Annotated in this window: 54 protein-coding genes and 1 riboswitch; of the genes, 52 read left to right on the forward strand and 2 right to left on the reverse strand. The window is 30.1% G+C overall.

Features of this window, described 5'->3' with window-relative positions:
* Positions 1–454: 454 nt before the first annotated feature.
* The 42 genes from rpsJ (at position 455) to RDX53_RS04970 (ending at position 26,446) form a co-directional block, all read left to right on the forward strand.
* Positions 455–766, forward strand: coding sequence for a 30S ribosomal protein S10 (rpsJ, locus tag RDX53_RS04765; RefSeq protein WP_007285285.1), 312 nt, complete (start codon positions 455–457; stop codon positions 764–766).
* A 108-nt stretch (positions 767–874) separates the two neighbouring features.
* Positions 875–1,504: a 50S ribosomal protein L3 gene (rplC, locus tag RDX53_RS04770; protein WP_195929248.1), complete on the forward strand. Its 630-nt coding sequence runs from the start codon at positions 875–877 to the stop codon at positions 1,502–1,504.
* A 29-nt stretch (positions 1,505–1,533) separates the two neighbouring features.
* On the forward strand, positions 1,534–2,157 hold the full coding sequence (gene rplD, locus RDX53_RS04775) for a 50S ribosomal protein L4 (protein WP_195929250.1): 624 nt from the start codon (positions 1,534–1,536) through the stop codon (positions 2,155–2,157).
* Between the two features lies 1 nt (position 2,158).
* The gene (gene rplW, locus RDX53_RS04780; protein ID WP_195929252.1) at positions 2,159–2,449 is read left to right on the forward strand and encodes a 50S ribosomal protein L23; all 291 of its coding nucleotides are present in this window, start codon (positions 2,159–2,161) and stop codon (positions 2,447–2,449) included.
* Positions 2,450–2,478: 29 nt separating this feature from the next.
* Positions 2,479–3,309, forward strand: coding sequence for a 50S ribosomal protein L2 (gene rplB, locus RDX53_RS04785; protein ID WP_195929254.1), 831 nt, complete (start codon positions 2,479–2,481; stop codon positions 3,307–3,309).
* A 61-nt stretch (positions 3,310–3,370) separates the two neighbouring features.
* Positions 3,371–3,652: a 30S ribosomal protein S19 gene (gene rpsS, locus RDX53_RS04790; protein ID WP_195929256.1), complete on the forward strand. Its 282-nt coding sequence runs from the start codon at positions 3,371–3,373 to the stop codon at positions 3,650–3,652.
* Positions 3,653–3,683: 31 nt separating this feature from the next.
* Positions 3,684–4,019 (forward strand): 50S ribosomal protein L22, encoded by a 336-nt coding sequence (gene rplV / locus RDX53_RS04795; RefSeq protein WP_195929265.1) that lies wholly within the window; start codon positions 3,684–3,686, stop codon positions 4,017–4,019.
* An 18-nt stretch (positions 4,020–4,037) separates the two neighbouring features.
* On the forward strand, positions 4,038–4,829 hold the full coding sequence (gene rpsC / locus RDX53_RS04800; RefSeq protein WP_195929266.1) for a 30S ribosomal protein S3: 792 nt from the start codon (positions 4,038–4,040) through the stop codon (positions 4,827–4,829).
* A 34-nt stretch (positions 4,830–4,863) separates the two neighbouring features.
* Positions 4,864–5,295: a 50S ribosomal protein L16 gene (gene rplP, locus RDX53_RS04805; RefSeq protein ID WP_022070621.1), complete on the forward strand. Its 432-nt coding sequence runs from the start codon at positions 4,864–4,866 to the stop codon at positions 5,293–5,295.
* Between the two features lies 1 nt (position 5,296).
* Positions 5,297–5,500 carry a 50S ribosomal protein L29 gene (gene rpmC, locus RDX53_RS04810; protein WP_007285294.1) on the forward strand — a complete coding sequence of 68 codons (204 nt, stop codon included), beginning with the start codon at positions 5,297–5,299 and terminating at the stop codon, positions 5,498–5,500.
* Between the two features lie 22 nt (positions 5,501–5,522).
* Positions 5,523–5,777, forward strand: a complete 255-nt coding sequence (gene rpsQ / locus RDX53_RS04815; RefSeq protein WP_022070620.1) for a 30S ribosomal protein S17 — start codon at positions 5,523–5,525, stop codon at positions 5,775–5,777.
* Positions 5,778–5,801: 24 nt separating this feature from the next.
* The gene (rplN, locus tag RDX53_RS04820; RefSeq protein ID WP_007285296.1) at positions 5,802–6,170 is read left to right on the forward strand and encodes a 50S ribosomal protein L14; all 369 of its coding nucleotides are present in this window, start codon (positions 5,802–5,804) and stop codon (positions 6,168–6,170) included.
* Positions 6,171–6,194: 24 nt separating this feature from the next.
* Positions 6,195–6,500, forward strand: a complete 306-nt coding sequence (gene rplX / locus RDX53_RS04825; protein WP_195929319.1) for a 50S ribosomal protein L24 — start codon at positions 6,195–6,197, stop codon at positions 6,498–6,500.
* A gap of 30 nt (positions 6,501–6,530) precedes the next feature.
* Positions 6,531–7,073, forward strand: coding sequence for a 50S ribosomal protein L5 (gene rplE / locus RDX53_RS04830; protein ID WP_007285298.1), 543 nt, complete (start codon positions 6,531–6,533; stop codon positions 7,071–7,073).
* A gap of 18 nt (positions 7,074–7,091) precedes the next feature.
* Positions 7,092–7,277, forward strand: coding sequence for a type Z 30S ribosomal protein S14 (locus RDX53_RS04835; protein ID WP_007285299.1), 186 nt, complete (start codon positions 7,092–7,094; stop codon positions 7,275–7,277).
* A 32-nt stretch (positions 7,278–7,309) separates the two neighbouring features.
* A complete protein-coding gene (rpsH, locus tag RDX53_RS04840; RefSeq protein ID WP_007285300.1) occupies positions 7,310–7,708 on the forward strand; it encodes a 30S ribosomal protein S8 in 399 nt (132 codons plus the stop codon).
* A gap of 30 nt (positions 7,709–7,738) precedes the next feature.
* Positions 7,739–8,281, forward strand: coding sequence for a 50S ribosomal protein L6 (rplF, locus tag RDX53_RS04845; protein ID WP_007285301.1), 543 nt, complete (start codon positions 7,739–7,741; stop codon positions 8,279–8,281).
* 64 nt (positions 8,282–8,345) lie between these two features.
* A complete protein-coding gene (gene rplR, locus RDX53_RS04850; RefSeq protein ID WP_195929268.1) occupies positions 8,346–8,714 on the forward strand; it encodes a 50S ribosomal protein L18 in 369 nt (122 codons plus the stop codon).
* A 21-nt stretch (positions 8,715–8,735) separates the two neighbouring features.
* A complete protein-coding gene (gene rpsE / locus RDX53_RS04855) occupies positions 8,736–9,242 on the forward strand; it encodes a 30S ribosomal protein S5 (protein ID WP_007285303.1) in 507 nt (168 codons plus the stop codon).
* Between the two features lie 14 nt (positions 9,243–9,256).
* Positions 9,257–9,442 (forward strand): 50S ribosomal protein L30, encoded by a 186-nt coding sequence (gene rpmD, locus RDX53_RS04860; RefSeq protein WP_007285304.1) that lies wholly within the window; start codon positions 9,257–9,259, stop codon positions 9,440–9,442.
* Positions 9,443–9,476: 34 nt separating this feature from the next.
* Positions 9,477–9,920, forward strand: a complete 444-nt coding sequence (gene rplO / locus RDX53_RS04865) for a 50S ribosomal protein L15 (protein WP_195929270.1) — start codon at positions 9,477–9,479, stop codon at positions 9,918–9,920.
* A 38-nt stretch (positions 9,921–9,958) separates the two neighbouring features.
* The gene (gene secY, locus RDX53_RS04870; protein WP_307993772.1) at positions 9,959–11,227 is read left to right on the forward strand and encodes a preprotein translocase subunit SecY; all 1,269 of its coding nucleotides are present in this window, start codon (positions 9,959–9,961) and stop codon (positions 11,225–11,227) included.
* 15 nt (positions 11,228–11,242) lie between these two features.
* A complete protein-coding gene (locus RDX53_RS04875) occupies positions 11,243–11,890 on the forward strand; it encodes an adenylate kinase (protein WP_195929274.1) in 648 nt (215 codons plus the stop codon).
* A 3-nt stretch (positions 11,891–11,893) separates the two neighbouring features.
* Complete coding sequence (gene map / locus RDX53_RS04880) at positions 11,894–12,640, forward strand: type I methionyl aminopeptidase (RefSeq protein ID WP_195929276.1); 747 nt, start codon at positions 11,894–11,896, stop codon at positions 12,638–12,640.
* Between the two features lie 187 nt (positions 12,641–12,827).
* Positions 12,828–13,046 carry a translation initiation factor IF-1 gene (gene infA / locus RDX53_RS04885; protein WP_007285309.1) on the forward strand — a complete coding sequence of 73 codons (219 nt, stop codon included), beginning with the start codon at positions 12,828–12,830 and terminating at the stop codon, positions 13,044–13,046.
* Positions 13,047–13,076: 30 nt separating this feature from the next.
* On the forward strand, positions 13,077–13,190 hold the full coding sequence (gene rpmJ, locus RDX53_RS04890; RefSeq protein WP_018590391.1) for a 50S ribosomal protein L36: 114 nt from the start codon (positions 13,077–13,079) through the stop codon (positions 13,188–13,190).
* A 149-nt stretch (positions 13,191–13,339) separates the two neighbouring features.
* Positions 13,340–13,711: a 30S ribosomal protein S13 gene (gene rpsM, locus RDX53_RS04895; protein WP_007285310.1), complete on the forward strand. Its 372-nt coding sequence runs from the start codon at positions 13,340–13,342 to the stop codon at positions 13,709–13,711.
* A 26-nt stretch (positions 13,712–13,737) separates the two neighbouring features.
* The gene (rpsK, locus tag RDX53_RS04900; protein WP_007285311.1) at positions 13,738–14,136 is read left to right on the forward strand and encodes a 30S ribosomal protein S11; all 399 of its coding nucleotides are present in this window, start codon (positions 13,738–13,740) and stop codon (positions 14,134–14,136) included.
* A gap of 18 nt (positions 14,137–14,154) precedes the next feature.
* Complete coding sequence (gene rpsD / locus RDX53_RS04905; protein WP_195929286.1) at positions 14,155–14,775, forward strand: 30S ribosomal protein S4; 621 nt, start codon at positions 14,155–14,157, stop codon at positions 14,773–14,775.
* A 74-nt stretch (positions 14,776–14,849) separates the two neighbouring features.
* Positions 14,850–15,797, forward strand: a complete 948-nt coding sequence (locus RDX53_RS04910) for a DNA-directed RNA polymerase subunit alpha (protein ID WP_195929288.1) — start codon at positions 14,850–14,852, stop codon at positions 15,795–15,797.
* Positions 15,798–15,817: 20 nt separating this feature from the next.
* Positions 15,818–16,159 carry a 50S ribosomal protein L17 gene (rplQ, locus tag RDX53_RS04915; RefSeq protein ID WP_195929290.1) on the forward strand — a complete coding sequence of 114 codons (342 nt, stop codon included), beginning with the start codon at positions 15,818–15,820 and terminating at the stop codon, positions 16,157–16,159.
* A 258-nt stretch (positions 16,160–16,417) separates the two neighbouring features.
* Positions 16,418–17,251: an energy-coupling factor transporter ATPase gene (locus RDX53_RS04920; protein WP_195929292.1), complete on the forward strand. Its 834-nt coding sequence runs from the start codon at positions 16,418–16,420 to the stop codon at positions 17,249–17,251.
* Positions 17,239–18,105, forward strand: coding sequence for an energy-coupling factor transporter ATPase (locus tag RDX53_RS04925; protein WP_195929294.1), 867 nt, complete (start codon positions 17,239–17,241; stop codon positions 18,103–18,105). The genes RDX53_RS04920 and RDX53_RS04925 overlap by 13 nt, the downstream gene beginning before the upstream one ends.
* Positions 18,099–18,926, forward strand: coding sequence for an energy-coupling factor transporter transmembrane protein EcfT (locus tag RDX53_RS04930; protein WP_195929296.1), 828 nt, complete (start codon positions 18,099–18,101; stop codon positions 18,924–18,926). Before RDX53_RS04925 ends, RDX53_RS04930 begins: the two co-directional genes overlap by 7 nt.
* Positions 18,927–19,103: 177 nt before the next feature.
* Positions 19,104–19,835 carry a tRNA pseudouridine(38-40) synthase TruA gene (gene truA, locus RDX53_RS04935; protein ID WP_195929298.1) on the forward strand — a complete coding sequence of 244 codons (732 nt, stop codon included), beginning with the start codon at positions 19,104–19,106 and terminating at the stop codon, positions 19,833–19,835.
* A 124-nt stretch (positions 19,836–19,959) separates the two neighbouring features.
* Positions 19,960–20,388: a 50S ribosomal protein L13 gene (gene rplM / locus RDX53_RS04940; RefSeq protein ID WP_007285319.1), complete on the forward strand. Its 429-nt coding sequence runs from the start codon at positions 19,960–19,962 to the stop codon at positions 20,386–20,388.
* Between the two features lie 27 nt (positions 20,389–20,415).
* The gene (gene rpsI / locus RDX53_RS04945) at positions 20,416–20,808 is read left to right on the forward strand and encodes a 30S ribosomal protein S9 (protein ID WP_195929300.1); all 393 of its coding nucleotides are present in this window, start codon (positions 20,416–20,418) and stop codon (positions 20,806–20,808) included.
* 172 nt (positions 20,809–20,980) lie between these two features.
* Positions 20,981–21,214, forward strand: a complete 234-nt coding sequence (locus RDX53_RS04950) for a hypothetical protein (protein WP_307993773.1) — start codon at positions 20,981–20,983, stop codon at positions 21,212–21,214.
* A complete protein-coding gene (locus tag RDX53_RS04955; protein ID WP_307993774.1) occupies positions 21,192–22,853 on the forward strand; it encodes an AAA family ATPase in 1,662 nt (553 codons plus the stop codon). The genes RDX53_RS04950 and RDX53_RS04955 overlap by 23 nt, the downstream gene beginning before the upstream one ends.
* A gap of 19 nt (positions 22,854–22,872) precedes the next feature.
* Positions 22,873–24,153 carry an McrC family protein gene (locus tag RDX53_RS04960; protein WP_307993775.1) on the forward strand — a complete coding sequence of 427 codons (1,281 nt, stop codon included), beginning with the start codon at positions 22,873–22,875 and terminating at the stop codon, positions 24,151–24,153.
* A 117-nt stretch (positions 24,154–24,270) separates the two neighbouring features.
* Positions 24,271–24,371, forward strand: a riboswitch (ZMP/ZTP riboswitch).
* A gap of 73 nt (positions 24,372–24,444) precedes the next feature.
* Positions 24,445–25,158, forward strand: coding sequence for an IMP cyclohydrolase (locus tag RDX53_RS04965; RefSeq protein ID WP_195929305.1), 714 nt, complete (start codon positions 24,445–24,447; stop codon positions 25,156–25,158).
* A 109-nt stretch (positions 25,159–25,267) separates the two neighbouring features.
* A complete protein-coding gene (locus RDX53_RS04970; RefSeq protein WP_195929307.1) occupies positions 25,268–26,446 on the forward strand; it encodes a phosphoribosylaminoimidazolecarboxamide formyltransferase in 1,179 nt (392 codons plus the stop codon).
* Positions 26,447–26,518: 72 nt separating this feature from the next.
* Here RDX53_RS04970 and RDX53_RS04975 read toward each other — a convergent pair whose 3' ends face one another.
* Positions 26,519–27,409, reverse strand: coding sequence for a LysR family transcriptional regulator (locus tag RDX53_RS04975; RefSeq protein WP_195929309.1), 891 nt, complete (start codon positions 27,407–27,409; stop codon positions 26,519–26,521).
* 361 nt (positions 27,410–27,770) lie between these two features.
* On the opposite strand from RDX53_RS04975, the gene RDX53_RS04980 reads away from it, so the two are divergent.
* The 8 genes from RDX53_RS04980 (at position 27,771) to uvsE (ending at position 35,911) form a co-directional block, all read left to right on the forward strand.
* A complete protein-coding gene (locus RDX53_RS04980) occupies positions 27,771–28,082 on the forward strand; it encodes a PadR family transcriptional regulator (RefSeq protein WP_195929311.1) in 312 nt (103 codons plus the stop codon).
* Between the two features lie 5 nt (positions 28,083–28,087).
* On the forward strand, positions 28,088–28,603 hold the full coding sequence (locus RDX53_RS04985) for a DUF2812 domain-containing protein (protein ID WP_055089442.1): 516 nt from the start codon (positions 28,088–28,090) through the stop codon (positions 28,601–28,603).
* Between the two features lie 47 nt (positions 28,604–28,650).
* Positions 28,651–28,863 (forward strand): hypothetical protein, encoded by a 213-nt coding sequence (locus tag RDX53_RS04990; protein ID WP_195929312.1) that lies wholly within the window; start codon positions 28,651–28,653, stop codon positions 28,861–28,863.
* A 150-nt stretch (positions 28,864–29,013) separates the two neighbouring features.
* Positions 29,014–30,006, forward strand: coding sequence for a LacI family DNA-binding transcriptional regulator (locus RDX53_RS04995; protein WP_307993776.1), 993 nt, complete (start codon positions 29,014–29,016; stop codon positions 30,004–30,006).
* Positions 30,007–30,332: 326 nt separating this feature from the next.
* Positions 30,333–32,234, forward strand: a complete 1,902-nt coding sequence (locus RDX53_RS05000) for a PTS transporter subunit IIBCA (protein ID WP_195929314.1) — start codon at positions 30,333–30,335, stop codon at positions 32,232–32,234.
* A gap of 16 nt (positions 32,235–32,250) precedes the next feature.
* On the forward strand, positions 32,251–33,687 hold the full coding sequence (locus tag RDX53_RS05005) for a glycoside hydrolase family 32 protein (RefSeq protein ID WP_243269532.1): 1,437 nt from the start codon (positions 32,251–32,253) through the stop codon (positions 33,685–33,687).
* 83 nt (positions 33,688–33,770) lie between these two features.
* Positions 33,771–34,733 carry a carbohydrate kinase gene (locus RDX53_RS05010; protein ID WP_195929315.1) on the forward strand — a complete coding sequence of 321 codons (963 nt, stop codon included), beginning with the start codon at positions 33,771–33,773 and terminating at the stop codon, positions 34,731–34,733.
* Positions 34,734–34,948: 215 nt separating this feature from the next.
* On the forward strand, positions 34,949–35,911 hold the full coding sequence (gene uvsE / locus RDX53_RS05015; protein WP_307993777.1) for a UV DNA damage repair endonuclease UvsE: 963 nt from the start codon (positions 34,949–34,951) through the stop codon (positions 35,909–35,911).
* Positions 35,912–36,042: 131 nt separating this feature from the next.
* On the opposite strand, the gene RDX53_RS05020 is transcribed toward uvsE, so the two are convergent.
* Entirely contained in the window at positions 36,043–37,764 is a 1,722-nt protein-coding gene (locus RDX53_RS05020; RefSeq protein WP_195929317.1) for a glycoside hydrolase family 3 protein, read from the reverse strand.
* Between the two features lie 226 nt (positions 37,765–37,990).
* Here RDX53_RS05020 and RDX53_RS05025 point away from each other — a divergent pair, with 226 nt between their 5' ends.
* Both RDX53_RS05025 and cwlD read left to right on the forward strand, forming a co-directional pair.
* A complete protein-coding gene (locus tag RDX53_RS05025; RefSeq protein ID WP_295573934.1) occupies positions 37,991–39,199 on the forward strand; it encodes an AraC family transcriptional regulator in 1,209 nt (402 codons plus the stop codon).
* 132 nt (positions 39,200–39,331) lie between these two features.
* A complete protein-coding gene (gene cwlD, locus RDX53_RS05030) occupies positions 39,332–40,051 on the forward strand; it encodes an N-acetylmuramoyl-L-alanine amidase CwlD (RefSeq protein ID WP_295573937.1) in 720 nt (239 codons plus the stop codon).
* Positions 40,052–40,602 lie beyond the last annotated feature (551 nt).

Raw genomic sequence — 40,602 nt, forward strand, 5'->3', positions numbered from 1 at the left:
GGTAGAACAGTAGCATCTGGTGTTGTAGCATCTATAATAGAATAATCTATAATAGATTAATTAATTTTTCAAAACACGCATAATAAAATAAACAATTGAGGGGAGGACTTAGGTTTTCCCCTTTTTATTTTAAGGAAATAATTTTAAGTTATTGACAATATAATTTAAAGATTGTATACTGAATAAGGCTTTTAAATTACAAATAAAGTTTCTTCTGAACTTAAGATTTAGCAAAAGATTTGGTAAAAAAAATAAACTAAATAAATTAAAAAAAGTCTTGAAAAACTAAGAAGAATAATATAAAATATAATAGTGTGCTTGAGAGATACGAAAAACAAAATCCAAATTTAATTATTATATCGTTTAAATTTTAGGTTTAAGTTTACAGAACACCCGGAACTGTGTATCGGTATTAATGATTAAGTTTAAATGTTAAAAAAGGAGGGAAACAAAAATGGCTAAAAATGAAAAAATAAGAATAAGATTAAAGTCATATGATCACAAATTATTAGATTTTTCAGCTGGAAAAATAGTTGAAACTGCTAAAAAAGCTGGATCACAAGTTTCAGGACCTGTGCCACTACCAACTGAAAAACAAGTTGTGACAATATTAAGAGCTGTTCACAAATATAAAGATTCTAGAGAACAGTTCGAAATAAGAACTCATAAGAGATTAATAGACATAACTAGTCCAACACCTAAAACTGTAGACTCATTAATGAGATTAGATTTACCAGCTGGTGTAGACATAGAAATAAAATTATAATATCTACATTATAATATAAAACACCTAAGATACGGTCCTATAAGGTAGTTATCTTAGAATGATTACCGCTTTTGGTAATCCGCTGTAAGAATTATAGGAGGTGCTAATATGAAAGGAATATTAGGAAAAAAAATAGGTATGACTCAAATATTCACTGAACATGGTGAAGTAATACCTGTAACAGTAGTTGAAGCAGGTCCAGTAGTTGTTACTCAAGTTAAAACAACTGAAAATGATGGATACACTGCTATACAAGTTGGTTTCGGAGATGCTAAAGAAAAATCTTTAAACAAACCACAAAAAGGTCACTTAGCTGCTGCTAACACATTAAAAAAACATTTAAAAGAATTTAGAGTAGACTCTGTAGAAGGATATACAGTTGGACAAGAAATAAAAGCTGATTTATTCGCTGCAGGTGAATTAATAGATGTTACTGGAATAAGTAAAGGTAAAGGATTCCAAGGTCCAATAAAAAGACATGGACAATCAAGAGGTCCTGAAACTCACGGTTCTAGATACCACAGAAGACCAGGTTCAATGGGAGCTTGTTCTTACCCAGGTAGAGTTTTCAAAAACAAAAAATTAGCTGGACACATGGGTAGCGTTAAAGTTACAGTTCAAAACTTAGAAGTAGTAAGAGTTGACGCTGACAAAAACTTTATATTAGTAAAAGGTGCTATACCAGGAGCTAAAGGTTCAGTAGTAACAATAAAAGAAGCAGTTAAAGCTTCTAAATAATTGACTAACCTAAGAAAGGAGGAATCACAATGCCAAAATTAAACGTATTAAATATACAAGGACAAAATGTTGGTGAAATAGAATTATCAGATGCTGTATTCGGTGTTGAAGTGAATGAGCATGTATTATACGAAGTTGTAAAAAACCAACTTGCTAATAAAAGACAAGGTACTCAATCTGCTAAAACTAGAGCAGAAGTTAGAGGTGGCGGAAGAAAACCTTGGAGACAAAAAGGAACAGGTAGAGCTAGACAAGGTTCTATAAGAGCTGTACAATGGATAGGTGGAGGAGTTGCTTTCGCACCAAAACCAAGAAGCTACAGATACACATTACCAAAGAAAGTTAGAAGATTAGCTATGAAGAGTGCTTTAACTTCTAAAGTTCAAGCTAACGAAATGATAGTATTAGATGCTTTAACAATGGAAGCACCTAAAACTAAAGAGTTCGCTACAATATTAAAAAATGTAAATGCTGCTAAAAAAGCTTTAGTAGTAATGGCTGAAAAGAACGAAAACGTAATAAAATCAGCTGCTAATATACCAAACGTTGAAACTGCATTAGTTAACACTATAAATGTTTATGACATATTAAAATATGATTCATTCATAATAACTACTGATGCTGTTAAAAAAGTGGAGGAGGTGTACGCATAAAATGACTAATCCACATGATATAGTTATAAGACCAATAGTTACTGAACAAAGTATGGCTGATATGGCTGACAAAAAATACACTTTTGTAGTTCAAAAAGGAGCTAACAAAACTGAAATAAAAAAAGCAGTAGAATCAATATTCGGAGTAGATGTAGAAAAAGTTAATACATTAAACTACGATGGAAAAGTTAAAAGAATGGGTAGAAGCATAGGAAAAACTGCTAGCTACAAAAAAGCAGTAGTTAAATTAACTGCTGAAAGTAAAGAAATAGAATTTTTCCAAGGTATGTAATACTTAAGAAATAAAGGAGGGAAAATAAGATGGCTATTAAAAAATTTAAACCAACTTCTCCTGCCTTAAGAGAAATGACAGTTTTTATATCTGATGAAGTTACAACTAACCAACCAGAAAAATCTCTTTTAGTACCTTTAAAGAAGAATTCTGGGAGAAACGTTCACGGAAAAATAACTGTTCGTCACAGAGGTGGAGGAAACAGAAGAAAATACAGAATAATAGATTTTAAAAGAAATAAAGATGGTATTCCAGCAAAAGTTGCTACAATAGAATACGATCCAAACAGAACTGCTAATATAGCATTATTAAACTACGCAGATGGTGAGAAAAGATATATACTTGCTCCAGTAGGTATAAAAGTAGGAGATACTTTATTATCTGGACCAACTGCTGATATAAAACCAGGTAATGCATTAGCATTAAAAAACATGCCAGTAGGTACTGTAGTTCACAACATAGAGTTAAAAGCTGGAAAAGGCGCTCAATTAGTTAGATCTGCAGGTGTTTCAGCTCAATTAATGGCTAAAGAAGGAAACAAAGCATTATTAAGATTACCATCTGGTGAAATGAGATATGTATCAATAGAATGTAAAGCTACTATAGGACAAGTAGGTAACGTAGAACACGCTAACGAAACTATAGGTAAAGCAGGTAGAAAAAGACATATGGGTATCAGACCTACAGTAAGAGGTTCTGTAATGAACCCTAACGACCATCCACACGGTGGTGGGGAAGGTAGATCTCCAATAGGTAGACCATCTCCAGTAACTCCATGGGGTAAACCAGCTCTTGGATACAAAACTAGAAAGAAAAATAAAGCATCTAATAAATTAATAGTTTCAAGAAGAACTAAATAGTAGATGACGAAACAATAGATTTTAAATAGAAATTTATTTTACTCGGGAAGGAGGAAATTAAATGTCAAGATCAACTAAAAAAGGACCTTTTGTTCACCCTAGACTTCTTAAAAAAATAGAAGCTATGAACGAAAGCGGAAGCAAAGAAGTTATAAAAACTTGGTCAAGAAGTTCAACTATATTCCCTCAAATGGTAGAGCACACTATAGCTGTACATGACGGAAGAAGACATATTCCTGTATATATAACAGAAGATATGGTAGGACACAAATTAGGAGAATTTGTTCCAACAAGAACTTTCAAAGGTCACAAAGATGACGAAAAAGGAAATAAGAGAAAATAATTAAATCCTGACTAGGAAAGGAGGAAGAACGATGGAAGCAAGATCAATCGCAAAATATGTACGTGTATCTCCAAGAAAAGCAGGTCAAGTATGCTCTCTTGTAAGAGGTAAAAACGTTGATGAAGCTTTAGCAATATTAAAATTCACTCCTAGAGGAGCAGCTGATATAATAGCTAAAGTAGTAAAATCAGCAAAAGCTAATGCTGAAAATAACCATGAAATGGATGCAGATAAATTATACGTAGCATCAATAGTTGCTAATCAAGGACCAACAATAAAAAGATTTATGCCTAGAGCACAAGGTCGTGCAACTATGATAAGAAAAAGAACTTCTCACATAGAGGTTGTTTTAAAAGAAAGACAATAAGAGATAGGAGGGAAATAAATGGGACAAAAGGTTAACCCACACGGACTAAGAGTCGGTGTTATAAAAGATTGGGATTCAAGATGGTTCACTACTGATAAAAAAGAGTTCGGAAGTTTATTATTAGAAGACCACCAAATAAGAACATTCTTAAAAGAAAGATTATACGTTGCTGGTGTTGCTAAAATAGAAATAGAAAGATCAGCAAACAAAATAAGAATAGATCTTCATGTTGCTAAACCAGGTGTGGTTATAGGTGCAGCTGGAGCTAAAATAGAAGCTTTAAAAGCTGAATTAGAAAAAATGACTAAGAAAACTGTTATAGTTAATATAATAGAAGTTAAAGGAATAGACAGAAATGCTCAATTAGTAGCTGAAAACATAGCATTAGCTATCGAAAGAAGGGTAGCTTTCAGAAGAGCTATGAAACAAGCTGTACAAAGAGCTTTAAAATCTGGTGCAAAAGGTATAAAAGTTGCTGCATCTGGTAGATTAGGTGGAGCAGAAATGGCTAGAACTGAAGGTTATAGCGAAGGAAATGTACCTCTTCAAACTTTAAGATCTGATATAGATTACGGTTTCGCAGAAGCTGATACTACTTATGGTAAAATAGGTATAAAAGTTTGGATATGCAATGGGGAAGTATTACCAACTAGAAATGGTGTAAACCCTAGAGAAGAAAGAAAAGACAACAGAAGAGACAGAAGAGATAACAAGAGAAGAGATAACAGAAGAGATAACAATAGAAGAAATTCTAGAGGAAACGATAGAGCTAGAGGACAAAGACCTCAAAGATCTGAAAAAAATAATTAATCAAAGTTAGCTTCAAGGAAGGAGGAGAAATCTCATGTTAATGCCAAAGAGAGTAAAACGTCGTAGAGTTCATAGAGGAAGAATGACTGGAAAGGCTCAAAAAGGTAACACAGTTACTTACGGAGAATACGGACTAGTTGCTTTAGAACCATCTTGGATAACTTCTAATCAAATAGAAGCTGCCAGAATCGCGATGACAAGATATATAAAAAGAGGCGGGAAAGTTTGGATAAAAATATTCCCTCATAAACCAGTAACAAGAAAACCAGCTGAAACTCGTATGGGTGCTGGGAAAGGTTCTCCAGAATATTGGGTAGCCGTAGTTAAACCAGGAAGAGTAATGTTTGAGTTAGCAGGTGTTCCTGAAGAAAAAGCTAGAGAAGCAATGAGACTAGCAGCTCACAAACTTCCTATAAAATGTAAATTTGTGAAAAAAGAAGATTTAGATGTAAAGGGTGGTGAATAGGATGAAAGCTAAAGAGTTAAGAGATTTAAAAAGCGAAGAGCTAATAGTTAAATTAAATGACTTCAAAAGTGAATTATTTAGCTTAAGATTCCAATTAGCTACTGGTCAATTAGAAAATACAGCAAGAATAAAAATGGTTAAAAAAGATATTGCAAGAGTTAAAACTATCCTTGCTGAAAGAAAGTTAAACGAAACTAGAGCTTAATTTGGAAAGGAGGCTTTTAAACATGGAAAGAGGAAGAAGAAAAGTAAGAATAGGCCGTGTTGTAAGTAATAAAATGGACAAAACAATAGTTGTTGCTGTTGAAGATTTCGTACGTCATGAATTATACAACAAACCTGTTAAAAGAACTAAAAAGTTTAAGGCACACGACGAAAATAACGAATGTAGAATCGGAGATAGAGTAAAAATAATGGAAACTAGACCTTTATCAAAAGATAAAAGATTTAGACTAGTTGAAGTTGTTGAAAAAGTTAAGTAGTTTTTTTGAAAAGGAGGGATTACTATGGTACAACAAGAGACACGCTTAAAAGTTGCTGACAATTCTGGTGCAAAAGAATTACTATGTATACGTGTACTAGGCGGAAGTAAAAGAAAATATGGTAACGTAGGTGACGTAATAGTTGCTACAGTTAAAAGTGCAACACCTGGTGGAGTTGTAAAAAAAGGAAAAGTAGTTAAAGCTGTTATAGTAAGAAGTAAAAAAGGCATTAAACGTAATGACGGAAGTTATATAGCGTTCGATGAAAATGCTGCAGTTATAATAAAAGATGATAAAACTCCAGTAGGAACTCGTATATTCGGGCCTGTTGCTAGAGAGTTAAGAGATCATGAATTCATGAAAATAGTTTCTCTTGCTCCAGAAGTACTATAATAAGGAGGTGCAATAGGAGACATGATGCGCGTTAAGAAAGATGACACAGTTGTAGTTATAGCTGGTAAAGATAAAGGTAAAAAAGGTAAAGTTGTTGCTGTTTTACCAAAACAAAACAGAGTAGTTGTTGAAGGTGTTAACATAATGACTAAACACCAAAAACCAACTGCAGTTAATCCACAAGGTGGAATAATAAACAAAGAAGCTCCAATTCATATATCTAACGTAATGCCACTTGATCCAGAAACTGGAAAAGGAACTAGAGTTAGATTCGAAATGAAAGATGGAAAAAAAGTAAGAGTAGCAGTTAAGAGCGGAAAAGAAATATAATACAATATAACTCGAAAGGAGGGACCGTAAATGACTTCTAGATTACAAGAAAAATACATGAAAGAAGTTGCTCCTGCGTTAATGGAGAAATTTAATTACAAAAACGTAATGGAAATACCTAAAATAGATAAAATAGTTATCAACATGGGTATAGGTGACGCTAAAGAAAATCCAAAAGGATTAGAAAAAGCTGTTGAAGAAATGGAACTTATAGCAGGTCAAAAACCAGTTATAACAAGAGCTAAAAAATCAGTAGCTAACTTCAAATTAAGAGAAGGTATGCCAATAGGTGCAAAAGTTACTTTAAGACAAGATAAAATGTACTATTTCATGGATAAATTAGTATCAGTTACTTTACCAAGAGTTAGAGACTTCAGAGGTATAAATCCAAATGCTTTTGATGGTAGAGGAAACTATGCTTTAGGAATAAAAGAACAATTAATATTCCCAGAAATAGAGTATGATAAAGTAGACAAAGTAAGAGGAATGGATATAATATTCGTTACTACAGCTAAATCAGATGAGGAAGCTAGAGAATTACTAAAATTATTAGGAATGCCATTTTCAAAATAATAAAAAGGAGGGATTCCAGTGGCTAGAAAAGCAATGGTTGTAAAACAACAAAAGAAACAAAAATATAAAACTAGAGAATACACTAGATGTTCTATATGTGGTAGACCACATTCAGTTTTAAGAAGCTTTGGTATATGCCGTATATGCTTTAGAGAATTAGCTTACAAAGGACAAATACCTGGTGTAAGAAAAGCAAGTTGGTAGAATTTGCCCAAATATGAAAGGAGGTTTTCAATATGACAATGACAGATCCAATTGCAGATATGCTTACTCGTATAAGAAATGCAAATACTGTTAAGCATGAAACTGTTGATGTTCCAGCTTCTAACATAAAGAAAGAAATAGTAAGAATCTTATTAGAAGAAGGTTTCGTTAGAGGTTATGATGTTATAGAAGATGAAAAACAAGGAATAATAAGAATACAATTAAAGTACGGACAAGCAGGAGAGAGAGTTATACAAGGTATAAAAAGAATCTCTAAACCTGGTATGAGAGTTTATACAAACGCTTATGAAATACCTAAAGTATTAAACGGATTAGGTATATCAATAATATCTACTTCAAAAGGGATATTAACTGATAAACAAGCAAGAAAAGAAAATGTTGGTGGAGAAGTTATCTGCTACGTTTGGTAATAATATTAAAGGAAGCAAGGAGGTGTAACTATGTCAAGAATAGGTTTAAAACCAATAACAGTACCTGCAGGTGTAGAAGTTACTATAGCTGAAGGTAATCACGTTACTGTAAAAGGACCAAAAGGTACTTTAGAAAAACAGTTCGACGCTGCTTTAACAATAACTAAAGAAGGCGACGTTATAACAGTTGCTAGACCAACAAACAACAAACAACATAGATCATTACACGGATTAACTAGAACGTTAATAAACAATATGATAACTGGTGTTAATGCTGGTTTCGAAAAGAAATTAGAATTAGTTGGTGTTGGATACAGAGCACAAAAACAAGGAAATAAATTAGTTATGAACTTAGGATTCTCACATCCAGTAGAAATGGAAGATCCAGAAGGTATAACTGTAGAAGTTCCAAATCAAACTGAATTAGTAGTAAAAGGTATAGACAAACAATTAGTTGGTAACTACGCTGCTAAAATAAGAGATTGGAGAAAACCAGAACCATACAAAGGTAAAGGTATAAAATACGCTGGTGAATATATAAGACGTAAAGAAGGTAAAACTGGTAAAAAATAGGTAGAACCTAAAGTTTAACCAAAATAAAGTTGAACCAAATATAAGGTTGAAAGGAGTGAGCTCAGTGTTAAAGAAAGCTGATAAAAACGCTAAAAGACTTCAAAGACATAAGAGAGTTCGTAGAAAAGTGTTCGGAACACCTCAAAGACCAAGATTATGTGTATTTAGAAGTTCAAACAATATATATGCTCAAATAATAGATGACACAAATAGAGTAACTCTTGTTGCTGCATCTTCATTAGATGAAGCTGTTAAGGGTGCTGTTAATCATACAGGAAATAAAGAAGCAGCTAAATTAGTTGGCGAAATGGTAGCTAAAAAAGCTGTTGAAAAAGGAATCACTGAAGTAGTATTCGACAGAGGCGGATATATATATCATGGAAGAATAAAAGAATTAGCTGAAGGTGCAAGAGAAGCTGGTCTTAAATTCTAATAAAAGAGGAGGGAAGAAGGCATGCGTCGTAAACTTATAGATGCTAGACAACTAGACTTACAAGAAAGAGTTGTTGAGGTAAGACGTGTTACTAAAGTTGTTAAAGGTGGTAGAAACTTTAGATTCGCAGCTTTAGTAGTAGTTGGAGATGAAAACGGACACGTTGGTATAGGTACTGGAAAAGCAATGGAAGTTCCAGATGCTATAAAAAAAGCAGCAGAAGATGCTAAAAAGAATCTTATCAGAGTACCAATAGTTGGTACAACTATTCCTCACGAAGTAATCGGACACTTCGGTGCTGGGAAAATAATAATAATGCCTGCTCAAGAAGGTACAGGAATCATCGCTGGTGGTGCTGCAAGAACTGTATTAGAATTATCAGGATTAAAAGATGTTAGAGCTAAATCTTTAGGATCTAAAAATCCAAGAAATATGGTTAATGCTGCTATAGAAGGATTAAGTTCTTTAAAAACAGCTGAAGATGTAGCTAGACTTAGAGGTAAAAAAGTAGAAGATCTTTTAGGATAAGGAGGTAGTGTGAAATGGCTAAATTACAAATAAAATTAGTTAGAAGTACAATAGGGACTACTCCTAAACAAAAAAAGAATGTTGAAGCTTTAGGATTAAGAAGAAGAGAACAAGTAGTTGTTAAAGAAGATAATGCCCAAATGAGAGGTATGATCGCAAAAGTTGCTCACTTAGTTGAAGTAACTGAAATAGCTGAATAATAATAGATAAGGAATAAAGAAGGAGGTGCAATCCATGAAACTACATGAGTTAAAACCTGCTCAAGGTGCAGTAAAATCTAGAAAAAGATTAGGTAGAGGTACTGCTACAGGTCAAGGTAAAACTGCAGGACGTGGACAAAAAGGTCAAAAATCTCGTTCAGGCGGTGGAGTAAGAGTTGGATTCGAAGGTGGACAAATGCCACTAGCTAGAAGACTTCCTAAGAGAGGTTTCAAAAATCCATTCAGAAAAATATACACAGAAGTTAACGTTGAACTTTTAAATAGATTTGAAAATGGTACAGAAATAACTGCAGAATTATTAAAATCTACAGGTGCTATAAGTAAAATAGAAAAAGACGGAGTAAAAATATTAGGAGAAGGAACTCTTGAGAAAGCTGTAACAGTTAAAGCTGCTAAGTTCACTGCTTCAGCTCAAGAAAAAATCGAAAAAGCTGGAGGAAAAGCAGAATTAGTATAATATCTGTTCTTTCAAAAGTTACAGGTGGGTGATATTACGTGCTATCAAAGATAAAACAATCTTGGAAAGTAAAAGATGTAAGAAGAAGAATCTTATATACCCTAATGATGATTCTAATATTTAGAATAGGTACCACAATACCAGTTCCTGATGTAAACACAAGTATTATTAGTCGTTTAGTAAGTGGTAATAGCTTACTAGCTCTATATAATATGTTCACAGGAGGAGCATTTAGTAACTTTACACTATTTGCTCTAGGTATAGGGCCTTATATCACTGCTTCAATCATAATACAACTTTTAACAGTAGGTTTCGACAGTTTGAAAGAACTTCAGAAATCTGGTGAAGAAGGTAGAAAGAAGATGAATATGTACACTAAATATACAGCATTAGTATTAGCAATAATACAAGCTGTAGGTATAACTCTAGGAGTTATAAAGAGTGCATTGACATCAGACAGTATTTTCTCTATTGCTACAGTTATCATGACATTAGTTTCAGCAAGTATGATATTAATGTGGATGGGTGATAGAATAACTGAAAAAGGACTAGGAAACGGAAGTTCTATCATTATATTTGTTGGTATTATCTCAAGAATACCTTCAGATTTAATAAGTGTAGTAAAATCAGTTCAATCTGGTACATTAGTATTATGGTTAGCTATAGTATTAGCTGTAATAATGTTAGTAACTATCGCTTTAGTTACATTTATTAACGAGGCGGTAAGAAAAATACCAGTACAATATGCTAAAAAAGTTGTTGGAAGAAAGTTATATGGAGGTCAAAACTCTCATATACCAATGAAAGTAAATCAATCAGGGGTTATGCCAATAATCTTTGCTAGTTCACTTTTAGCATTTCCACAAACAATAGCATTATTTATGGGCAAAAATGCCCAAAATTTTGTTTCCACTTACTTAAGCACATCTGGTGATATAGGATTTTGGATTTATAGATCACTAGAAGTTCTATTAATAGTATTTTTCTCTTATTTTTATACTACAATATCATTCAATGTGGACGATATTGCTGAAAATATGAAAAATAATGGTGGATTCATACCAGGAATAAGACCTGGTAGACCTACAGTAGATTACTTAAGCAAAATACTATCTAGAATAACTCTTGCGGGAGCTTTATTCTTAGCAGTAATAGCAATGATACCAGCATTCACAGTACACTTTATGAGTGTAAACATGAGTTTAGCAGGTACATCAATACTAATCGTTGTAGGGGTAGCACTTGAGCTTAAGAGACAGTTAGAGTCACACCTAGTTATGAGAAGTTATCAAGGATTTTTAAAATAAATTGGAGATGATTAAATGAGACTAATATTATTAGGACCTCCTGGTGCTGGAAAAGGAACTCAAGCAGCAGGGATAGTTGAAAAATACAAAATACCTCATATATCAACAGGAGATATATTTAGACAAAATATAAAAGAGGGAACAGACCTTGGAAAGAAAGCTAAAGAATATATGGATCAAGGTTTATTAGTTCCAGACGAACTAACAGTTGGTCTAGTAACTGATAGAATATCACAACCTGATTGTGGTAATGGATTCATGTTAGATGGATTTCCAAGAAATGTATCTCAAGCAGTACAATTAGATGCATTTCTAAAAGAACATGGTATTGCTTTAGATAAAGTAATAAATATAGAAGTTGATAAAGAAAAGTTAGTTGCAAGAGCTGTAGGTAGAAGAATCTGTAAATCTTGTGGCGCTACTTATCATATAGAATTTAACCCATCTAAAGAAGAAGGCGTTTGTGATATATGTAAAGGAGAACTTTATCAAAGAGCCGACGATAATGAAGAGACAGTTTCAAAAAGAATACAAGTTTACTTAGATGAAACTAAACCATTAGCTGATTATTATTCTAAAGTTGGAATAATAGCAGATATAGATGGTCAACAATCTATAGACAAAGTATTCAACGATATAGTTTCTGCATTAGAAGGCAAATAGATAATGATCAACTTAAAATCTAAAGAAGAAATAGAAATCATGAGAGAGGCAGGCAAAATTGTCGCCGAAACTCATGAATTATTAAAGTCAGCTATAATTCCGGGGGTATCAACTCTAGAGTTAGATACAATAGCTGAAGAGAATATAAGAAAATATAATGCAGTACCATCTTTTAAAGGCTATGGAGGATTCAAAGGAAGTATCTGTGCATCTATCAATAATGAAGTTGTACATGGTATTCCAGGAAACAAAATAGTAAAAGAGGGAGACATTATAAGTATTGATATAGGAGCCTATTATAAAGGATATCATGGTGACGCTGCAAAAACGCATGCTGTCGGTGTAATATCTGAAGACAATAGGAAGTTAATAGAAGTAACACGTCAAAGCTTCTATGAAGGAATAAAGTTTGCAAAAATCGGATACAGACTTTCGGACATCTCACACGCAATACAAACATATGTTGAAAAGAATGGCTTTTCAGTAGTTAGGGACTTGGTTGGTCATGGAGTAGGCACACATCTTCATGAACCACCTGATGTACCTAATTATGGGAAACCAGGAAAAGGACCAAAATTAAAGGCTGGAATGGTTTTAGCTATAGAGCCAATGGTGAATATGGGCAAATTCAATGTCAAATGTCTATCAGATGGATGGACTATTGTTACAATCGATGGGAAAAATTCAGCACACTATGAACATACGATAGTAATTACAGAAAATGAGCCAATTTTGCTAACAAGTCTTTAAATTTAGTCAAATAAATGATATTATAAATAATGCAGGTTTTGAACCTGCTGACATTAAAGTTAAGCACTTGAGTTTAAATTACTTTCAAAAAAGTAATAAAATAGTATAAAATTGTTAATGATACTTTTTAAGAGCTAACTTAATTAAGTCGATTTGCTGACTTATTGAATGGAGGGCTGGTTGTTTAATGGCCAAAAAAGATGTAATAGAATTTGAAGGTACAGTTGTAGAAAACTTACCAAATGCTATGTTTAAAGTTAAATTAGAAAATGGACATGAAGTATTATGCCATTTATCTGGTAAGCTAAGAATGAACTTCATAAGAATTCTTGAAGGTGATAAGGTTAAAATAGAACTTTCACCTTATGATCTTACAAGAGGAAGAATCACTTGGCGTAAGAAGTAGACTAGCGTATAGTCTAAGGAGGGATTAATAATGAAGGTAAGACCATCAGTAAAACCAATGTGTGAAAAATGTAAGATAATCAAAAGAAAAGGTAAAGTAATGGTTATCTGCGAAAATCCAAAGCACAAACAAAAACAAGGATAATATAAAAAATGATAGCATTTACAGTTGTTTTATGCTATAATAGAGAACTGTGATGTTAACAAAAATTGTTAAAAAATAACGAAAAAATAGATACGAAAATATGTAAAAGACTCGGTTTTTTACAGAAAACTAATGTAGGAGGTGCAACTATGGCAAGAATCGCTGGGGTAGATTTACCTAACGAAAAGAGAGCGGAAATAGGCTTAACTTATATATATGGTATAGGTAGAGCAACTGCTAATGAAATATTAGCTAAAGCTGAGATAAATCCTGATACAAGAATAAAAGATTTATCAGAAGAAGAAGTTAATACATTAAGAAGAATCATAGATAATGATTTCTTAGTTGAAGGTGACTTAAGAAGAGAAATCGCATTAAACATAAAAAGATTAAGAGATATAAAATGTTACAGAGGTATAAGACATGCTAAAGGATTACCTCTAAGAGGACAAAAAACTAAGACTAATGCTAGAACTAGAAAAGGTCCTAGAAAAACTGTATCTCGTAAAAAGAAAAAATAATAAATAGATAGGAGGGAAATCGAGAAATGGCTAAACCAAAAAAGAAAGCAACACGTGTAAGAAGAAGAGAACGTAAAAATATAGATCGTGGACATGCACATATACAATCAACTTTTAATAATACAATAGTTACTTTAACTGACGTTCATGGAAATGCTATATCATGGGCATCTTCAGGACAATTAGGATTTAAAGGATCAAGAAAATCAACTCCATTTGCTTCTCAAATGGCTGCAGAAACTGCTGCTAAAGCTGCAATGGAACACGGTTTAAAAAGTGTAGAAGTATTTGTTAAAGGACCAGGTTCTGGTAGAGAAGCTGCTATAAGAGCTTTACAAGCTACAGGACTTGAAGTAACAATGATAAAAGACGTCACTCCAATACCACACAATGGATGTAGACCACCAAAAAGAAGAAGAGTATAATCATAGGAGGTATAGACAATGGCAAGATATACTGGTGCATCATGTAGACAATGCCGTAGAGAAGGAATGAAATTATTCCTTAAAGGTGATAGATGTTATACAGATAAATGTGCTGTAGTTAAAAGAAACTATGCTCCTGGGCAACACGGACAAGGGAGAAAGAAACTTTCTAACTATGGATTACAATTAAGAGAAAAACAAAAAGTTAAAAGAATATACGGAGTTTTAGAAACTCAATTCAGAAATTTATATGAACGTGCAGAAAAAATGTCAGGTAAAACTGGTGAAAACTTATTATGTCTATTAGAAGAAAGATTAGACAACGTAGTTTTCAGAATGGGATTAGCTAACTCTAGAAAAGAAGCTAGACAATTAGTTACTCATGCACACTTTACTTTAAACGGTAAAAAAGTAGATATACCATCATTAACTGTTAAAGTTGGAGATGTTATAGCTGTTAAAGAAACTTCTAAATCATCAGCTAAATTCAAAGCTCTAGTTGAAGCAAACAAAGTTGCTCCAAACTGGTTAGATGTAAACTTAGAAGAAATGTCTGCTAAAGTAGTTGCATTACCAACTAGAGAAGATATAGATATCGAAATAGCAGAACACTTAATCATAGAACTTTATTCAAAATAATAAGCAGTTTTTAAAAATAATTTTAAAATTGTTTACCCTCAGTGGATTAACAAATTTTAAGGAGGGTTTAGTCCATGATAGAAATAGAAAAACCAAAAGTAGATATAGTTGAGCTTAGCGAAGACTATAGATATGGAAAATTCGTAGTGGAACCTCTAGAGAGAGGCTACGGAATAACTATAGGGAATGCCCTAAGAAGAATATTATTATCATCTTTACCAGGTGTAGCAGTACACTCTATAAAAATAGACGGAGTGTTACATGAGTTCTCTACAATACCAGGTGTAAAAGAAGATGTTACTGAAATAATATTAGCATTAAAAGAACTTTCAGCTACTATTGATGGTGAAGGTAGTAGAACACTTAAAATAGAAGCTCAAGGTCCATGCTCTATCAAAGGATCTGACATAATATGTCCTCCAGACGTTGAAATATTAAGTAAAGATTTACACATCGCTACTTTAGATGATAATGCTAAACTTAATATGGAAATATATGTTGATAAAGGTAGAGGATATGTACCAGCAGAAGAAAATAAAACAGACAATATGCCTATAGGTGTATTACCTGTTGATTCGATATATACTCCCGTTGAAAAAGTTAGCTACCATGTAGAGAATACAAGAGTTGGTCAAAAATCAGATTATGATAAATTAACTCTAGAAGTTATGACTAATGGAAGTATAAATCCTCAAGAAGGAATATCTCTAGCCGCTAAAGTACTTGTTGAGCATTTAAATCTATTCATAGATTTAACTGAACACGTAAGTAACGTAGAAATAATGGTAGAAAAAGAAGAAGATCAAAAAGAAAAAGTTTTAGAAATGACTATAGAAGAATTAGATTTATCAGTTAGATCTTATAACTGTTTAAAAAGAGCGGGAATAAACACAGTTGAAGAATTAGCTAATAAGTCTGAAGATGATATGATGAAGGTTAGAAACCTTGGTAAAAAATCATTAGAAGAAGTAATTCAAAAACTAGAAGAACTTGGATTAGGTCTTAAACCAAGCGAAGAATAATCGACAAAGGAGGGATTGACATGGCTACTTATCGTAAATTAGGTCGTGTGACTTCACACAGAAATCTTATGTTAAGAAACTTAGTAACTGACTTACTAAGAAATGGTAGAATAGAAACTACTGTAACTAGAGCTAAAGAAACTCGTAGAATGGCAGAAAAAATGATAACTCTTGCTAAAAGAGGAGATTTACATGCTAGAAGACAAGTTTTAGCTTACGTTATGGATGAAACTGTTGTAAACAACTTATTCACTGATTTAGCTCCAAAATACGCTGAAAGAAACGGTGGATACACTAGAATAATCAAAAAAGGGCCAAGAAGAGGCGACGCTGCTGAAATGGCATTTATAGAATTAGTATAGTAAATAATAGTTTTATATAGATAAACCCATACTGTTTAGTATGGGTTTTATTTTTTTATACAATAAAATATGAATAGATAGGTTTATACTATGTATATATTAAGTATATAAAATATTTTAATTGTATCCGTAAGAAACAAAAAATATGGAAATACTTTCAAATTAACAGCAATATTTTTAAATTTTTATGGCTAAACTATGTTATAATAATAAACTGTATAAGTTTTTAAACTACTGCTTTATAAAGGAGTATATGAGATGGAAAATATAATAAATGTAAAGGATATGACCTTTGAATATGTAACGATAGATTCTAAATTTAAAGCAATAGATGATTTGAGCTTAGAAGTAAAACAAGGTGAATTTGTTGCAATAATAGGTCATAATGGATCAGGTAAATCAACTTTATCTAAAAATTTAAATGCAATTTTAGTACCAACTCAAGGTGATATTTATATCGATGGTATGAATACAAAAGATGAGTCAAAACTGTGGAATATTAGACAAACTGCAGGAATGGTATTCCAAAATCCAGATAACCAAATAGTAGCAACAATAGTAGAAGAAGATGTTGCGTTTGGTCCAGAAAATCTTGGTGTAGAGCCAACATTAATCAGAGAAAGAGTTGAAGATGCTCTAAAAAGTGTTGGTATTTATGAATTAAAGGATAGACAACCTCATTTATTATCAGGTGGTCAAAAACAAAGGGTTGCAATAGCAGGTATTATAGCTATGAGACCTAAATGTATTATATTTGATGAAGCTACAGCAATGTTAGACCCATCAGGTAGAAAAGAAGTTATGAACGTAATAAAAAAATTAAATAAAGAAGAGAATATTACAACTTTACATATAACCCATTATATGGAAGAAGCTGTCCAAGCTGATAGAGTAGTTGTTGTAGACAAAGGTAAAAAACTATTAGAAGGGACTCCAAAAGAGGTATTTAAAAATGTAGATTTATTAAAGGAAATAGGTCTAGATGTACCTTATATGACAGAACTAGCTAGCCTTTTAAGAGAAGAAGGACTAGATTTAGATGATGACATATTAACAGTGGATGAAATGGTGGATAAATTATGTCAGTTATAGTAAAGAATTTAACTCATATATATGATGAAGGAATGCCTTTTGCAAGCAAGGCTCTTGATGATATTTCTTTTGAGATAAAAGATAATGACTTTGTTGGTTTAATTGGACATACTGGTTCTGGAAAATCAACATTAATACAACATTTAAATGGTTTATTAAAGCCATCTTCTGGTCAAATTATAGTAAATGGTTTTAATATAACAGATAAAGATTTAAATTTAACTGAAATTAGAAAAAGAGTAGGGATAGTTTTTCAATATCCAGAGTATCAATTATTTGAAGAAACTGTAGAAAAAGATATTGCATTTGGTCCAGGAAACTTAGGACTAGATAAAGCTGAAATAAGCAAAAGAGTTAAAAATTCGATGGAAGCAGTTGGACTTGACTACGAAACATATAAAGATAAATCACCATTTGATTTATCAGGTGGTCAAAAACGTAGGGTAGCAATAGCTGGTGTAATAGCTATGAACCCAGAAGTACTTATATTAGATGAACCGACAGCAGGATTAGACCCAGGCGGTAGAGATGAAATATTTAATCTGATTAAAAAATTACATCGTGACAATAATATAACTATAATACTTTCATCACACAGTATGGATGATATGGCAAAACTTGCCCAAACAATAATTGTTATGAATCATGGAAAAATAGAATTTATGGGAACACCTAGAGAAGTCTTCACTTCTCATGCTGACAAACTAAGAGAAATAGGCCTAGATGTGCCTCAAGTATTAGAATTAGCAACTAAATTAAGACAAAAAGGCTTTGATATAAGACCAGACATACTTACAGTAGAGGAAGTCAAAGACGAAATACTAAAAGTTATGAGAGGAAGAAAGAAATGTTAAAAGATATAACTATAGGTCAATATTATCCAGCAAATTCTAAAATCCATAAATTAGATCCAAGAACAAAGATTATAGCAGCAATTATATTTATGATTGCTCTATTCGTAGTAAATCAATTTTGGCCATATGCAATTATATTTGCAATAATAGCAGCTGTAGTTAAGGCATCTGATATCCCTATGAAATATATGATGAAGGGACTAAAGCCTTTAAGATGGATTCTATTATTCACATTTGTAATAAATATGTTTTGTTTACCTGGAGAAGTACTTGTTGTTGGAGGAGTTAAACTTCAATTAGGATTTTTAAAAATTACTGATGCAGGTCTAAGACAAGCGATATTTATGGCTATTAGATTAATATACTTAGTTGTAGGTACATCTTTATTAACACTTACAACATCACCAATACAATTAACAGACGGTATAGAAAGACTTCTATCACCATTTAATAAAATAGGTCTACCAGTACATGAACTAGCAATGATGATGACTATAGCATTACGTTTTATACCAACATTATTAGATGAAACAGATAAAATAATGAAAGCTCAAATGTCTAGAGGGGCTGATTTTGAAAGTAGCAACCTTATAAACAGAGCGAAAAACTTAGTACCATTATTAGTACCATTATTCGTAAGTGCTTTCAGAAGGGCTGACGAATTAGCTATGGCTATGGAAGCTAGATGTTATAGAGGTGGATATAACAGAACAAAAATGAGACAGGCTGTTATTACTACTGCAGATAAAGTAGCATATTTACTTATGATACTATTCTTAGCAGGAAGTATAGCAAGTAGATTTATACACATATTAGTATAATTTAATAAGTAAAACTGTAAATAACAATTATAAAAATTGATTTTTAGATTATGTGATAAAGTATTTTATAAGCTATATTACGTCTAAAAATCAATTTTTTAAATTAAAGAACAATTAACAGTTTTTTATTTATAAATACTTACAAAGTAAAATAATTTAAGATTGAAGAGGTAATTAATGAGAAACTTAAAGATTACTTTACAATATAACGGTAAAGACTACTGTGGATGGCAAAAACAACCCAATGCACTTGGGATTCAAGGGACAGTAGAAAAAGCCATATATGAAATAACAAAAGAAGAAGTAAAGGTTACTGCATCGGGAAGAACAGATGCAGGTGTGCACGCCCTAGGTCAAGTGGCAAACTTTAAAACAGAATGTAACATACCAGCAGATAGAGTACCTGATGCATTAAATGCCAAATTGCCAAAAGATATTTCTGTAATATCATGCGAAGAGGTTGACATAGACTTTCACGCACGATATAATGCTTGTGGAAAGACATATAGATATTTAATCTACAATAAACCTTACAGAAGCCCTTTATACAAGGATTTATCATATCATGTGAGGTATGACTTAGATTTAGATAAAATTCGCTCAGAAGCCAAATATTTAATTGGTACACATGATTTTGGCGGATTTATGAGTTCTGGCTCATCAGTAAAAGATACAGTGAGAACTATCTATGATGTCGATATAAAAGAAAACGACGGAATGATATCTATTGAAGTGAGTGGAAACGGATTTTTATACAATATGGTAAGGATAATTGTAGGTACACTTGTGGATATAGGTCGAGGCAGAATTAAACATAATATGGAAGAAATAATAAATTCCAAAAGTAGGTCAATGTGTGGTCACACAGCGCCTGCACATGGTTTATTTCTCAAAAAAGTTAACTATTAAACCCTTGACACTTTTTCGTAGTTGTATTAGAATATATAGGAATGTGTTAATAAGTCCACAACGCCCCGGACTTTATATAAAACGGTAAAATAAAATTTTTGAAAATTAAGAAGGAGGGACAACCATGAAAAGTTATATAGCTAAACCAGCTGAAGTACAAAGAAATTGGTACTTAGTTGACGCTGAAGGAAAAACATTAGGTCGTCTTGCTACAGAAATAGCAACTATATTAAGAGGAAAACATAAACCAACATTTACACCACATGTAGACGGTGGAGACTTTGTTGTTGTTGTAAATGCATCAAAAGTAGTTTTAACAGGAAAAAAATTAGATCAAAAATACTATAGATATCACACTGGTTATGTAGGTGGATTAAAAGAAATCTCTTACAGAGAAATGATGGAAAAGAAACCAGAAGAAGTAGTAGCACATGCAGTTAGCGGAATGTTACCAAAAAATAAATTAAGAGCTAGAATGATGACTAGATTAAGAGTATTCGCAGGAGCAGAACATACTCATGCAGCTCAAAAACCAGAAGTAATAAGCTTCTAATTTAACTAGGTGAAAGGAGGAGTTATCATGGAAAAAGTACAATTCTACGGAACAGGAAGAAGAAAAAGCTCTGTAGCTAGAGTTAGATTAGTTGCAGGTGAAGGAAACATAACAGTAAACGGAAGAGCATTAGACGAATATTTCGATTACGATACATTAATAAGAGATGTTAAACAACCATTAGTTTTAACTAACAATGAAAACAAATATGACGTTATAGTAAGAGTTGAAGGTGGAGGATTCACTGGACAAGCTGGTGCTATAAGACATGGTATATCTAGAGCTTTATTAAAAGCTGATGCTGAATTAAGATCAGAGCTTAAAAAAGCTGGATTCTTAACTAGAGATGCTAGAATGAAAGAAAGAAAGAAATACGGATTAAAGGCTGCAAGAAGAGCACCTCAATTCTCAAAAAGATAGTATTACCTTATATGGTATTTATGAAAGTCTTGAAGTTATTAACTTCAAGGCTTTTTTTGTTGTATAAAAAAGTATATTAGGGGTGATTTATTAGAATGATTGATTTTAATACATACATATTATTCATTTGATATAATTAAAGTAAAAACTAGTAGTATAAGGGGGATAATGTATGAATGAAGATACATTTAATTGGAGTAACTTTTATGAGGAGTTTGCAACAACATTATTAAAATATAAAAATGATAGGGAGAATCTTCTTTCTAAAATTAAAAGTGTTTATAAAGAAATAGGAATGAAGTTACCCAAAATAGAGAACAATGGGGAAATATTTGATATAGACCCATTTACAGTTTTTGGATTGTTTAATAAGGGAATAAATGATGGAAATCGTAAATCAATTTAAAAATATACCAAATGGTGAACAGTATATTCAATTATGTGATTTACTATTAGATAAAATAAAATATGGTAAATATGGTTATATAAATTTCAAAGAATTATCTTTTATGGCATATGAACAAGATGATTATAGACCAGCAGTTAATAAATATAATAAACAAAATACAGATATATCTAAAAATACAATATTATATGGCCCTCCTGGTACTGGAAAGACATACAATACAGTTATGTATGCAGTTGCTATAATTGAAAATAAAAAACTTGAAGATATAAAAAGGGAGAATTATACAAAGGTTATTGATAGATATAATAAGTATAAAGAAGATGGGGTTATAGAGTTCACTACATTTCATCAATCTTATGGATATGAAGAATTTATAGAAGGTATTAAACCAGTTATACATAGTGATGAAGAAGATGAAACTGATATACAATATGAAGTGGTTCCAGGATTATTTAAAAAGTTTTGTGATATAGCTGGTAAACCAATTTTGAGAAAAGAAAAATGTGATATAGGTATAAATGAATCACCAACTATATGGAAAATTTCACTTGAGGGTTCAGGCGAAAATTCAACACGTACCGAATGTATGAGAAATAATCATATTAGAATAGGATATGATGAGTATGGTAGGGAAATTACAAATCTATCTAAAGGTGATGCTGGTAGAAACATATTAAATTATTTTATTAATGATATGAGTATAGGTGATATAGTTATGTCTTGCTACGATTGTAATACCGTGGATGCTATTGGTGTAGTAACAGGTGAATATGAATGGCATGATGAATATGCTGAATATAAAAGATTACGTAAGGTAAATTGGATTGTAAAAGGTATTAAAGAGAATATTATAAAAATTAATAATGGAAGCAGACTTAGTAATCCTACGGTATATAAATTAAGAATGGATTTATCAGATGTTATGGAAATTATAGAGAAATATTCTAATAATACTATAGAGGTTGAAGAAAAGAAAAAGAATCATATTTTTATAATAGATGAAATCAATAGGGGAAATATATCAAAAATTTTTGGAGAATTAATTACGTTAATAGAACCGACAAAACGTATAGGTCAGGCTGAAGGACAAAAAGTTAAATTGCCTTATTCTCAAAAACTTTTTGGAGTTCCAAATAACGTGTATTTAATTGGGACAATGAACACAGCAGATAGATCTATTGCAACAATTGACACAGCATTACGACGTAGATTTAATTTTAAAGAGATGTTGCCAGATTCAGAGGTTTTAGATGGAATTTATGTAGAAGATGTTTCTGTCAAAGATATATTTATAAAAATGAATAAGCGTATAACTGTTTTATTTGATAGAGAACATACTTTAGGACATGCTTATTTCTTACCTCTGAAAGATGCTCCAACTATTGAGACGCTGGCAAATATTTTTGAAAATAGTATTATTCCTCTATTACAAGAATATTTTTATGAGGATTATGAGAAAATCCGACTGGTTCTTGGTGATAACCAAAAGGATACTGAGGATAAACAGTTTATTACAATAGAAGAAAATGATTATAATGATTTATTTGGAGATACAGATTATGAATTTGATGAAATGAGAACTTATAAAATAAATAGTTTTGCATTAACAAATATTGAAGCATATCGCTCAATATAATTTGTGAGAGGTATAAAGAATGAAGAAAACATATCAAATAACTGAATATAGTTCGTTTGCAAGGGGAAAAAATATTACAGGCTATACCTACTTACCAAATTATATATTTGACATATTAGAGGAGTTTATACTTTCAAATAAAAATAGAGATGTAGAAGCATTAGAATTTATGAATATTTCAGTAAGAAAGGGAATAGGAAAAGTTATAACAGCAAAAAACTATGTTGGAATAATTGAAATAAAAGATGGTACAACTATTGAAATTCTTCCTAAGATTTATTCACAAGAAGATGTAACAGAAGCTAAAGTTAAAAAATTAGTTATGGATATGTTGAAAACTTTAAGAAAATCACCATATAAATCTTTACAGGTAGCTAATGTAAGTGTTGATAAAATGAATATCTTTGAAATTTTTATAAGAATGTTTATAAATGAAGTACTACTTATTGTAAAGAAGGGTCTAAAGTCAAATTATGAGACAATAGAGTCTAATGAAAGAGTGTTCAAAGGAAAAATGAAATTTGCACAACAAATTAAGTACAATTATGCACATAAAGAGCAAAGTTATGTAGAATATGATGAATTTAATACGAATTGTCCTGAAAATAAGTTATTAAAATCTACATTACTTTATCTATATAAAAATACACATTCTTTGAAAAATAAAAATGATATAAAAATGTTGTTAAATAGCTTTTTGGAAGTTGAAAAATCTATTAATTATGAAGAAGATTTTAATAGAATAATAGAAGCTGATAGAAATAAAAAGGATTATACAACAGCATTATTATGGAGCAAGATTTTTCTTATGGGCAAGAGTTTTACTTCATTTTCTGGTTCAAAGATTGCTTTTGTACTGTTATTCCCAATGGAAAACTTATTTGAAAGTTATGTAGCAGAAGTTCTAAGAAGGAATTTAAATAAATCAGCATATAATATTTCTATCCAAGATAAAACACATCATCTATTTGATGAACCTAATAAAAAATTTTTGCTAAAACCAGATATTGTTGTTAAAAATAAAAAAGATAATAATATTGTTATATTAGATACTAAGTGGAAGCTACTTTCTGGTCAAAAATCAAATTATAGTATATCTCAATCTGATATGTATCAAATGTATGCTTATTCTAAAAAGTATGGAGCTGAAAATGTAATATTGTTATATCCTAATACAGAAAAGATTATAGTAAGTAAACCTATAGAATTTAAATCAAAAGATGGCATTAGTGTAAAAGTAAGATTTATAGATTTATTTAATATTAAGGAAAGTATCAATCAATTAATCATTGAATTATAATACATAAAAAAGTTAAAATAATAATTTGTATTTCAATAAACTAATCAGATGAAAAAATACGTATATTTTTACTTGAAACTAAAATTATATTCGTATATAATAAACTTGTAAAACAAAGAACGGTCAAGTGACTGGTGGAAACATCGAAAGATGCGTAGGATAACCTACAGGGAGCTTGATTATATATTTAGGAATTGCCGACCGCCTGGGCACGTATTATATTCTATGGGATATTTGCGTGTTTCAGGCGGTTTTTTAATTGAAAAATAATTTATCTTAGGGGGAAATATAATGAATATATTATCACTTGCCAACGAATTGAGTAACAATACTTATCCAGGAAGAGGAATAGTTATCGGGAAATCTAAGGACGGAAAAAAAGCAGTAACAGCTTATTTTATAATGGGAAGAAGTAATAATAGTAGAAATAGAGTATTTGTAGAAGATGGAGAAGGAATAAGAACACAAGCATTTGATTCATCAAAACTTGAAGATCCATCATTAATAATTTATGCTCCAGTCAAGGTTTTAGGAAATAAAACAATAATAACTAATGGAGACCAAACAGATACTATATATGAAGGTATGGATAAACAACTCACTTTTGAACAATCACTTAGAAGTAGAAAATTTGAGCCAGATGCTCCAAATTACACACCTAGAATATCAGGAATAATGCATATTGAAAATAATAAATACAATTATGCAATGTCTATATTAAAAAGTAATAATGGCAATCCAAACTCGTGCAACAGATATACATTTGCGTATGAAAATCCAATAGAAGGTCAAGGTCATTTTATACATACATATATGCATGACGGCGAGGTATTACCAAGTTTTGAAGGTGAACCTAAATTAGTAGAAATAGATGGAGATATAGATGAATTTACTAATATGATATGGAGTAATTTAAATGAGGATAACAAAGTTTCGTTATTTGTCAGATTTATAGATATTAAAAGTGGTGAATATGAAACAAGAATAATCAATAAAAATAAATAGATAAATGTTTTAAAAATTATAGATGTATTTCGTAGTATAATAGATAAATTTAAATATAAAAAAGAGGTATTAAATAAAAGTGTATAATAGCACAAAAGGAGTATATATAATGAAAGAAATTCAATTAAAATATGGGTGCAATCCAAATCAAAAACCATCAAGAATATTTATGGAAGATGGTTCAGAACTACCAGTAAAAGTCTTAAATGGGAAACCAGGATATATAAACTTTTTAGATGCTTTTAATGGGTGGCAGTTGGTTAAAGAGTTAAAAGAAGCTACAGGACTTCCAGCAGCAACATCATTCAAACATGTATCGCCAGCAGGAGCGGCAGTAGGAAAAGAATTAGACGATACATTATCAAAAATATATTGGGTTGATGATTTAGGAAAATTATCACCACTTGCAAGTGCATATGCAAGAGCTAGAGGAGCTGATAGAATGTCATCATTTGGCGATTTTATAGCATTATCAGATATATGTGATATTGATACTGCAAATTTAATAAAGAGAGAAGTTTCGGATGGAATTATTGCTCCAGGATTCACAGATGAAGCTTTTGAAATATTAAAGACAAAGAAAAAAGGCAATTATAATATAATCCAAATAGATGAAAACTATATTCCAAACAAATTAGAAAGAAAGCAAGTTTATGGGGTGACTTTTGAGCAAGGTAGAAATGAATTAGATATTGATGATGATTTATTATCTAATATAGTGACTATAAATAAAAATATCCCAGAAGAAATATTAATAGATATGAAGATTGCACTTATCACATTAAAATATACTCAATCAAACTCAGTTTGTTATGTTAAAGATGGTCAAGCGATAGGCATAGGGGCAGGGCAACAGTCAAGGATTCACTGTACTCGTCTTGCTGGGCAAAAAGCAGACAATTGGTATCTTCGTCAATCACCTCAAGTAATGGGGCTTGAGTTTAAAGATGAAATTGGTCGTGCAGAAAGAGATAATGCAATAGATATCTATATAGGGGATGAATATATGGATATTCTTTGTGAAGGAGAATGGCAAAAAATATTTAAAATAAAACCAGAAGTTTTTACAAAAGAAGCTAAAAGAGATTGGTTAGATAAAATGACAGATGTAGTTGTAGGGTCTGATGCATTTTTCCCATTCCCAGATAATATAGAAAGAGCACACAAAAGCGGAGTTAAATATATAGTTCAGCCAGGGGGATCAGTAAGAGATAATGAAGTAATAAAATGTTGTGATAAATATAATATAGCTATGTTATTTACAGGCATAAGACTATTCCATCATTAGAGAATATATAAAAAAGGTAGAATTAAAAATAAAATAAATTTTTAATTCTACCTTTTTATATTTGTGATTTAATTATCTGTAAAAGTGTTTACAGAAGTTTTTTAATTCATTTAAGAATATAGTTGTAGATTTAGAATGATTGTTATCATTTAAAACATATGTAAAATATTTTTCATAATAACTTTCTAATGGAAGAATGCATATATCTTCATTTTTATAAGATGGCTCTGCAATAAGTTTAGGAATAATGCTAATACCTAATTTATTTTTTACAGCCTCTTTAATTGCATAATCACTTCCCAAAGTCAACATACTTTCTGGTTTAAGATGATTCTCTTTTAAGAAAAGATCTATAAAATGTTTTGTTGAACAATTATCCTCTCTAGTTATCCATCTTTTAGACTTTAGCTCGTTCATATATGTAGAGATATCTTTAATTGTGTTTGCATATGGGATTATAAGAACCATTTTTTCTCTCAGAAATCTATTTTGCATAAGAGTATTTTTTTCATATAATTCTTCTATAAGTCCTATATCTATTTCATTATTTCTTAATTTATTTAGAATGTTTTTATCACTATCTGTAAATATATCTATATTTATATTTGGATATTTTTTTAGAAACTCAGATAAAAATTTCGGTAAAAAATACTCTTCAAGAACAGAATTGACTCCAATTTTTATACTACCTACTACATCATCATTATTATTTTCTATTAATTCCCCTGGGGTATCATCTATTATATTAAAAATCTGTTTTGCCCTTTTGTATAATAAGTTTCCGCTCTCTGTTATAGTTATTTCATTGTTTCTAGAAATAAGAGCGATATTTACTCTAAAGAATTGTTCTAAGTATTTTAAATGTTCATAAACAGTTGCTTTAGAGAGATTCAAATTTTCCATAACTTTCATAACATTGTCGGTTTCGACTATAGATATAAAAGTTTTTAATTCAGGTAGCATGACAACCCTCCTCAATGGTATTTTATTTAAGCAACCTTAAAAATTCGCATTGTTTATATTTTAGCATTTTTCTTTATTTTATACACGTTTAATATTTAGTTTGTAAGAATATTGATATATTTAATGATAATAAATAACTATAAATACAGCAAAAAATCAAAAAAAGACGTATTGATATAGACATATTAATTTAGACAAGTATTTTTTATTATGATAAACAAATATTAATTTACATATATATGAAAATTAATATTATAGTAAATTTATTGATTTGTGATAAAACTACGCTTTTTTGACGTATATATCGTAAGCTGATACATTAATAATATATCAGTTAACGATATATTAGGAGGCGATAGATATGAACAAAGAGACACCACTGACAGAAGCAGTTTATTATATATTATTAGCAGTTAGAGAGCCCAATCATGGATATGGAATAATACAAGATGTATTTGATATGACAGATGGGAGGGTGAATTTAGGTCCAGGAACTTTATATGGAGCAATAAATTCATTATTAGAAAAAGGCTGGATAAAACTATACAGCGAAGAAAAACAATCTAGAAAGAAAAAATCTTATGTAATAACACCTTTAGGGGTAGAGGTGTTTAAAAAAGAAGTTATAAGATTGAATGAATTAATAAAAAATGGTGAAAAGATGGGGGTATGATAATTATGATTAAGTATCGTTATTATATAGATAACCAAAAAGAACAAGACTGGTTAAATAAACTTAGTAGAGAAGGATGGGCATTGAAAAAATTTTTCTTGGGATTTTATAAATTTGAAAAATGTGAACCAGGAGAATATGAATATCAAATAGATTTAATGCCAGAAAATGTAGAACAACAAGACTATTATGATTTTATGGAGGAAGCTGGAGTAGAGGTTGTATGTAGATGGTATTATTGGGTATACCTTCGCAGAAAAACATCTTCAAACAATGAATTCAAACTATACTCTGATAAAGAATCGCTAAAAGGTCATTATGAAAGTATTATAAAGTTTTTAAAACCATTTATGTACTTAGAATTGATAGCTTCACTATTGCAATTACCACCGATATTTATAAGCAACTCTAAATTTAATATATTTTCATTTATATTCTTATTCATACTATTCTTTATAGTATTTAAATCAGTAAGACGCTTTGAAAATAGAATAAAGAGAATAGAAGAGGATGTTAAGTAATAATTTATAAAGTTAATAAATTTACTTAATTAAAAGGGGAGATTAAAATGAAAGATTTTATTTATGCTGCATTACCTTGGATTATAATGGGGTTAACAATTGCTGTTTTGGCAGTGAAGTTTAGTAAAGCAAATTCTAAAAAAGATAATGAAATTGTGGATAAATCCAATATGGATGATAAAAAAGAAGCTCATAATAATAAGCAAAATGATCAAACAAATAACAATATGGCAACTGGGATGTGTATAAAAACAAAATAAAGTTATCCACAGTGGATAACTTTTGGGAATTTACATTTAGTAGGATAGATTTATTGAAAAAATATTTTTGTATTGGTACTATGTTAATAGTGATTAAAAAGTCCGGTGCAAAAATATTTTTTTGTATTAATTTTAAATCTAGAAGGGAGTGTGGAAAAAATTAATATTAATGAGATAGCAAAGTTAGCGGGGGTTTCACGAGCAACAGTATCGAGATATTTAAATAATGGATATGTCAGTGAAGAAAAAAGAAATATAATTGCAAAGGTAATAGAGGATACAGGGTACATACCATCAGCTCAAGCTAGAATACTAAGAACAAAAAAGAGTAAGTTAATAGGTGTTATTATACCAAAGCTAGATTCACAATCTATAAGTAGAGAAATTTTAGGTATAAATGAAGCTTTATCAAAGGAAGGATATCAAATTATCCTTGCTGATACATTTAACAATGAACATAAAGAATTAGAATATCTTAAGGTTTTACAAAATAATCAGGTAGATGGAATTATATTAATAGCAACAGTATTTACTAAACAGCATAAAAAACTATTACAAGAGTTAAGTATACCAGTAGTAATAGTAGGACAATATTTAAAAGGTTATTCATGTATATATAATGATGACTATAATGCAGCAAAAGATATAACTAAAGAATTAATAAAGGATAATAGAAAAAATCCTGGATATATAGGTGTAAACTTAGATGATGAATCAGCTGGTAGCGGAAGATATAATGGGTATATAGATGCACTAAAAGAGTATGGGATAGATATCAATAAAAATAATATGAAAATAGCAAAGTTTAATATGGAGGATGGTTACTTAAAAACAAAGGAACTTTTCTTAGAAAATCCAAATATAGACGCACTATTTTGTGCAACAGATAATATCGCTGTTGGAGCTATGCAATACTTAAAAGAATGTGGAAAGAAAATACCAGAAGATATTTCAATAGTTGGTTTTGGTCATACAAATATATCAAAGGTTGTAGAACCTAAATTAACAACAGTACATTTTCATTATAAAACTTCTGGAATAGAAGCTGCTAATATAATTATGAATATGATTGAAAATGGAGACAAAATTATTAGAGATATAAAAATGGGGTATGAAATAATAGTTCAGGAATCAACAAATTAAAAATAAGCACTTAATCTGATAATGAGATTGGGTGCTTTTTTAATTTACAACTTATTACCTAGAGCAAGAGATGAAGCCATTGGCGCTATGAATGAAGTGAATTTATATGTATAATTAGTGATAATACATATATAAAGGGGATATCAAAATAAAATATGGAATTGATTTCAGATTTTAATAAATTTATAAGTTAGTCATAACAAGTTATATGATTAAAGAATGTGGAAAAAAATTCAAAAAACCTTTGCATAAATATAAGTAGCGTGCTACAATGAACTTGAGAAATGTGAGAACGATATCATATATTACAAAAGGGGGATAAAAATATGGAAGAAAATAAACAAGAAAAATATTTACGCATTTCGAAAGAAATAGTGAATTACGTAGGTGGAGAGGATAATATTCAAGGCGTTGCACATTGTGCAACAAGATTACGTATAGTGCTAACTGATAATAATTTAGCCGACATTGAAAAATTAGAAAATATTGATTCAGTAAAAGGCGTGTTTATCGCAGGTAACCAATTGCAATTAATATTTGGAGCAGGTTTAGTAAATGAAGTTTATGAAGTATTCAGTCGTTATACACATACAGAAAATATGTCGCTTGGAGATATTAAAGTTCAAAGTGCTCAAAAACAAAATCCAATACAAACAGTAATCAAGTCTTTATCAGATGTTTTTATCGGTATTATGCCTGGGATATTAGCTGCAGCATTACTTATGGGGATTACTGGTGTTTTAGGCAAATGGGATGTTGTTGTAAATAATGAAACATTATATGCAATTAATAAATTAGCAAGTATAGCTGCTAATGGAATATTTAGTATTTTACCAATGGCTGTTTGCTATAGTGCTACTAAGAGATATGGTGGAAAACCAATCTTAGGTATGATTGTTGGGGCGATAATGCTTGATTCTTCTTTAGCAAATGCATATTCAGTTGGATCAGGAAGTGTTGTTCCAGAAGTTATTAGGATTTTTGGCTTCCCAATTGAATTAGTAGGATTTCAAGGTGGAATTATAATCGCATTAATGATGGGATTTGTAGTTGCTAAATTAGATATTTTCTTTGATAAAAAAGTACCTGATTTTATTAAACTATTATTATCACCATTATGTACAGTATTTATTTCTACAGTATTATTATTCACAGTTGTTGGACCATTAGGTAGAGAGTTAGGTAATTTAATAACAGGAAGTTTAATTTGGATGACTGAAAATCTAGGTGCGTTAGGTTATATGATTTTTGCAGGTTTACAACAAATAGTAGTTATTACAGGTTTACATCATATTATAGGAGCTGTTGAAGCTCAGTTAATTGCTGATACAGGGAGAAACTTCTTAAATCCTTTAATGTCAGTTGCATTGATGGGGCAAGGTGGAGCTGTTTTAGGATATTTAATATTAAACTGGAATGATGTAAAAGCTAGAGAATTATGTATTCCTTCATTTGCATCAACTTTATTCGGAATAAGTGAACCAGCTATATTTGGTGTTAACTTACGTCATAAGTTCCCACTAGTTGCTGGATGCTTAGGAGGAGCTATTGCAGGTGCCTATGTTTATTTTGCTGATTTAGCAGCATTAGGGTTTGGGACAAGTGCATTACCTGGTATAGCTATTACTGACCCTACTAATAATGGATATATAAATTATATAATAGCTCATATAATTGCTTTATCTACAGGTCTTGTGTTCTGTGTGATATTTGGTAAAGTTAAAGACAAAAAAACTACTAAAGTAGAAGATAGTGAATATGATGTTTCAGAAAAAGTAGGCAATATTGAAGTTACTTCTCCTGTAAAAGGAAGAGTTAAAAATATAGGTGAATCATCTGATGCTACATTTGCATCAAAATGTATGGGTGATGGAATTGCTGTAGATGTAATTGATGGGGAGATTGTCGCACCTTGTGATGGAAAGATAACTATTGTATTCCCAAGCAAGCATGCTATAGGAATGAAGCTGAAAGATGGTTCTAGTATACTTATTCACTGTGGTATTGATACTGTTAATATGGATGGTGATGGATTTGAAACATTTGTTGATGTTGACCAAGAGGTTAAAAAAGGAGATTTATTATTAAAATTTGATATAGATTTAGTAAAAGAAAAAGGATATTCTACGGAAACAATGATGTCATTTGAATTAGCTGACAAACGTACTTTACAAATGCAATACACTGGTCAAACTCAAGGAAAAGATGTTGTTGCAGTAGTTAAATAGGAGGTGGGGATCTCTAATGATGACAAAAGAAGATTACTTAAATGAATACAAGACTCATAAAAGTATGCGAGATAATGTTAAAAGGGATAATTATCGATTACAATATCATTTGATGCCTCCAACAGGTTTTTTAAATGATCCAAATGGGTTATTTCAAAAAGACGGTGTCTACCATATTTATTTTCAATATACACCTTTTACAGCTGGATGGGGAACAAAGCTTTGGGGACATTATACAAGCAAAGATATGATTAATTTTAATCAAGAAGAACCATTTTTATATCCAGATATTGCTCTTGATAGGGATGGTGTTTATAGCGGTTCTGCCTTTGTAGAAGATGAAACAATTCACTATTTTTATACTGGAAATGTGAAGTTGACTGATAGAGAAGATTATGACTATATTAATTCTGGGCGTGAACAAAATACAATTCATATGACAAGTAAGGATGGATATAAGATTAGTGAAAAGGAATTAATTCTTTCTAATGATGACTATCCAATAGATATGTCCAAGCATGTTAGAGATCCAAAGATATTTAAAAAGAATAACTATTATTATATGGTTTTAGGTGGTAGAACATCAGATAATCAAGGATGTGTGTTATTATATAAGAGTAAAGATTTAATTAATTTTGAGTATTATAATCGTATAGAAGTTGATGATTTCGGATATATGTGGGAATGTCCAGATTTATTTGAATTAGATGGAGAATTATTTTTAGTAGTATGCCCACAAGGAATATCTCAACGAGGTTATGATTATTCTAATGTTTATCAAACTGGATACTTTAAAGTTGATTATGATTTTGACAATAATACTTACAAAATAAGTGAATTTAAAGAGTTAGATAGAGGATTTGATATTTATGCTCCACAAAGTTTTTTAGATGAGAAAAATAGACGTATACAATACGCATGGATGGGAATACCTGATGCAGAATATAACAATCAACCAACTGTTGATTATTGTTGGCAACATGCTTTGACTATGCCTAGAGTTTTATCTTATAAAAACAATCAGATTTATCAACAACCACTAGATGAAATGAAAAATTTAAGATTAGAAAAAATAGTATCCAACTGTAAAAATATTAAACAAAAGGATACAGTTGTTTATGAAATGCAAGTTGATTTTGATAAGTCTCAAGATTTTGTTTTACAAATAAGAGACGACGTTCAATTATCATATTTAAATCATGTTCTTTCATTAAGTCTGAAGCAAAGTGGATATGGACGCTCAATTAGAGCAGTTGAATTAAATGAAGTTAATAGCTTGACTATATATAGTGATACATCAAGTTTAGAAATATTTATTAATGATGGACAAGAAGTATTTACAACTCGTCTTTATGGAAAATTATCTAATCAAAATATAGAATTCTTAACAGAAAATAAAGGTGAAGTATTCTTCTATCCGTTAAAAGGATATACAATTATTAAAAATGATTAATCAAAAGAGATTGTCACATAATAATATTGTGTCAATCTCTTTTAGCTTTTGATATACAAATTGATAGAAGAGGTGAAAATTTAATGAAAAAATTAATTTCAATAGGAGAGGCATTAATTGATTTTATACCTACAGAGTCAGGTAAAAAAATCAAACAAGTAGATGGTTTTAAACCAGCAGTAGGTGGAGCACCAGCTAATGTATGTGCTGCTTTTACAAAATTAGGCGGAGAGTCAAAAATGATAACACAATTAGGTGAAGATCCTTTTGGAGATAAAATAATAGATGAATTTAGAAAATATAATATAGGTTGTGAATATGTATCAAGAACATCAGAAGCTAATACGAGTTTAGCTTTTGTAGCTTTAGATGAAAATAAAAACAGAGAATTTTCTTTTTATAGAAAACCTGGTGCAGATATGCTACTTGAAGCAGATACTATAAAACAAGAATGGTTTGAAAATATATTTGCACTTCATTTTTGCTCTGTTTCAATAGGCGATTTCCCTATGAAACAAGCACATGATAGAGCTATTGAATATACATTAAATAACAATGGAATAGTAAGTTTTGATTTAAATGTAAGACTTCCATTATGGAAAGCCCCAGAAAGATTAAGAGAAGCTATATTAGAAATGATACCAAAAGCACATATTTTAAAAATTTCTGATGAAGAATTAGAATTTGTGACTGGAGGAACAAATATAGAGCATGAATTAGATAAATTATTTGTAGGTAATGTCAAATTAATCATATTTACAAAAGGTAAAGATGGAGCAGAGGCATACACAAAATTTGCAAAAGCATCAATACCTGGAATAAAAACACAAGTAGAAGATACTACTGGAGCAGGAGACGGATTTATAGGCTCGTTTTTATATCAATTAGATAAAAATAGTGTAGATGTAGATAAATTAAAGTTATTAAACAAAGAGGATTTAGAAAGATATTTAGATTTTTCAAATAGATACTGTGCTATAAGTGTAACAAAAAAAGGGGCTATGGATTCTTATCCTACATTAGATGAATTTTTAGAAATTATATAAAAACTATATACAGGTTAAAAAGGTATGTAACTTAAATTTTAATAATATCAAATTATTTGAAATTCCATATGAACTAATGTTTATATGGAATTTTTATATAGATATAAAAATAGTAATACATCAAAAGTTGGATATACTATAAATATTAAAAAATTAGGAATTAATAGTTAATAAACATTATATAAACTAATACAAAAATATTAGGAGTATACAATATGAAAATTAGACTAGGCTATGTTGCAATATCAAATGCATTAGGAAAAAAAGTAACAAGCTCCAGCAATGTTACTTATAAAACATATAGTAAAATAACATCAGAAGAAAAGAAAATAGAAAAATTAAAATCTATAACACATTCAAATTTTGAGGGTCTGGAAAAAATCCTTAGATACAATATAGAAAATGATATACATTTTTATAGGCTTACATCAGCACTAATACCATTAACTACACATCCAGATGTTCCAAACTGGGGATATAGAAAACTATTTAAAAAGGACTTTGAATATATAGGCAAATTGATAAAGAAAAATAATATGAGGGTAGATACACATCCAGATCAATTTAATGTAATTAATAGTGCAAATGATGAAGTTGTAAAGAATACTATAAAGAACTTATCAAGACAGGTAGAGTGGTTTGAAGATATGGATTATCCAATAGGAAAAATGGTTATTCATATAGGTGGTGCAACAGGGGGGAAAGAATCGGCACTTAGTCGTTTTGTTGATAATTTTAAAACATTTCCACATGATATACAAACTAGGCTTATTATTGAAAATGATGATAAGATATATACAGCAAATGAAACACTTACTTTATGTAAACAATTAGATATACCTATGGTATTAGATGTTCATCATCACAATTGTAATAATGAAGGTGAAAATATATATGATATGCTAGGAGAGATTTTTGGTACATGGAATAAACAACAACTTCCGCCAAAAATTCATTTTTCTTCGCCGAGGGATGGAGAGCTAGATAGAAAACATGCAGACTATATAGATGCATCTTCATTTATAGATTTTATAGAAAATAGCAGAATAGTTAATACAGATTTTGATGTGATGTTAGAATGTAAAGAAAAAGACATTGCTCTTTTTAAACTTGTAGATGATATAAAGAAGCTTAGACCAGAATACACTTGGATAGATAAAACTACATTAGAACTTTAAATTATATTTATAATATAAAAGTATTTAATATAATTATGAGCCAAAGTAAATGTAGAACAATACTACAATTACTTTGGCTCTTTTAGTTAAATATATAATTCAATTTGCAGAGTGCAAAAACTGAAGGCTTATTATAAACGAGTATCCCAAGCTCCACAGAATGCATCTACAGAACTTACACCTTTAAACTCAGATTTACCCATTATTTTTTCTATAACTAAATCTAATGTTGCATCATTATCAGAGTATGCATTTATATAAGTTGGTACCATAGGTACATCTATTAAGTGGAATGGATTGAATACAGATACACAAACTGTTGGTAATTCTGTTACATACCATGGGATATCTGGACCCATAGGCATTGCCCAAGTTATACGTCTAACGTTGCTTTGAGAGAATCCAGCAACATGAACGAATAACATTACTGCATCAAATTGATCCACGAATTCTTTTATTGGAGTAGCAGCTAATAATTGTTTACCATTTAATCCAGCAGCTGGGTCAAATAAAGTAACTTCAAATCCTTGAGCTTCTAATTTAGCTTTTACTCTTTGGTTTAATCTATCAGCTTCTACTTTGTTTGGAAGAAATCCAGCTTGCTCTACAGTATAAAGCATTATTCTTTTATGAGTTTCTGGAGTTAATGGTAATTGATTTTTAGTATTTTTAACTAAAGTTATAGCTTGGTCAGCTATGTCTTTAGCAACTTGTTTATGTTCTTCACAACCTATTACAGAAAGACCTTCTTCAGCAGGAACTAAAGTACCTTCAGCTTTTTTAGTATGTAATTTTAACATTGCTTTAAATGCTAATATACGAGTAACAGCTTCGTTTAATCTTTCTTCAGTTAATACACCATTAGCTAAACCTTCTTTTATAGCTTCTATATCTTCTTCTTTATCTCTATAGTAAAGTATCATATCGCATCCAGCAGCTATAGTATAAGGCATTATTTCAGCTCTTCTCATAGCAGAAGTTAAACCAACCATATGAGTTGCATCAGTTATAACTAATCCGTTAAATCCTAATTCATCTCTTAATAAGTCTTGTAATAACTCTGGAGCTATAGTAGCAGGCATTATTTCATTATCTTTTATTCCTGGTCTTAATTTTCTAGACATTTCAGGAAGTCTTATATGTCCTATCATTACTGATTCAACACCAGCATCTATCATGCCTCTATAAACTTTACCGAAGTTTTCTTCCCATTCTTCAACAGACATATCGTTGTTAGTAGTTACTATATGTTGATCTCTTTCATCAAGACCATCACCAGGGAAGTGTTTCATACAGCTAGCTAAACCAGCATCTTTAGCACCTCTTAAATATTCTTTAGACATGTCTAAAACTTGTTCAGCTTCACTAGAGAAACATCTACTTGAAACAACACAGTTTCTCCAGTTTTTATTTATATCAACTATTGGAGCGAAAGTCCAGTTACAACCTATAGCTGCAGCTTCTTTACAACCATAGTATCCTAATTTATATGCATTTTCTTTATCTTGAGTAGCACCTATTGTTACATGGTGACCGAAGTGAGTACCCCCACCAACACCACCATCTCCACCAGCTTCTATATTAGCAGCTATTAGAGCAGGTATCTTACTTGTTTCTTGTATTACTTTATTTTGTTTATATAGGTCAGCTGGAGACATATTGTTATATCTAAATCCACCCATACCGTATTTTTGTATTCTTTCAACTACTTCTTCTTCAGTATTATTCCATAACATATCAACGAAAACTTGTCCTATTTTTTCATCTAATGTTAAATTTGCTAAAGTTTCTTCTACCCATTTTATATCTTCATCAGAAAGATAAAATGGTTTTGCTTTTAAATTAATCGCCATTTTTTTATTCCTTTCGTTGTCGAATATTTTATACATTATTTATCGGGAATACCTATTCCTTGTTATAATTATATCAATCGAGAAAAATATATTATAGAATATTTGTGAATAGTTTTAGCACAAATATTACTTGTTTTATAAATTTTAGTTCATATATAATTGTTATATTAATTTAAATGAGGGATTTGGTATTAAGGGGATTTGTTAGGTAAAGGGAGAAAATATAATGATTTATGAAAAAATAGATTTAATATCAGAAATGTTAGACGCAACATTAAATTTAAAATGTTTTTGTATAAAGGGATTAAATGATGACTTATCATTTATAAAAGAGTTAATGTTACCTATATTTGTAGATAATAATAAAGAAAAAGATAAATTTAGAGATATGTTATTCAATATGGAAGAAGAGCATGTATATCTTTTAGATAATTTAATTTTAGGAAATTATATTGTTATATGTTTAAACAAGATAGAACAAAATTATTTATTCGTAGGTCCGTATTTATCTGAGAATAAATATGAAGATTTATTAAACTATACAGATGAATACAATATATCTAATAATGATATAGAATTTATACATAGATATTATAATACTTTGCCTTTTATTAATAAAAGTAAAATTACATCTATTATATCTGTAATAAAGAATAATATTTATGATAAAGATATAGACCTCAAATTTATATTTAAAAAGAAATTTAAGAAAAATGAGCGTGTTCATTTACATAGTAATAAAATCACAACAGACTTATTAGATTATAAATATGTTGAAGATTGTATTCGATTAGATAAAAGGCTTGTGCATACAGTAAGCTCAGGAAGCAAAGTAAATTCTTTGAAGGTATTAGACAAGATTTTAGATTTATATTTTGTAGAAGAAGAAGAAGCTTATAATATCAGAATGCATCAAAATAAGCTGATTTATTATAATACATTACTTCTTGTTATGTTAAAAGATAAAGATGTTAGCAATATATATGCAGCGAGTTTATTTAAGAGATATATGAAAAAAATAGAGTCAGCAAGATTTGATAAAGATATAAAAGATATATTTTATGATATGGTGATGGATTACTGCTTTGCAATTAGTGAATTTAATATAAAACATCACTCATCATTAGTTGGGAAGGTTGTAGACCATATAAATTCTAACTTACAAGATAACTTATCTGTAAATGAAATAGCGAATAAGTTTTATGTATCACCTACATACTTATCTAGAATATTTAAAAAAGAAACGGGATTTTCTGTAATAGAGTATATTAATAAACTAAAAATAAAACATTCTACATTTTTACTTAGGGATACTGCACTTCCGATACAAGATATATCGAGAATTATAGGAATTAATGATGTTAATTATTTTTGTAGAATATTTAAAAAGTATATGAATCAAACACCGACACAATATAGAAAGATTTTTAAATAAATAATAATAAATAATATTACGATTATATAGATAAATTTATATAAAGTATCACCATAAATTAATATAGACAAGCTTTTGATTTTTTGGAATATATAAACCTCTACAAAAATATAAATGTACGGGGTGATAATAATGAGAAAATATAAGTACATAATAATTTCTGTAGCTGTGGTTATAACTAGTCTATTAATACTTAAAGTAAGAAATACATCAGCAGATGATGTTATGGAGTATATGCCGGTTGCCAATAAGACAATAGTTTTAGACGCAGGACATGGTGGAATTGATCCAGGAGCTATGAATAAAGATAAGACAATATTAGAAAAGGATGTAAATTTAGAGATTACAAAGAAATTAAGAGACCTGTTAGAATCTAGTGGTGCAACAGTCATAATGACAAGAGACAGAGATGTTAGTCTATATCAAGAAGATGGAAATAAGACAACAAGACAAAAATATAATGAAAACTTGAAAAATAGAAAGAAAATAATTAATGAGTCAAATGCAGATATATTTGTATCTATACATCTTAATGCATTCGAACAATCAAAATATTATGGAGCACAAACTTTTTATCCAAAGGGCAAAGATGATGGAAAAGAATTAGCACAATTTATTCAAGATGAATTAAAACGAGTAGTAGACCAAGATAATGACAGAAAAATAAAACCGAGAGATGATATATATCTATTAAAGAATGCAACAATGCCATCAGTTTTAATTGAATGTGGTTTCTTGTCTAACGAAAAGGAAAGTCAATTACTAGCTGACTCAAAATATCAAGATAAAATAGCATGGGCTATATATGTAGGAATACAAAAATATTTATCAGGAATAGCGGAGAATAATTAAAGAAGCTTAATAAAATAAGAAACATTATACTTATAATTAAAATGTTTCTTATTTTTATGAATAATAAATAGAAAATTTGGAAAGATAATATTAATTTGAAATAGTATATATAAAATAAAGATAAATTTAGAGTAAATATTCTTTAAAAATAATAAAAATACTATAAAAATAAAAAATATATAAAAATATAAATCTAAGAATATATTTATAAATATGATTAAAAATATCAATTGATTTATTTTTGTTCGTTAATAAAAGAATAAAAATACAATAACAATTAATATTGTTTTTAAAAATAAAAAAGTTAAAAAAACTTTTAAAAAAGGTGTTGACGATTTAAAAAATAGGTGATAAAGTATTACTTGTCTTTGAAAAACAAGACAAAAGCTGAAAAGCAAAACAAAAACTTCTAAAAAAGTTGTTGACAAGTAAAAATGACTTTGATACAATAAAGAAGTTGATTTAAGAACTTTGAAAATTAAACAGTAGGTTAATTATAAACTTTAATTCACACGAATTAAAACCAACAACAAACCAAGCCAGATATTTCA

Origin of the sequence: uncultured Intestinibacter sp. (assembly GCF_902468165.1) — a bacterium.
In the GTDB taxonomy this organism is placed as follows: domain Bacteria; phylum Bacillota; class Clostridia; order Peptostreptococcales; family Peptostreptococcaceae; genus Intestinibacter.

Bases quoted from the DNA above. Each gene is read 5' to 3' on its own strand.
- RDX53_RS04910 (WP_195929288.1), top strand. From the start codon at position 14,850: ATGATAGAAATAGAAAAACCAAAAGTAGATATAGTTGAGCTTAGCGAA.
- rpsE (WP_007285303.1), top strand. From the start codon at position 8,736: ATGCGTCGTAAACTTATAGATGCTAGACAACTAGACTTACAAGAAAGA.
- rpsM (WP_007285310.1), top strand. From the start codon at position 13,340: ATGGCAAGAATCGCTGGGGTAGATTTACCTAACGAAAAGAGAGCGGAA.
- rpsJ (WP_007285285.1), top strand. From the start codon at position 455: ATGGCTAAAAATGAAAAAATAAGAATAAGATTAAAGTCATATGATCAC.
- RDX53_RS04920 (WP_195929292.1), top strand. From the start codon at position 16,418: ATGGAAAATATAATAAATGTAAAGGATATGACCTTTGAATATGTAACG.
- cwlD (WP_295573937.1), top strand. From the start codon at position 39,332: ATGAGAAAATATAAGTACATAATAATTTCTGTAGCTGTGGTTATAACT.
- RDX53_RS05020 (WP_195929317.1), bottom strand. From the start codon at position 37,764: ATGGCGATTAATTTAAAAGCAAAACCATTTTATCTTTCTGATGAAGAT.
- rplD (WP_195929250.1), top strand. From the start codon at position 1,534: ATGCCAAAATTAAACGTATTAAATATACAAGGACAAAATGTTGGTGAA.
- map (WP_195929276.1), top strand. From the start codon at position 11,894: ATGATCAACTTAAAATCTAAAGAAGAAATAGAAATCATGAGAGAGGCA.
- RDX53_RS05000 (WP_195929314.1), top strand. From the start codon at position 30,333: ATGGAAGAAAATAAACAAGAAAAATATTTACGCATTTCGAAAGAAATA.
- RDX53_RS04970 (WP_195929307.1), top strand. From the start codon at position 25,268: ATGAAAGAAATTCAATTAAAATATGGGTGCAATCCAAATCAAAAACCA.
- rplC (WP_195929248.1), top strand. From the start codon at position 875: ATGAAAGGAATATTAGGAAAAAAAATAGGTATGACTCAAATATTCACT.
- rplX (WP_195929319.1), top strand. From the start codon at position 6,195: ATGCGCGTTAAGAAAGATGACACAGTTGTAGTTATAGCTGGTAAAGAT.
- rpsS (WP_195929256.1), top strand. From the start codon at position 3,371: ATGTCAAGATCAACTAAAAAAGGACCTTTTGTTCACCCTAGACTTCTT.
- RDX53_RS04930 (WP_195929296.1), top strand. From the start codon at position 18,099: ATGTTAAAAGATATAACTATAGGTCAATATTATCCAGCAAATTCTAAA.
- RDX53_RS04875 (WP_195929274.1), top strand. From the start codon at position 11,243: ATGAGACTAATATTATTAGGACCTCCTGGTGCTGGAAAAGGAACTCAA.
- rplV (WP_195929265.1), top strand. From the start codon at position 3,684: ATGGAAGCAAGATCAATCGCAAAATATGTACGTGTATCTCCAAGAAAA.
- rplQ (WP_195929290.1), top strand. From the start codon at position 15,818: ATGGCTACTTATCGTAAATTAGGTCGTGTGACTTCACACAGAAATCTT.
- RDX53_RS04985 (WP_055089442.1), top strand. From the start codon at position 28,088: ATGATTAAGTATCGTTATTATATAGATAACCAAAAAGAACAAGACTGG.
- RDX53_RS04990 (WP_195929312.1), top strand. From the start codon at position 28,651: ATGAAAGATTTTATTTATGCTGCATTACCTTGGATTATAATGGGGTTA.
- RDX53_RS04960 (WP_307993775.1), top strand. From the start codon at position 22,873: ATGAAGAAAACATATCAAATAACTGAATATAGTTCGTTTGCAAGGGGA.
- RDX53_RS04955 (WP_307993774.1), top strand. From the start codon at position 21,192: ATGGAAATCGTAAATCAATTTAAAAATATACCAAATGGTGAACAGTAT.
- RDX53_RS04925 (WP_195929294.1), top strand. From the start codon at position 17,239: ATGTCAGTTATAGTAAAGAATTTAACTCATATATATGATGAAGGAATG.
- rpmD (WP_007285304.1), top strand. From the start codon at position 9,257: ATGGCTAAATTACAAATAAAATTAGTTAGAAGTACAATAGGGACTACT.
- rplO (WP_195929270.1), top strand. From the start codon at position 9,477: ATGAAACTACATGAGTTAAAACCTGCTCAAGGTGCAGTAAAATCTAGA.
- RDX53_RS05010 (WP_195929315.1), top strand. From the start codon at position 33,771: ATGAAAAAATTAATTTCAATAGGAGAGGCATTAATTGATTTTATACCT.
- rplW (WP_195929252.1), top strand. From the start codon at position 2,159: ATGACTAATCCACATGATATAGTTATAAGACCAATAGTTACTGAACAA.
- rpmC (WP_007285294.1), top strand. From the start codon at position 5,297: ATGAAAGCTAAAGAGTTAAGAGATTTAAAAAGCGAAGAGCTAATAGTT.
- RDX53_RS05025 (WP_295573934.1), top strand. From the start codon at position 37,991: ATGATTTATGAAAAAATAGATTTAATATCAGAAATGTTAGACGCAACA.
- rpsI (WP_195929300.1), top strand. From the start codon at position 20,416: ATGGAAAAAGTACAATTCTACGGAACAGGAAGAAGAAAAAGCTCTGTA.
- RDX53_RS05005 (WP_243269532.1), top strand. From the start codon at position 32,251: ATGATGACAAAAGAAGATTACTTAAATGAATACAAGACTCATAAAAGT.
- RDX53_RS04965 (WP_195929305.1), top strand. From the start codon at position 24,445: ATGAATATATTATCACTTGCCAACGAATTGAGTAACAATACTTATCCA.
- rplE (WP_007285298.1), top strand. From the start codon at position 6,531: ATGACTTCTAGATTACAAGAAAAATACATGAAAGAAGTTGCTCCTGCG.
- RDX53_RS04975 (WP_195929309.1), bottom strand. From the start codon at position 27,409: ATGCTACCTGAATTAAAAACTTTTATATCTATAGTCGAAACCGACAAT.
- rpmJ (WP_018590391.1), top strand. From the start codon at position 13,077: ATGAAGGTAAGACCATCAGTAAAACCAATGTGTGAAAAATGTAAGATA.
- rplM (WP_007285319.1), top strand. From the start codon at position 19,960: ATGAAAAGTTATATAGCTAAACCAGCTGAAGTACAAAGAAATTGGTAC.
- rpsH (WP_007285300.1), top strand. From the start codon at position 7,310: ATGACAATGACAGATCCAATTGCAGATATGCTTACTCGTATAAGAAAT.
- rpsQ (WP_022070620.1), top strand. From the start codon at position 5,523: ATGGAAAGAGGAAGAAGAAAAGTAAGAATAGGCCGTGTTGTAAGTAAT.
- rplB (WP_195929254.1), top strand. From the start codon at position 2,479: ATGGCTATTAAAAAATTTAAACCAACTTCTCCTGCCTTAAGAGAAATG.
- rplP (WP_022070621.1), top strand. From the start codon at position 4,864: ATGTTAATGCCAAAGAGAGTAAAACGTCGTAGAGTTCATAGAGGAAGA.
- rpsK (WP_007285311.1), top strand. From the start codon at position 13,738: ATGGCTAAACCAAAAAAGAAAGCAACACGTGTAAGAAGAAGAGAACGT.
- rplF (WP_007285301.1), top strand. From the start codon at position 7,739: ATGTCAAGAATAGGTTTAAAACCAATAACAGTACCTGCAGGTGTAGAA.
- rpsD (WP_195929286.1), top strand. From the start codon at position 14,155: ATGGCAAGATATACTGGTGCATCATGTAGACAATGCCGTAGAGAAGGA.
- uvsE (WP_307993777.1), top strand. From the start codon at position 34,949: ATGAAAATTAGACTAGGCTATGTTGCAATATCAAATGCATTAGGAAAA.
- rplN (WP_007285296.1), top strand. From the start codon at position 5,802: ATGGTACAACAAGAGACACGCTTAAAAGTTGCTGACAATTCTGGTGCA.
- truA (WP_195929298.1), top strand. From the start codon at position 19,104: ATGAGAAACTTAAAGATTACTTTACAATATAACGGTAAAGACTACTGT.
- RDX53_RS04980 (WP_195929311.1), top strand. From the start codon at position 27,771: ATGAACAAAGAGACACCACTGACAGAAGCAGTTTATTATATATTATTA.
- rpsC (WP_195929266.1), top strand. From the start codon at position 4,038: ATGGGACAAAAGGTTAACCCACACGGACTAAGAGTCGGTGTTATAAAA.
- RDX53_RS04950 (WP_307993773.1), top strand. From the start codon at position 20,981: ATGAATGAAGATACATTTAATTGGAGTAACTTTTATGAGGAGTTTGCA.
- infA (WP_007285309.1), top strand. From the start codon at position 12,828: ATGGCCAAAAAAGATGTAATAGAATTTGAAGGTACAGTTGTAGAAAAC.